Annotated in this window: 54 protein-coding genes; 24 read left to right on the forward strand and 30 right to left on the reverse strand. The window is 68.8% G+C overall.

Going from position 1 to position 54,708, the window contains the following annotated elements; all coding sequences use genetic code 11:
- Positions 1-103 precede the first annotated feature (103 nt).
- Positions 104-553 (forward strand): hypothetical protein, encoded by a 450-nt coding sequence (locus D5084_RS10420; protein ID WP_128515428.1) that lies wholly within the window; start codon positions 104-106, stop codon positions 551-553.
- A 224-nt stretch (positions 554-777) separates the two neighbouring features.
- Here the strand turns inward: D5084_RS10420 and carB are convergent, their stop codons facing one another.
- Positions 778-4,149 carry a carbamoyl-phosphate synthase large subunit gene (gene carB / locus D5084_RS10425; RefSeq protein ID WP_128515429.1) on the reverse strand — a complete coding sequence of 1,124 codons (3,372 nt, stop codon included), beginning with the start codon at positions 4,147-4,149 and terminating at the stop codon, positions 778-780.
- Between the two features lie 242 nt (positions 4,150-4,391).
- Here carB and D5084_RS10430 point away from each other — a divergent pair, with 242 nt between their 5' ends.
- From D5084_RS10430 to D5084_RS10450, 5 genes are all read left to right on the forward strand, one after another.
- Entirely contained in the window at positions 4,392-5,528 is a 1,137-nt protein-coding gene (locus D5084_RS10430; protein ID WP_128515430.1) for an aminodeoxychorismate synthase component I, read from the forward strand.
- Complete coding sequence (locus D5084_RS10435) at positions 5,486-6,094, forward strand: aminotransferase class IV family protein (RefSeq protein WP_435532675.1); 609 nt, start codon at positions 5,486-5,488, stop codon at positions 6,092-6,094. Before D5084_RS10430 ends, D5084_RS10435 begins: the two co-directional genes overlap by 43 nt.
- Positions 6,095-6,240: 146 nt before the next feature.
- Positions 6,241-8,037: an aspartate--tRNA ligase gene (gene aspS / locus D5084_RS10440; protein WP_128515474.1), complete on the forward strand. Its 1,797-nt coding sequence runs from the start codon at positions 6,241-6,243 to the stop codon at positions 8,035-8,037.
- Complete coding sequence (locus D5084_RS10445; RefSeq protein ID WP_128515432.1) at positions 8,037-8,504, forward strand: DUF1993 family protein; 468 nt, start codon at positions 8,037-8,039, stop codon at positions 8,502-8,504. The genes aspS and D5084_RS10445 overlap by 1 nt, the downstream gene beginning before the upstream one ends.
- Positions 8,505-8,565: 61 nt before the next feature.
- Entirely contained in the window at positions 8,566-9,282 is a 717-nt protein-coding gene (locus D5084_RS10450) for a GNAT family N-acetyltransferase (RefSeq protein WP_128515433.1), read from the forward strand.
- A 24-nt stretch (positions 9,283-9,306) separates the two neighbouring features.
- Here the strand turns inward: D5084_RS10450 and D5084_RS10455 are convergent, their stop codons facing one another.
- The gene (locus D5084_RS10455; RefSeq protein WP_128515434.1) at positions 9,307-9,984 is read right to left on the reverse strand and encodes a response regulator; all 678 of its coding nucleotides are present in this window, start codon (positions 9,982-9,984) and stop codon (positions 9,307-9,309) included.
- Between the two features lie 137 nt (positions 9,985-10,121).
- Between D5084_RS10455 and mce the strand changes: the two genes are divergently transcribed.
- Positions 10,122-10,526, forward strand: coding sequence for a methylmalonyl-CoA epimerase (gene mce / locus D5084_RS10460; RefSeq protein ID WP_128515435.1), 405 nt, complete (start codon positions 10,122-10,124; stop codon positions 10,524-10,526).
- Positions 10,523-10,792, forward strand: coding sequence for a DUF1467 family protein (locus tag D5084_RS10465; protein ID WP_128515436.1), 270 nt, complete (start codon positions 10,523-10,525; stop codon positions 10,790-10,792). Before mce ends, D5084_RS10465 begins: the two co-directional genes overlap by 4 nt.
- 67 nt (positions 10,793-10,859) lie before the next feature.
- Here D5084_RS10465 and D5084_RS10470 read toward each other — a convergent pair whose 3' ends face one another.
- The 3 genes from D5084_RS10470 to D5084_RS10480 form a co-directional block, all read right to left on the reverse strand.
- The gene (locus D5084_RS10470; RefSeq protein ID WP_128515475.1) at positions 10,860-11,552 is read right to left on the reverse strand and encodes an EI24 domain-containing protein; all 693 of its coding nucleotides are present in this window, start codon (positions 11,550-11,552) and stop codon (positions 10,860-10,862) included.
- On the reverse strand, positions 11,552-12,130 hold the full coding sequence (locus D5084_RS10475; protein ID WP_128515437.1) for a nitroreductase family protein: 579 nt from the start codon (positions 12,128-12,130) through the stop codon (positions 11,552-11,554). The genes D5084_RS10470 and D5084_RS10475 overlap by 1 nt, the downstream gene beginning before the upstream one ends.
- Positions 12,131-12,272: 142 nt before the next feature.
- Entirely contained in the window at positions 12,273-13,376 is a 1,104-nt protein-coding gene (locus tag D5084_RS10480; protein WP_128515438.1) for a class II histone deacetylase, read from the reverse strand.
- Between the two features lie 179 nt (positions 13,377-13,555).
- On the opposite strand from D5084_RS10480, the gene D5084_RS10485 reads away from it, so the two are divergent.
- From D5084_RS10485 to D5084_RS10500, 4 genes are read left to right on the forward strand one after another with little or no spacing between them, the layout of a single operon-like run.
- A complete protein-coding gene (locus D5084_RS10485; RefSeq protein WP_128515439.1) occupies positions 13,556-14,560 on the forward strand; it encodes an AAA family ATPase in 1,005 nt (334 codons plus the stop codon).
- Entirely contained in the window at positions 14,557-15,429 is an 873-nt protein-coding gene (locus D5084_RS10490) for a DUF58 domain-containing protein (RefSeq protein WP_238382604.1), read from the forward strand. Before D5084_RS10485 ends, D5084_RS10490 begins: the two co-directional genes overlap by 4 nt.
- Positions 15,430-18,213, forward strand: coding sequence for a DUF4159 domain-containing protein (locus tag D5084_RS10495; protein ID WP_128515440.1), 2,784 nt, complete (start codon positions 15,430-15,432; stop codon positions 18,211-18,213).
- The gene (locus tag D5084_RS10500) at positions 18,210-20,279 is read left to right on the forward strand and encodes a hypothetical protein (RefSeq protein ID WP_128515441.1); all 2,070 of its coding nucleotides are present in this window, start codon (positions 18,210-18,212) and stop codon (positions 20,277-20,279) included. The genes D5084_RS10495 and D5084_RS10500 overlap by 4 nt, the downstream gene beginning before the upstream one ends.
- Before the next feature lie 185 nt (positions 20,280-20,464).
- Here the strand turns inward: D5084_RS10500 and D5084_RS10505 are convergent, their stop codons facing one another.
- On the reverse strand, positions 20,465-21,139 hold the full coding sequence (locus D5084_RS10505; RefSeq protein ID WP_238382605.1) for a DUF599 domain-containing protein: 675 nt from the start codon (positions 21,137-21,139) through the stop codon (positions 20,465-20,467).
- A gap of 93 nt (positions 21,140-21,232) precedes the next feature.
- Between D5084_RS10505 and D5084_RS10510 the strand changes: the two genes are divergently transcribed.
- The 6 genes from D5084_RS10510 to D5084_RS10535 all read left to right on the forward strand — a co-directional run bounded on the left by D5084_RS10510 (position 21,233) and on the right by D5084_RS10535 (position 27,467).
- Complete coding sequence (locus tag D5084_RS10510) at positions 21,233-22,666, forward strand: FAD-linked oxidase C-terminal domain-containing protein (RefSeq protein WP_128515443.1); 1,434 nt, start codon at positions 21,233-21,235, stop codon at positions 22,664-22,666.
- Positions 22,667-22,721: 55 nt separating this feature from the next.
- Complete coding sequence (locus D5084_RS10515; RefSeq protein ID WP_128515444.1) at positions 22,722-23,804, forward strand: FAD-binding protein; 1,083 nt, start codon at positions 22,722-22,724, stop codon at positions 23,802-23,804.
- Positions 23,804-25,093 (forward strand): glycolate oxidase subunit GlcF, encoded by a 1,290-nt coding sequence (gene glcF, locus D5084_RS10520; RefSeq protein WP_128515445.1) that lies wholly within the window; start codon positions 23,804-23,806, stop codon positions 25,091-25,093. Before D5084_RS10515 ends, glcF begins: the two co-directional genes overlap by 1 nt.
- Positions 25,094-25,176: 83 nt before the next feature.
- Positions 25,177-26,016 (forward strand): trypsin-like serine peptidase, encoded by an 840-nt coding sequence (locus D5084_RS10525; RefSeq protein WP_128515446.1) that lies wholly within the window; start codon positions 25,177-25,179, stop codon positions 26,014-26,016.
- A gap of 26 nt (positions 26,017-26,042) precedes the next feature.
- Positions 26,043-26,855, forward strand: coding sequence for a trypsin-like serine peptidase (locus D5084_RS10530; RefSeq protein WP_162302420.1), 813 nt, complete (start codon positions 26,043-26,045; stop codon positions 26,853-26,855).
- Between the two features lie 141 nt (positions 26,856-26,996).
- Complete coding sequence (locus tag D5084_RS10535) at positions 26,997-27,467, forward strand: Hsp20 family protein (RefSeq protein WP_128515448.1); 471 nt, start codon at positions 26,997-26,999, stop codon at positions 27,465-27,467.
- A 51-nt stretch (positions 27,468-27,518) separates the two neighbouring features.
- On the opposite strand, the gene D5084_RS10540 is transcribed toward D5084_RS10535, so the two are convergent.
- The 13 genes from D5084_RS10540 to ubiA form a co-directional block, all read right to left on the reverse strand.
- Positions 27,519-28,283: an anti-sigma factor family protein gene (locus D5084_RS10540; protein WP_155523131.1), complete on the reverse strand. Its 765-nt coding sequence runs from the start codon at positions 28,281-28,283 to the stop codon at positions 27,519-27,521.
- On the reverse strand, positions 28,280-28,789 hold the full coding sequence (locus D5084_RS10545; protein WP_128515450.1) for an RNA polymerase sigma factor: 510 nt from the start codon (positions 28,787-28,789) through the stop codon (positions 28,280-28,282). The genes D5084_RS10540 and D5084_RS10545 overlap by 4 nt, the downstream gene beginning before the upstream one ends.
- A 9-nt stretch (positions 28,790-28,798) precedes the next feature.
- A complete protein-coding gene (locus tag D5084_RS10550) occupies positions 28,799-29,161 on the reverse strand; it encodes a COG4315 family predicted lipoprotein (protein ID WP_128515451.1) in 363 nt (120 codons plus the stop codon).
- A gap of 179 nt (positions 29,162-29,340) precedes the next feature.
- Positions 29,341-31,353: a vWA domain-containing protein gene (locus tag D5084_RS10555; RefSeq protein WP_128515452.1), complete on the reverse strand. Its 2,013-nt coding sequence runs from the start codon at positions 31,351-31,353 to the stop codon at positions 29,341-29,343.
- Positions 31,350-31,886, reverse strand: a complete 537-nt coding sequence (locus D5084_RS10560; RefSeq protein WP_128515477.1) for an RNA polymerase sigma factor — start codon at positions 31,884-31,886, stop codon at positions 31,350-31,352. The genes D5084_RS10555 and D5084_RS10560 overlap by 4 nt, the downstream gene beginning before the upstream one ends.
- A gap of 168 nt (positions 31,887-32,054) precedes the next feature.
- The gene (locus D5084_RS10565; RefSeq protein WP_162302421.1) at positions 32,055-32,561 is read right to left on the reverse strand and encodes a peptidoglycan-binding protein; all 507 of its coding nucleotides are present in this window, start codon (positions 32,559-32,561) and stop codon (positions 32,055-32,057) included.
- A 150-nt stretch (positions 32,562-32,711) separates the two neighbouring features.
- Entirely contained in the window at positions 32,712-33,830 is a 1,119-nt protein-coding gene (locus D5084_RS10570) for a pyridoxal phosphate-dependent aminotransferase (RefSeq protein ID WP_128515454.1), read from the reverse strand.
- A 64-nt stretch (positions 33,831-33,894) separates the two neighbouring features.
- Positions 33,895-34,623 carry an SDR family NAD(P)-dependent oxidoreductase gene (locus D5084_RS10575; protein ID WP_128515455.1) on the reverse strand — a complete coding sequence of 243 codons (729 nt, stop codon included), beginning with the start codon at positions 34,621-34,623 and terminating at the stop codon, positions 33,895-33,897.
- A complete protein-coding gene (gene yghU, locus D5084_RS10580; protein ID WP_128515456.1) occupies positions 34,620-35,468 on the reverse strand; it encodes a glutathione-dependent disulfide-bond oxidoreductase in 849 nt (282 codons plus the stop codon). The genes D5084_RS10575 and yghU overlap by 4 nt, the downstream gene beginning before the upstream one ends.
- Before the next feature lie 142 nt (positions 35,469-35,610).
- Positions 35,611-37,089 (reverse strand): NAD-dependent succinate-semialdehyde dehydrogenase, encoded by a 1,479-nt coding sequence (locus tag D5084_RS10585; protein ID WP_128515457.1) that lies wholly within the window; start codon positions 37,087-37,089, stop codon positions 35,611-35,613.
- Between the two features lie 193 nt (positions 37,090-37,282).
- Positions 37,283-37,612 carry a hypothetical protein gene (locus D5084_RS10590; protein WP_128515458.1) on the reverse strand — a complete coding sequence of 110 codons (330 nt, stop codon included), beginning with the start codon at positions 37,610-37,612 and terminating at the stop codon, positions 37,283-37,285.
- Positions 37,609-39,687 (reverse strand): OmpA family protein, encoded by a 2,079-nt coding sequence (locus D5084_RS10595; RefSeq protein ID WP_238382606.1) that lies wholly within the window; start codon positions 39,685-39,687, stop codon positions 37,609-37,611. The genes D5084_RS10590 and D5084_RS10595 overlap by 4 nt, the downstream gene beginning before the upstream one ends.
- A 69-nt stretch (positions 39,688-39,756) precedes the next feature.
- The gene (ubiA, locus tag D5084_RS10600; protein WP_128515459.1) at positions 39,757-40,728 is read right to left on the reverse strand and encodes a 4-hydroxybenzoate octaprenyltransferase; all 972 of its coding nucleotides are present in this window, start codon (positions 40,726-40,728) and stop codon (positions 39,757-39,759) included.
- A gap of 12 nt (positions 40,729-40,740) precedes the next feature.
- Here ubiA and D5084_RS10605 point away from each other — a divergent pair, with 12 nt between their 5' ends.
- From D5084_RS10605 to pepT, 5 genes are all read left to right on the forward strand, one after another.
- Complete coding sequence (locus D5084_RS10605; protein WP_128515460.1) at positions 40,741-41,460, forward strand: 16S rRNA (uracil(1498)-N(3))-methyltransferase; 720 nt, start codon at positions 40,741-40,743, stop codon at positions 41,458-41,460.
- Positions 41,461-41,602: 142 nt separating this feature from the next.
- Entirely contained in the window at positions 41,603-42,454 is an 852-nt protein-coding gene (locus tag D5084_RS10610; protein ID WP_128515461.1) for a GNAT family N-acetyltransferase, read from the forward strand.
- A complete protein-coding gene (locus D5084_RS10615; protein WP_202910054.1) occupies positions 42,451-43,002 on the forward strand; it encodes a hypothetical protein in 552 nt (183 codons plus the stop codon). Before D5084_RS10610 ends, D5084_RS10615 begins: the two co-directional genes overlap by 4 nt.
- Before the next feature lie 243 nt (positions 43,003-43,245).
- Positions 43,246-44,592 carry a glutamate--cysteine ligase gene (locus tag D5084_RS10620; RefSeq protein ID WP_128515462.1) on the forward strand — a complete coding sequence of 449 codons (1,347 nt, stop codon included), beginning with the start codon at positions 43,246-43,248 and terminating at the stop codon, positions 44,590-44,592.
- A gap of 12 nt (positions 44,593-44,604) precedes the next feature.
- Positions 44,605-45,843: a peptidase T gene (gene pepT, locus D5084_RS10625; protein WP_128515463.1), complete on the forward strand. Its 1,239-nt coding sequence runs from the start codon at positions 44,605-44,607 to the stop codon at positions 45,841-45,843.
- 83 nt (positions 45,844-45,926) lie between these two features.
- On the opposite strand, the gene plsY is transcribed toward pepT, so the two are convergent.
- From plsY to D5084_RS10675, 10 genes are all read right to left on the reverse strand, one after another.
- Entirely contained in the window at positions 45,927-46,541 is a 615-nt protein-coding gene (gene plsY / locus D5084_RS10630; protein ID WP_128515464.1) for a glycerol-3-phosphate 1-O-acyltransferase PlsY, read from the reverse strand.
- Between the two features lie 3 nt (positions 46,542-46,544).
- Positions 46,545-47,819: a dihydroorotase gene (gene pyrC / locus D5084_RS10635; RefSeq protein ID WP_128515465.1), complete on the reverse strand. Its 1,275-nt coding sequence runs from the start codon at positions 47,817-47,819 to the stop codon at positions 46,545-46,547.
- A gap of 62 nt (positions 47,820-47,881) precedes the next feature.
- Positions 47,882-48,409, reverse strand: coding sequence for a hypothetical protein (locus D5084_RS10640; RefSeq protein WP_128515466.1), 528 nt, complete (start codon positions 48,407-48,409; stop codon positions 47,882-47,884).
- Entirely contained in the window at positions 48,406-48,849 is a 444-nt protein-coding gene (locus D5084_RS10645) for a hypothetical protein (RefSeq protein WP_128515467.1), read from the reverse strand. Before D5084_RS10645 ends, D5084_RS10640 begins: the two co-directional genes overlap by 4 nt.
- A 115-nt stretch (positions 48,850-48,964) precedes the next feature.
- Entirely contained in the window at positions 48,965-49,525 is a 561-nt protein-coding gene (locus D5084_RS10650; RefSeq protein WP_128515468.1) for a hypothetical protein, read from the reverse strand.
- The gene (locus tag D5084_RS10655; protein WP_128515469.1) at positions 49,522-50,484 is read right to left on the reverse strand and encodes an aspartate carbamoyltransferase catalytic subunit; all 963 of its coding nucleotides are present in this window, start codon (positions 50,482-50,484) and stop codon (positions 49,522-49,524) included. Before D5084_RS10655 ends, D5084_RS10650 begins: the two co-directional genes overlap by 4 nt.
- 139 nt (positions 50,485-50,623) lie before the next feature.
- Entirely contained in the window at positions 50,624-51,166 is a 543-nt protein-coding gene (moaB, locus tag D5084_RS10660; protein WP_128515470.1) for a molybdenum cofactor biosynthesis protein B, read from the reverse strand.
- 4 nt (positions 51,167-51,170) lie between these two features.
- Complete coding sequence (locus tag D5084_RS10665) at positions 51,171-51,800, reverse strand: LysE family translocator (protein WP_128515471.1); 630 nt, start codon at positions 51,798-51,800, stop codon at positions 51,171-51,173.
- Positions 51,800-52,588, reverse strand: a complete 789-nt coding sequence (locus D5084_RS10670; protein ID WP_128515472.1) for a uracil-DNA glycosylase — start codon at positions 52,586-52,588, stop codon at positions 51,800-51,802. The genes D5084_RS10665 and D5084_RS10670 overlap by 1 nt, the downstream gene beginning before the upstream one ends.
- A gap of 75 nt (positions 52,589-52,663) precedes the next feature.
- Complete coding sequence (locus tag D5084_RS10675) at positions 52,664-53,455, reverse strand: protein-disulfide reductase DsbD domain-containing protein (RefSeq protein ID WP_128515473.1); 792 nt, start codon at positions 53,453-53,455, stop codon at positions 52,664-52,666.
- Between the two features lie 140 nt (positions 53,456-53,595).
- On the opposite strand from D5084_RS10675, the gene D5084_RS10680 reads away from it, so the two are divergent.
- Entirely contained in the window at positions 53,596-54,153 is a 558-nt protein-coding gene (locus D5084_RS10680; RefSeq protein WP_128515479.1) for a YqgE/AlgH family protein, read from the forward strand.
- 200 nt (positions 54,154-54,353) lie between these two features.
- Here D5084_RS10680 and D5084_RS18465 read toward each other — a convergent pair.
- A partial coding sequence (locus D5084_RS18465) for a hypothetical protein (protein ID WP_202910055.1) occupies positions 54,354-54,708 on the reverse strand: 355 nt, incomplete at its 5' end.

The following is a 54,708-nucleotide window of genomic DNA, read 5'->3' on the forward strand; positions in this document are numbered from 1 at the left end:
CACCATCCAGATGCAACCCCCGCCGATCCATCCCAAACCCCATCCCAACCTCAGCTGTTGCGCTCCATTCTAGAGGTGAAGGGGTGTTAAGGGTCGGGTGGCTATGGCTAAGTACGAGAACGTTATGAACAGGAAGGATTCTCCCGTGCGGAATTTTGTCGTTATGTGTTCCCTGGTGGTTCTGGCCGGTTGTGTCGAAACGAGTGTCCAGCCGCTGACGCAGTCGTCGTTCAAGATTTCAACGCAAGCCGAGGACATGTGCGGTGCCAAGGGTACGCGGGAGATTGCCTTCCGTGAGGCAGCTATCCAAGTCATCAAGCGTGGCGCTGACCGCTTCATCGTCGTGGGGGATCAGTCCAGGGCGGAGATTACTGGCGGGATGTTCACCACGTACGGTGGCTTCCAGACCTACGGGACGAACACTCAGGACATGGTTATCCAAATCATACAGAAGGGCGATCCGCGGATGAAGGATGCCCTGTCGGCGCGCCAGGTCCTTGGCCCGGATTGGCAGGCGATTGTGGCGAAAGGGTCGGCGGGCAGCTGCCTTTGAGGCCGCGCGGTTCGTAACCGAAAGCGGTGGTGAAAGCAGCGTTTCCGGACGTTGGCGCCGTGGGTCCCGGGGACGTCCAATGTTGGGTCGTGTGCAGCTTTGGCCAGACCTGTCCGGGTGCTCTGCAGCCAATTGCCACCTGACGGGCGCGCAGAGTTGCGCGCCCCTCTGACGTTCAGAACGCTTCACTGGAGCTTTCCGAGCCCGGCAAGCCGGGGTCGCGGTCACCCCTGCAACGTCCGCACCCCATATCCCTCGCCGCGCGCCTTCATCGCGGCCACGGCGGCCACTGACGCCGCAGCGGTGGTGAAATACGGGATCTTGTCCATCAGCGCGACCCGCCGGATGTCGCGGCTGTCGGACACAGCCTGCGTTCCCTCGGTCGTGTTCATCACCAGGGCGATCTCGTTGTTCTTCAGCCGGTCCACGATGTTCGGGCGGCCTTCGTAGACCTTGGCGACCGGTTCGGCCTTCACTCCGTTCGCAGCCAGCCAGGAGGCCGTGCCCTTGGTCGCGACGATCTGGAACCCCATCGCCACGAGGTCGCGGGCGGCATCCGCTAGTGCCGAAGTCTTGTCCATGTCCTTGACCGACAGGAAGACGCGGCCCTCGGTCGGAAGGATCGTGCCTGCGCCCATCTGCGCCTTGAGGAAGGCCAAGGCGAAGGTGCGGTCCCAGCCCATGACCTCTCCGGTCGAGCGCATTTCGGGGCCGAGGACGGGGTCGACGCCGGGGAAGCGGGCGAAGGGGAGGACGGCCTCCTTGACGCTGAACCAGGGGGTTTGCGGGTCGGCGAGGGTGAGGGGGTCGGCGAGCGGCAGCGGGCTGTCGGGGCCGACGCCGGCGGGGTAGGGGGCGCGCATCGGGAAGTTCGACAGCGGCTCGCCGGCCATCAGGCGGGCGGCGATGGAGGCGATGGCGCTGTCGGTGGCCTTGGCGACGAAGGGCACGGTGCGGCTGGCGCGGGGGTTCACTTCCAGGACGTAGATCGTGCCGTCCTTGATCGCGAATTGCACGTTCATCAGGCCGACGACGTTGAGGGCAAGCGCCATCTGCACGGTCTGGCGTTTCAGTTCCTCGACGGTTTCCGGGGAGAGTTGATGCGGCGGCAGGCAGCAGGCCGAATCGCCGGAGTGGACGCCCGCTTCCTCGATATGTTCCATGATTCCAGCGACATGCACGGATTTACCGTCGCTTAACGCATCCACGTCAACCTCGACCGCACCGGAGAGGTATGAGTCGAGGAGGACGGGCGAGGCGCCGGAAACCTGGACGGCGGTGGTGATGTAGCGTTCCAGCTGGGCGTCGTCGCGGATGATCTCCATCGCGCGGCCGCCGAGGACGAAGGAGGGGCGGATGACAAGCGGGTAGCCGACCTGTTGCGCGACGGCGAAGGCTTCGTCACGGGAGCGGGCGGTGCCGTTCTGCGGCTGTTTCAGGCCGAGTCTGTGGAGGAGCTGCTGGAACCGCTCGCGGTCCTCGGCAAGGTCGATGGCGTCGGGCGTGGTGCCGAGGATCGGGATGCCTTCGGCGTGCAACGCGTTGGCGAGTTTCAGCGGCGTCTGGCCGCCGAACTGGACGATCACGCCGTGAAGGGTGCCGTTCTCCTGCTCGACCCGCAGGATTTCGAGGACGTGTTCCAGGGTCAGAGGTTCGAAATACAGGCGGTCGGAGGTGTCGTAGTCGGTCGAGACGGTCTCGGGGTTGCAGTTGACCATGATGGTTTCATAGCCCGCGGCGGTGAGCGCGTAGCAGGCGTGGACGCAGCAATAGTCGAACTCGATGCCCTGACCGATCCGGTTCGGGCCGCCGCCGAGGATGACGACTTTCCGGGCTGCCGTGGGCCGGGATTCGCATTCCACCTCGCCCATAGCGGGGGCTTCGTAGGTGGAATACATGTAGGGGGTCTGGGCCTCGAACTCGGCGGCGCAGGTGTCGATGCGCTTGAAGACGGCGGTGACGCCGAGGCGCTGGCGCGCGCGGCGGACCTGGGCCTCGTCGCGGCCGGTAAGTCTGGCGAGGCGGGCGTCGGTGAAGCCCATCATCTTCAGCTTGCGCAGGGCTTCGGCGGTGACGGGCAGACCGTCCTTGCGGATCTGCGCCTCGGTGTCGATGATTTCGCGGATGCGGGCAAGGAACCAGGGGTCGAAGGCGGTGACGGCCTGGATTTCGTCGTTCGAAAGCCCGTGACGCATGGCCTGGGCGATGACGCGAAGGCGGTCGGGGGTGGCCTGGCCGAGGGCCTTGACGATCGCGGCGCGCGAGGCGGCGTCGAGGTCCCGGGTCGAGCCCGGGACGGGTGTTCCGGGAACGCCGGGGATGGCGATCTCGTCAAAGCCGGAGAGGCCGGTCTCCAGGCTGGCCAGCGCCTTTTGCAGCGACTCGTGGATCGTGCGGCCGATGGCCATGGCCTCGCCCACGGACTTCATCGCGGTCGTCAGGTTGGGCTCGGCGCCGGGGAATTTCTCGAAGGCGAAGCGGGGGATCTTGGTGACGACGTAGTCGATCGAGGGCTCGAAGGACGCGGGCGTGACCTTGGTGATGTCGTTGTCAAGTTCGTCCAGCGTGTAGCCGACGGCGAGCTTGGCGGCGATCTTGGCGATGGGGAAGCCTGTGGCCTTGGACGCCAGCGCGGACGACCGCGACACGCGGGGGTTCATCTCGATCACCACCATGCGGCCGTCCTTCGGGTTGATCGCCCACTGGACGTTCGAGCCGCCGGTTTCCACCCCGATCTCGCGCAGCACGGCGATGCTGCCATTGCGCATGATCTGGTATTCCTTGTCGGTCAGCGTCAGGGCGGGGGCCACGGTGATGCTGTCGCCGGTGTGGACGCCCATCGGATCGACGTTTTCGATGGAGCAGACGATGATGGCGTTGTCCTTGCTGTCGCGGACCACCTCCATCTCGTATTCCTTCCAGCCGAGGAGGGATTCGTCCACCAGCACCTGGGCCACGGGTGAGGCCTCGAGGCCCGAACGCACGATGGCCTCATAGTCGTCGCGGTTGTAGGCCACGCCGCCGCCGGTGCCGCCAAGCGTGAAGGCGGGGCGGATGATGGCGGGGAGGCCGACATATTCGATGGCGGCGACGGCCTCGCGCACACCGGCGGCGATGTCGTATTTGCCGTCCGCCATCTTCGGCGCGGCGATGATCGTGGCCTTGGGGTTTTCCAGACCGATCCGGTCCATCGCCTCGCGGAACAGTTTGCGGTCCTCGGCCATCTCGATGGCCTCGCGCTTGGCCCCGATCAGCTCCACGCCGAACCTGTCCAGCACCCCCATGTCGGCCAGCGCCAGCGCGGTGTTGAGGCCGGTCTGCCCGCCCATCGTCGGCAGCAGCGCGTCGGGGCGTTCCTTTTCGATGATCTTGGCGACGACCTCGGGGGTGATCGGCTCGATGTAGGTGGCGTCGGCCAGACCGGGGTCGGTCATGATCGTCGCGGGGTTGGAGTTCACCAGGATGACCCGGTAGCCTTCCTCGCGCAGCGCCTTGCAGGCCTGGGCGCCGGAGTAGTCGAACTCGCAGGCCTGGCCGATGACGATGGGACCCGCGCCGATGATCATGATCGACTTGATATCGGTCCGCTTCGGCATGACAGCCCCCATCCATAGCGCAAAATTGTGCGGGTTATAGACAGAAGCAACTGGGGCGCAAGGGGCAAACGGCGCAGTCGGGCGGGACAAAATCCTTCGAAGGATTTTGCAAATCTTTTCGAAAAGATTTGCCGCGCGCCGCAGGGACCGGGGGTCGCAAAGTCGGCTGGTTGCGTCGGGAAAGCCACTGGCGCGAGGCGCGCGATCGGCCTATCCCGGACACCGGAAGACGGGGGGCGCGGGTGATCCTACTTGAACACGGGCCAGGCGGGACACCGGCGTTGTTCGATGCGCCGCGCGAGGTCATTGCCGCGATGCGCCCGGCCGAGGTTGCGCCCGCGCTGGCCCGGGCCGAGGCGCTGCGGCGGGCAGGAGCCTGGCTTGCGGGCTATGTCGCCTATGAGGCGGGCTATGCCTTCGAGCCGCGCCTGCGGCACCTGATGCCCCGCAGGCGGCCCGGCCCCCTGGTCGCCCTCGGGGTCCATGACGCCCCCCGACCGGCCGAGGCGGCCTTGGCCGAAGCCGCCGCTGCGGGGGCCGGAACGCGGATGACGGCGCCGGAGCCGCTGGTCGGTCGCCGGGCCTATGGCACTGCGGCGCGCAAGGTGTTCGACTATATCGCGGCAGGCGACTGCTATCAGGTCAACCTGACCTTTCCGATGCGGGCGCGGCTGGTTTCGGGCTCTGCGCTGGGGTTGTACGGCGCGTTCCGCCGCACCGGGGCGGTGGGGCATGGCGCCTATGTCGATCTGGGGGTGGGGCCGGTTGTGGTGTCACGCTCGCCCGAGCTGTTCTTCCGGGTCGAGGGCGGGAAGATCGTCACCCGCCCGATGAAGGGCACGCGGCCAAGGGGCAGGGACGCGACCGAGGATGCGGCGATTGTCGCCGAGTTGCAGGGGGCCGAAAAGGACCGGGCCGAGAACCTGATGATCGTGGACCTTCTGCGCAACGACATCTCGCGGCTGTCGCGGGTGGGGACGGTGAAGGTGCCGGCGCTGTTTGCGATCGAGAGCTATTCCACGGTGCATCAGATGACCTCGACGGTCGAGGGCGTGCTGGACGGCGCGCCGAGCCTGCCTGGGCTGATGGCGGCGCTGTTTCCCTGCGGATCGGTGACGGGGGCGCCGAAGATCCGCGCGATGGAGATCATCCGCGAGGTGGAGCCTCTTGCGCGCGGCGTCTATTGCGGCGCGGTGGGGTGGATGTCGCCCGAGGGGGATGCCGATTTCAGTGTGGCGATCCGGACGCTGTCGGTTTCCGGGCAGGACATCGTCATGAACGTGGGCGGCGGGCTGACGCATGGGTCCACCGTCGAGGGCGAATGGGAGGAGGCGCTGTGGAAGGCGCGCTTCGTGAAGGCGGCGGTGAGCCGGGACTGAGGCTGATCGAGACCGTGCTGTGGGATGGCCGGGCCGCCCCGCGCTGGCCGCTGCATCAGGCGCGGCTGCGGCGGTCGGCGGAGCTTCTGGGCTGGTCCTGTCCCGACCTGGTGCCTGCCGGGCCGGATCATCCGGCGCGTGTGCGGCTGACGCTGGACCGCAACGGCGCGGTGGACTGGACGGTTGCCCCGCTGCCCCCGGCCAGGGCCGAGTGGCGCGTTGGACTGGCGAAAGAGCGTCTCGCCTCGGGCGATCCCTGGCTGCGGGTCAAATCGACGCGGCGCGAGGTTTACGACCGGGCGCGGGCGGCCTTGCCCGAAGGGTTGGACGAAGTCCTGTTCCTGAACGAACGCGGCGAGGTCTGCGAGGGGACGATCACGACGGTGTTCTTCGACAGGGGGCAGGGGTTGCGGACACCCCCCCTGTCGAGCGGGGTGTTGCCGGGGGTCCTGCGGGCGGAGCTGGGGTGCCCGGAGGAGGTGCTTCTGGCCGCGGACCTGCCGAAGGTGCGTCTCTGGGTCGGGAACGCGTTGCGGGGACTGTTCCCAGCCGTCTGGGTTGGCTGAACCCGCCGGGGGTTTCACACCCCCGGACCCCCGTGGAGTATTTCCGAAAAGAGCAAGCACAGGCGGGTGCCGCGGGGTTGACTCGGGGGCCGGGGCAAGGTGTATCGGCGCGATGGAATTCAAGGCCCTCCGAAAGGGGAATGACGATGCACGCCTATCGCAGCCATACCTGTGCCGCGCTGAACAAGGATCATGTGGGGCAGACGGTCCGCCTGTCGGGCTGGGTCCATCGGGTGCGGGACCATGGCGGGGTGCTGTTCATCGACCTGCGCGACCATTACGGGATCACCCAGATCCTGTGCGACGGCGACAGCCCGGCCTTTGCCGCGCTGGAGAAGGTGCGCGCCGAATGGGTGATCCGGGTCGATGGCCGGGTGAAGGCGCGGGATGCCGCACTGGTCAATCCGAAGATCCCCACGGGCGAGATCGAGGTTTACGCGACAGAGGTCGAGGTGCTGGGCGCGGCGGAGGAGCTGCCGCTGCCGGTCTTCGGTGACACCGAATACCCCGAGGAGACGCGGCTGACCTACCGTTTCCTCGACCTGCGCCGCGAGACGATGCACCAGAACATGATGCTGCGTTCGAACGTGGTGCGCTGGCTGCGCAACGCGATGTGGGATCAGGGGTTCACCGAGTTCCAGACGCCGATCATCACGGCGTCCAGCCCCGAAGGCGCGCGGGACTTCCTGGTGCCGTCGCGCCTGCATCCGGGCAAGTTCTACGCCCTGCCGCAGGCGCCGCAGCAGTTCAAGCAGCTGATCCAGGTCGCGGGCTTCGACCGCTATTTCCAGATCGCCCCCTGTTTCCGCGACGAGGACCCGCGCGCGGACCGTTCCCCGACCGACTTCTACCAGCTGGACATCGAGATGTCCTTTGTCACGCAGGAGGACGTGTTCGCCGCCGTCCAGCCGGTGTTGCAGGGGCTGTTCGAAACCTTCGGCAAGGGGCGGAAGGTCCATGCCGACTGGCCGCGCATCGCCTACCGGGACGCGCTGAAATGGTATGGCAGCGACAAGCCCGACCTGCGCAACCCGATCAGGATGCAGGACGTGAGCGAGCATTTCCGCGGCTCGGGCTTCGCAATCTTCGCGAAGCTTCTGGAGCAGGAGGGCAACGAGGTCCGCGCCATTCCGGCGCCCAAGGGGCCGTCGGGCGAACCCGTTGGCCGCAAGTTCTGCGACCGTATGAATGCCTTCGCCCAACAGCAGGGGCTGCCGGGGATGGGCTACATCTTCTGGCGCGAGGCCGAGGACGGCTCGGGGATGGAGGCCGCGGGGCCCCTGGCCAAGAACATCGGGCCGGAGCGGACCGAGGCGATCCGGCTGCAACTGGGCCTGGAAAAGGGCGACGCCGCCTTCTTCCTGGGCGGCAGGCCGGAGGCCTTCGAGGGCATCGCCGGCAAGGCGCGGAACGTGATCGGCGAGGAACTGGGGCTGACCGAGAAGGACTGCTTCCGCTTTGCCTGGATCGTCGATTTCCCGATGTACGAAAGGACCGACGAGGGGAAGATCGACTTTTCCCACAACCCGTTCTCGATGCCGCAGGGGGGGCTTGAGGCGCTGAACGGCGACCCGCTGAAGGTGCTGGCCTATCAGTATGACCTTGCCTGCAACGGCTATGAGGTGATCTCGGGCGGCATCCGCAACCACAAGCCGGAGATCATGTACAAGGCCTTCGAACTGGCGGGCTATCCGGCGTCGGAGGTGGACAAGCGGTTCGGCGGCATGGTCAAGGCGTTCAAATACGGCGCGCCGCCGCACGGCGGTTGCGCGGCGGGGATCGACCGGCTGGTGATGCTTCTGGCCGATACCCAGAACATCCGCGAGGTCATCATGTTCCCGATGAACCAGCGCGCCGAGGATCTTCTGATGGGCGCGCCCAGCGAGCCGACCTTGCAGCAGTTGCGCGAATTGCACCTGCGCGTGGTGCCGAAGGACAGCTGATGTATCAGGCCTCCGTCCCCGTCTTCCGCCACTACCTGTCGCGCGTCAGCGACATCGTGGCGGTCGCGGGGCCGGATGCGCTGGACGCCCGGATCGCCGATGCCTTCCCCGCCCGCCAGCAGTTCGCCACGGCTGCCGGCTTTGCCTTGCGTATCGCCTGCCCGCTGGCCGGGCGCGAGGTGCCGGACCTGCCACAGGGCCTCGGGCCGCGCCTGGCGGTGGCTCGCGCGCTTCTGGGGTCGATGACGCCCGCCGATTTCGAAGGGGCGGAGACACGGGTGATCCGCCACCGCGCGGGCTTTGCCGATCTGGAGCAGAGCGGCAGCGAGTTCCTCTATCTCTTCGGCCTGCCGAATTTCTTCTTTCACCTGACGATGGGATACGCTGCCCTGCGCGCTGCCGGGGTGCCGCTGGGCAAGGCGGACTTCGACGGCTTGCATGCCTATCCGGCCGATTTCCGGTTCTGACGGACGCCTTGCGCCCGCAGGACCGGGGGCCTAGCCTGACATCAGGGCTGGGGAGGTCAGGATGGCGGAGGCAAGGCTGGGAGAGGTGGTTGCCGACTGGACCCCGCCACCGCGCCCGGACCGCGCGGCGATGACGGGGCGCTTCGTCCGGCTGGAGCCGCTGGAGGCCGACCGGCATGCCTTTGAATTGCACGACGCCTTTCAGGGGCACGACGCGCTTTGGGACTACATGCCCTATGGCCCCTTCGCCTCGGGCTCGGCCTATCACCGCTGGGCGCGCGAACGCGAGGGCGGCGAGGACCCCCGGTTCTTCATGATGCGCGACCTGGGCAGCGGGACATGCGGCGGCATCGCCAGCTACCTGCGCATCGCGCCCGAAGTCGGGTCGATCGAGGTCGGGCATATCTGCATCTCACCGTCGATGCAGCGCGGGGCGGCGGCGACCGAGGCGATGTTCCTGATGATGGACTGGGCCTTTCGCGCGGGTTATCGGCGCTATGAGTGGAAATGCAATGCGCTGAACCTCGCCTCGCGCCGGGCGGCGCAGCGGCTGGGGTTCAGTTTCGAGGGCGTCTTCCGCAACCATCTGATCGTCAAGGGGCGCAACCGGGACACGGCCTGGTTTTCCGTCATCGACAGCGAATGGCCGGCCCTGGCCGAGGCTTACGCCCTGTGGCTGTCGCCGGCGAATTTCGACGCCCTGGGCCGGCAGCGCGAACGCCTGTCGGACCTGACCCGGCTGGTGCGGGCCGGGAGCGACCCTGCGCTGGAAGGCTGAGCTGCGCCCCGGGCGCGGCGCGGCTCAGGCCATGGAGCGCAGGGCGGCGATCCGATCCTCGATCATGCGGGACAGGAGCGCCCGGTCGAACGGAGTGCGGCTGCTGCGCGCGGCCTCTTCCAGCGCGCGGTCGCCCGAGGCGCGGGCCAGGCTTTGCAGGAAGGCCCGCGCATAGCTCGGGTCGCCCGGAGCGGCAATCAGGGTCGCGGCGCGGGCCAGATCGTCGCGCAGCGCCATCGGATCGCCGAAGGGGGTGGGCGTGTCCTCTCCCTTGTCGATCGGGCCGACGCCGGTGGTCAGCTGCCGAATCAGCCGCACGAATCCGGCCACCGATGCGATCGGCTTGTCCAGAAACCCCGCCGCCCCGGCATCCAGCGCCGCATCGCGCCCGTTCGGATCGCCCGAAAGGCCGAGGACCGGGAAGCCTTGCGCCGACAGTTCGGCAATCAGGTCCTCCCCCCGTCCGTCGGGCAGGCCGAGATCGACGATGGCCAGATCGGGGCGGTAGCAGTTCAGGTGAAGTCGTGCGATTTCAAGGCTTTCCGCCCGACGCAGCCGCGCCCCCGCCCGCTGGAGGATCAGCCGCAGCGCATCGCAGGTGAAGCGGCTGTCATCGACGATCATCAGCGTCAGCCCCTGCAGGGGCAGATCGCCTGCCCCCGGCGGAATATCGGGCAGGCTGGGATAGGCGCTATAGGGCATGACGGACCTCTTTCGTGACGCGCAGAGTGTCGTCCCGGCCCGTTAACCGGCGGTAAATGGAACTGCGACCATCGCGCCGCTTGCAGCCCGAAGGCCCGGGTCGCATAACCGCGGGGCAGACGCCATGCGAGGAGCCCATGATCGGACGCCTGAACCATGTTGCCATCGCCGTGCCCGACCTCGAGGCCGCCGCCGCGCAGTATCGCGTGACGCTGGGGGCCAAGGTGGGCGCGCCTCAGGCCGAGCCGGACCATGGCGTGACGGTGGTCTTCATCGACCTGCCGAACACCAAGATCGAGCTTCTGCATCCGCTGGGCGAGGCATCCCCCATCGCGGGGTTCCTGGAGAAGAACCCCTCGGGCGGCATCCACCACATCTGTTACGAGGTCGACGATATTCTTGCGGCGCGGGATCACCTGAAGGCTCAGGGCGCGCGGGTGCTGGGATCGGGCGAGCCGAAGATCGGCGCGCATGGCAAGCCGGTGCTGTTCCTGCATCCCAAGGATTTCAACGGCTGTCTGGTGGAGCTGGAACAGGCATGAGCATCACGGGCGCCATCGTCCTTTACGCCGTCACCTGGTTCATGACGCTGTTCTGCGTGCTGCCCTACCGCACCCAGTCGCAGGACGAGGCCAACCACATCGTGCCCGGAACGCCTCCCGGGGCGCCGGCGGGAGAGGTGATGCAGCGCAAGGCCTGGGTGACGACGCTGATCGCAACGCCGATCTGGGCGGTGATCTGCGGGATCATCCTGTCGGGCTGGATCACGGTCGAGGACCTGGACTGGTTCGGCCGGATGAAGCCGTAAGGGCGCGGCTGGGGCAAAATCCTTCGAAGGATTTTGCAAGACTTTTCGAAAAGTCTTGCGCCCGGTCCTAGCGGCCCGCGCTGGCCAGCCGGTGGTAGAGATGGGTGAAGGTCGCTACGCCCAGCACCGGGATCACGAGGTTCAGAAGCGGGATGGACAGGGGCGCGGCCATCAGCGTTCCGGCGGCCCAGAGCGTCCAGCGGTTGCGGCGGCGCATGGCCTTGACCTCTCCCGGCGGCAGTCGGCGCAGCGCGACGAGGCTGAAATATTCGCGCCCGAGGAGGAAGCCGTTGATCGCCCAGAAGACCAGCGGGATGCCCGGTCCGACGAAGGGATAAAGCAACAGCGCGCCGACGTTCACCGCGAGGACGAGGCCCAGGAAGTTGACCGACTGGCGCAGGCCCTCGGCCAGCGTAAGCGGCGTGGCGGGGGGCAGGCCGGGGTAGTGCCGGTCCTCGACCGCGTCGGCCACATCTTCCAGGAAGAACCCGGTGAAAGCCGAGGCGACGGGGATCATCAGGAAGACTGAGAGCCCCAGCATCAGGAACAGCGAAGCCCAGCCGAGGAAGGTCTCGATCCCCGAGATGGGGCCGATCACCGGCAGGTCGACTGTATCGGGTGACAGCCACCAGATCAGTTGCAGGAACAGGATGTAGGCGGCGAACAGCAGCGCCAGGGCCAGCAGCACCCCCAGACCCACCACGCGGCGGAAGCGGCGGTCGCCCAGCTGGCCGAGGGCGGCGAAGAAGGCGGTGAAGATCACGCCTCGACCCAGGTCACGATGCGGGCGAGATCGGGGCGGGGGCGGTCGGGGCCGTCCTCGGGCGGGGTGGCGATGTGGACGATCCCGGCCACCGTTTCCTCAGCAGAGCAGCCGAAGGCGCGGGCGGCGAAGGTGGCGTCATGCGCGGGCCAGCCGGTCAGCCAGCAGGCGCCCCAGCCTGCGGCCTCGGCGGCGTTCACGATGCCGAAGCAGAGCGCCGCCGCCGAGGCCTGCTGCTCGGCCAGCGGGATCTTGGGCGAGGGTCTGGGCGAGGCGATCACCACCACGGCGAGCTTGCCCAGATCGTACTGCCCGCGCCCCTTGGCGATCATCTCGGCGTCGCCGCCCAGTTCCCGCGCCCGCGCCTCGGCCAGATCGGCCAGCCGGGCGAAGGCCGCGCCCTGCACCACGATCAGCCGCCAGGGCTCCAGCTTGCCGTGATCCGGCACGCGGGTTGCGGCGGTAAGGATTTCCTCCAGTTCCGGCCGGGTGGGGACGGGAAAGGTGAAGAGCTTGGCCGGGCGCGAGCGGCGGGCTTTCAGGAAGGCGAGGGCGGCATCGTTGCGGGCGGGCATGGGGGTCCTTCGGGTCGTGGTCGGTGGGCAGTCTAGGGCCGCTGCCGGTCAACCGCCAGAGCGGGCGCCAGTGCGAGCAGGCGGGCCGGGTGCCGGAGTTCTCGAAACCTCCGGACCGATTTCTTCGAAGAAATCGGGGCGATCACAGGCCGAGGCCCTGTGCCATCTCCTCGATCCAGCCGGCCGCGAAGGCGTCGAACCGGGCGTCGGGCTGGCGGCGGGCAAGCGTCGCGGCCAGAGGGTCGGGGGCCGAGACCGGGGCGGCGGACAGCTCCTCCAGCACGGCATGGCCGCAGAAGGGGACATAGACCTCGGAATAGCCGCCTTCATGGACCAGCGTCAGGCGGCCGTCGCACAAGGCATCGGCGGCCTGCATCATCTGGCGGGTCATCGCGCGGAAGGTTTCGGCGGTGCAGAGCATCCTGCCCAGGGGATCGACGGCGGCGGCGTCGAAGCCGCAGGCGACGATGATCGCCTCGGGGCGGAAACGGTTGAGTGCGGGCAGGACCACCCTTTCCATCGCGTGCAGATAGGTCGCATGGCCGCAGCCGGGGGGTAGCGGCAGGTTGATGTTCGATCCCGGAGCCTCCGGCCCGCCCGTCGCCTCGACCCCGCCGGTGTCCAGCGGATAGTTGCGGTCCTGATGCAGGCTGATCGTCAGCACATCGGGATCGTTCCAGAAGATCGCCTCGGTCCCGTTGCCGTGGTGCACGTCCCAGTCCACCACCGCCACGCGGCGCAGCAGACCCTCGGCCCGGGCGGCGCGGATCGCCACGGCGATGTTGTTCAAGAGGCAGAAGCCGTTCGGGAAATCGGCGGTGCAATGGTGCCCCGGCGGGCGCGACAGTGCGTAGGCGTTGCGGACCGCACCCGTCAGCACCGCCCGCAGGGCCGCCTTGGCCAGACCGGCGGACAGCGCCGCGATCTCGTAGCCGCCCGCGCCGAAGGGGGTGCGCAGGCCCAACTCGCCCCCGCCCGCGTCCGAGGCGGATTTGAAGGCGGCAAGGTAGCTGTCGGGGTGAACGCGCAGGAGGTCCTCGCGGCTGGCGGGCTCGGCGCCCCGCATCGAGAGGTGACGGGTCAGTCCCGTCACCTCGATCAGGTTGCGCAGGCGCCGCTTGGTTTCCGGGTTTTCGGGCAGCCCCCCCGACGTGGGTTGCACAAGACCAGCCACCGGCAGGGTGAAGGCGTAATTGCCGCCGCCGTGCCAGAAACACAGTTCGTCGGAAAAGAAGGCGGTGGTCATGGCGGGTCTCCGTTTCGGGGAAGCCTACTCAGCCGGTGCAGGATTGGCCAGCGGCGGGCGACAGTGCCGGGCCGGGCGCGCCTCTCACGATCATTTGTGTCAAGTCGCCTTTTGCCATTTGTGCCCGGCGGGATAGTTCGCTTTACTGACAGGGACAGACCCCGAAGGGAGCATGAGGCATGGCCGACACCAAGGCGCTGGTCGCGGAAATCGAAGCACTGGGCGCAACGCTGGGGCAAGCGAAAGCCTCGATCAACCGGCGCTTCATCGGGCAGGAGAAGGTGGTGGACCTGGTTCTGGCCTCGATGCTGTGCGGGGGACATGCGCTGCTGGTCGGCCTGCCGGGGCTGGGCAAGACGCGGCTGGTGGATACCTTGGGCACGGTGATGGGGCTGAAGGCCAACCGCATCCAGTTCACCCCCGATCTGATGCCCGCCGACATCCTGGGGTCGGAAGTGCTGGAGACCGCCGCCGACGGCAGTCGCGCCTTCCGGTTCGTGGAAGGCCCGATCTTCTGCCAGCTTCTGATGGCGGACGAGATCAACCGGGCCTCGCCCCGCACGCAGTCGGCCCTGTTGCAGGCGATGCAGGAGAAAGAGGTCACCATCGCGGGCCAACATCGGGCGCTGGGCAAGCCGTTCCATGTGCTGGCCACCCAGAACCCGATCGAGCAGGAGGGCACCTATCCCCTGCCCGAGGCGCAACTTGACCGCTTTCTCGTGCAGGTCGATGTGGAATACCCCACGCGCCAGACCGAACGCGACATCCTGATCGCCACCACTGGCGCCGAAGAGGCCGAGTCGCATCAGGTCTTCACCGCCGAGGACCTGATCCGCGCGCAGGGTGTGCTGCGGCGGATGCCGGTGGGCGATCAGGTGGTCGAGGCGATCCTGGACCTCGTCCGCGCCTGCCGTCCGGGGGAGCCCGAGGGGCGCGATCTGGCCGACAGCCTGTCATGGGGTCCGGGGCCGCGCGCGGCGCAGGCCCTGATGCTGATGGTCCGGGCGCGCGCGCTGCTGGACGGCCGCCTTGCGCCTTCGGTGTCGGATGTGGCCGATCTGGCGCAGGCGGTGCTGATCCACCGGATGGCGCTGTCCTTCGCTGCCCGTGCGCGGGGCGAGACGCTGGCGGGCATCATCGCGCGCGTCACGGGGCGCGTCCTGCGGCTTGAGGCGGCGGCGTGACCATAGCCCCCGACCTGCGGTCCCGCGCCGAGGCGCTGGGGCAGACCCTGCCGCCCTTGCTGGCCGAGGCCGAGATGCTGGCCTCGACGGTGATGATGGGCGAGCATGGCCGCCGCCGGGCGGGGCTGGGGGATGAGTTCTGGCAGTACCGGCCCGCGCATCAGGGCGATTCGGCGCGGATGATCGACTGGCGGCGGTCGGCCCGGTCGGATGCGCATTTCGTGCGCGAACGGGAATGGCAGGCGGCGCAATCGGTGACGATCTGGGTCGATCCGGCGAAGTCGATGAGCTTCTCCGGCGACAGGTCCCGCGCGCCGAAGGCGGACCGGGCGAGGCTTCTGGGGCTGGCGCTGGCGGTCCTGCTGCTGCGCGGCGGGGAACGGGTGGGGCTGGCGGGCCTGGCCTCCCCTCGCGCGGGGCGGGCGCAGCTTCTGCGGCTGGCGGCGCGGTTGGCCGACGACGCGGCGGATCAGGATTACGGCGCGCCGGAAACCGAAGGCATGGTCAGCCATGGCCGGGCGGTGTTCCTGTCGGATTTCCTGGGCGATCTTGGCGGCATCGAGGCGGGGCTCGCGCGGGCCGCCGACCGGGGGGTGAAGGGCGTGCTGATCCAGGTGTTGGACCCGGCCGAGGAGGAGTTTCCCTTCGACGGCCGCACGATCTTTGAATCCATGGGCGGCACGATGCGGCATGAAACCCAGCAGGCGGGCGAGTTGCGCGCGCGCTATCTGGCGCGGCTGGCCGAGCGCAAGGACCGGCTGGCGCAGTTGGCCCGCGCGGTGGGCTGGCATTTCACCACGCATCACACCGGGTCCCCGGCGCAATCGGCGCTGCTCTGGGCCTATCTCGCGCTGGAGGGCGGGCGCTAGATGTTCACCCTTGGCCCCCTTGGCTTTGCCGCCCCCTGGCTTCTGGTCGCGCTGGTGGCGCTGCCGATCCTCTGGCTGCTTCTCCGCGCCGTGCCGCCCGCGCCGATCCGGCGGCGGTTTCCCGGCGTGGCGCTGCTTCTGGGCCTGAAGGACGAAGAGGCCGAGACCGACAAGACGCCCTGGTGGCTTCTGCTGCTGCGCACCATTGCCGTGGGCGCGCTGATCCTGGGCTTTGCCGGGCCGGTCCTGAACCCCGAGGAGCGCACGGCGGGCTCTGGTCCCTTGCTGATCGCGGTCGATGGCGGCTGGGCGGATGCGCGGGACTGGCCCGAGCGGCAGGCCAAGGTCGAGGCGCTGATCGCCGAGGCGGGGGTGCGGGGGCGGACGGTGGCTCTGATCCGGCTGAGCGATCCGCCCGACCGGGTCGCGTTCCAGACTGCCGAGGCCTGGGCCGGCCGGGCCGCCGGGTTGCAACCGCAGGCCTGGGCACCGGGCGATTTCGCCGGTTGGGCCGATGCCCTGCCCGATGGCGCGTTCGAGACGGTCTGGCTGTCGGACGGTCTGGCCCATGACGGGCGCGATCAGCTTTTGTCGGCACTCCGGTCGCGGGGCGAAGTGCGGGTGGTGGAGAATGTCCGCCCGGTGCTGGCCCTGCATCCGGCTGGCTATGCCGAGGGCAAGGTCACCGTCGCCGCCAGCCGGGTGCCTGCGGGGGCCGCCGTTTCGGTGGACGTGATCGCCCAGGGCCCCGACCCCTCGGGCGTCGAGCGCGACCTCGGCCGGGTGACGCTGACCTTCGATGCGGGCGCCGAGCGGGCCGAGGCCGCCATCGACCTGCCGCCGGAACTGCGCAACCGGATCACCCGCTTCGTGCTGGAAGGCGCGCGGACGGCGGGGGCGGTCAGCCTTGCCGACGACAGCCTGAAACGCCGCAAGATCGCGCTGATCCGCATGGGTGCGGATCAGGAGACGCTGCAACTTCTTTCGCCCTTGCACTACCTGCGGCAGGCGCTGGCGCCGACGGCGGACCTGATCGAGGGCAACCTGACCGATACGCTCATGGCCAATCCCGACGTGGTGATCCTGGCCGATGTCGCCGATGTCTCGGCCTCGGAACGGGCCGCGCTGACCGAATGGCTGGAGAAGGGCGGGCTGCTCTTGCGCTTTGCCGGGCCGGTGCTGGCGGCCAGCGATGTCAGCCGTCTGGAAGAGGACCCGCTCTTGCCGGTGCGCCTGCGCGAAGGCGGCCGGACAGTGGGCGGCGCGATGAGCTGGGGGGAACCGAAGGCGCTGGCGCCGTTCCCGGAGGGCTCGCCGTTCTTCGGCCTGGTGCCGCCCGCCGATGTGGTGGTGCGCCAGCAGGTGCTGGCCCAGCCCGACCCGGACCTGGCCGAACGCACCATTGCCGCGCTGGACGACGGGACGCCCCTGATGACCCGCAAGGCGGTGGGCGCGGGGCAGGTGGTGCTGGTCCATGTGACGGCGAACGCCGAATGGTCCTCGCTGCCCCTGTCGGGGCTGTTCGTGCAGATGCTGGAGCGGCTGGCGGTCTCGACCAGGCCTGCCACGCCCGGGGCGACGGACCTTGCGGGCCAGACCTGGGTGCCCGAGGTGGTGCTGGATGCCTATGGCCAGACCTCGGACGCGGGCGAGTTGCCGGGGGTCGATGGCGAGACCCTGGCCAGAACCATCGCCCAAGGCCCCACGGCCAGCATCCCGCCCGGGCTTTATGCCGGGGCCGACCGGCGCGTGGCGCTGAACGTGATCGGGGCCGGGACGGAGCTGAAGCCTGCGGTCTGGCCCTCGGGCGTGCCGGTGGACCGGCTGGAGACCAATGCCGCGCGACCGCTGAAGGGCGAATTCCTGACGCTGGCGACCGGGCTTCTGCTTCTGGACGTGCTGGCGGCGCTGTGGCTGGCGGGTCGTCTGCGCGGGCTGCTGCGCGGGGCGGCAACCGGGGTCGTCCTGGTGCTCATGGCCGCGACGCCGCGCGGGGCCGAGGCGCAGGACGCGACCGGGGCTGACGACTTCGCGATCCGGGCGACCAGCTCGGTCGTGCTGGCCCATGTGCTGACCGGCGATCCGAAGGTGGACGACATGGCGCAGGCCGGGCTTCTGGGCCTGTCGGACAAGTTGTGGCAGCGCACCTCGATCGAGCCGGCGATGCCGATGGGTGTCGATATCGAAAAGGACGAACTGGCCTTCTTCCCCTTCCTCTACTGGCCCGTCGTGGCCGGGGCCGCTCAGCCCTCGGACGCGGCCTATGCCAAGCTGAACCAGTATCTGCGCACCGGGGGCATGATCCTGTTCGATACCCGCGATGCCGATGTCGCGGGCTTCGGCGGCGGGACCACGCCGGAAGGTCAGGCCTTGCAGGTCATCGCCTCGGGTCTTGACATCCCGCCCCTGGAGCCGATGCCGCCCGACCATGTGCTGACCCGGACCTTCTATCTGCTGCAGGACTTTCCGGGCCGCCATCAGGGCGGTCAGGTCTGGGTCGAGGCCTCGCCCGATGCCGAGGCGCAGGCGGCGGAGGGGATGCCGTTCCGCAACCTGAACGACGGTGTGACGCCGGTGGTGATCGGCGGCAATGACTGGGCCTCGGCCTGGGCCACCGATGACATCGGCGTGCCGCTGGTGCAGGTCGGACGCGGCTATGCCGGGGAACAGCAGCGCGAGATCGCCTATCGCTTCGGCATCAACCTCATCATGCATGTGCTGACCGGCAACTACAAATCCGACCAGGTCCATGTGCCCGCACTTCTGGAAAGGCTGGGGCAATGAGCGCATCCGTCGTCTTTGCCCCGCTGGTGGCCTGGGTCCTGATCTATGTCCTTGCCGGGCTGGCGGCGGTGCTGGTGGCCTTCGCGCTGTGGCGGGGCCTGTCGGGCTGGTGGCTGCGCGGGCTGGCGCTGGGCGCGCTGGTGCTGGCGCTGGCCAACCCGGCCCTGCAAGAGGAGGAACGCCAGAACCTGTCCGACATCGTGATCCTTGTCGTCGATGACAGCGCCAGCCAGGGCCTGGGCGACCGCCGCGCCCAGACCGAGGCCGCGGTGGCCGCCGTTCAGGCCGAGGTGGCGGCAATGCCCGACACCGAGCTGCGCATCCACCGGGTCGGCGACGGGGCCGAGGACTCGGGCAGCCTGGTGATGACCGCGCTGGCCGAGGCCCTGGCCGAGGAACCCCGCGCGCGGGTCGCGGGCGCGATCCTGATCACCGATGGCCGGGTGCATGACGCGGGCCTGGTGCCGAACCTGCCCGCGCCCTTGCAGGTGCTTCTGACCGGGCGGCAGGCGGACTGGGACCGGCGGATCGTGGTGAAGAACGCCCCCGCCTTCGCCATCATCGGCGAGGAGTTCAAGCTGGAGCTGCGGGTCGAGGACATCGGCGCCCCGCCGAACCTTGGCGCCACGGTCGATCTGACCATCGCCATCGACACCGAGGACCCCGTCACCTACAGCGTGCCCCTGAACGAGGACCTGGAACTGCCCGTCACCCTGCCGCATGGCGGGGCGAACGTGCTGCAATTCTCCGTTGCCCCCGTCGCGGGCGAGATCACCGACCGCAACAATGCCTCGGCCGTGCAGATCAACGGGGTCCGCGACCGGCTGCGGGTGCTGCTCATCTCGGGCGAGCCGCATGCGGGCGAAAGGGTCTGGCGCAACCTCTTGAAATCCGACGCGGCGGTGGACCTGGTCCACTTCACCATCCTGCGCCCGCCGGAAAAGCAGGACGGGGTGCCGGTGGACGAGCTGAGCCTGATCGCCTTCCCCACGCGCGAGCTGTTCGTCGAGAAGATCGAGGAATTCGACCTCATCATCTTCGACCGCTACCGGATGCGGGGCATCCTGCCGATGTCCTATATCGACAACATCGTCAGCTATGTCCGCAAGGGCGGCACGGTGCTGGTCGCCGCCGGGCCGGAATTCGGGGCGGTGGACAGCCTCTACCGCTCTCCCCTGGCGGAAATCCTGCCGGTCGCACCCACGGCGCAGGTGATCGAACAGGGCTATCGGCCCAGGCTGACCGATCTGGGCCGCCGCCACCCGGTCACCGAAGGGCTGGAAGCCGAGGCGCCCGAAGGCGGCTGGGGCCGCTGGTTCCGGCTGATCGAAGTGCGCCAGACCGCCGGTCAGGTGCTGATGTCGGGTCCGAACGACCTGCCGCTTCTGGTCTTGAACCGGGTCGATCAGGGCCGGGTCGCGGTGCTGGCCTCGGATCAGGCCTGGCTCTGGGGCCGGGGCTATGAGGGCGGCGGGCCGCAGCTGGAACTGTTGCGCAGGCTGGCGCACTGGATGCTGAAAGAGCCGGAACTGGAGGAAGAGACCCTGACGGCCGAAGTGCGGGGCGAGGCGATGACCATCACCCGCCGCTCGCTGGCCGAGGCAGAGCCGGGGCCGGTCACCGTCACCGGGCCGGATGGCGCGACGGTCGAACTGGCGATGCCCATGGTCGCGCCGGGCCGGTACGAGACCGTCTGGCAGGCGCCCGCGCTGGGGCTTTACCGGCTGGAACAGGGGGATCTGACCCGCGTGATCGCCGTCGGCCCCGCCACCCCGCGCGAATTCGCCGAGACCATCGCCTCGGGCGAGGCGCTGCGGCCGGTGGCCGAGGCGACGCGGGGCGGCGTGACCCGGCTGGAGCCGGGGACCCCCGATATCCGCACTGTCGCCGAAGGCCGCGTGGCCCTGGGGCGCGGCTGGATCGGCATCACTCCGCGCGAGGCCTATCTGACGACTGCGGTCAATGTCGTGCCGGTCCTGCCCGCCTGGGCCTGGCTTCTGATCGCGGCAGGGCTGGCGGTCGTCGCCTGGCTGATCGAGGGCCGCAAGGGCGCGAAGGCGGCCTGAGGCTTCTGCCGTCGGACCGGGGGCCAGCCCCCGGACCCCCGGAGTATTTCACGAAAAGAGCAAGACCAGCGGACAGGGCCGGCCCCTGCATCCGTGCCGGGTGTTCCGGCATCCGTTCCGCATGTCGAAGCGGGGGGCTTTCGGGTTGCGCGATGTCGTTCGGGTGATCGCCGGGGCAGGCGGCCCTACGGTTCGCGTCTCTGGATGATCCGGCGCGAGGCAGAGGCGAACTCGCGCCGCAGCAGCACGCCGGTCGCCAGCACGGTGCCCGCCAGCAGACCCCAGGGCCCGAGGAGCCAGCCGAGCGCTGCCAGCGCGAAATAGATCGCCCGCAGACCCCGGTTGAAGCTGCGGGCGGCGGTGATGTTGATCTCGGCCGCCTGGCCCGCGCGGTGGAAGGCGAGGGGGTCCTGAGGGTCGTTGGGGACGGCGGCCATCAGGATCGAGCAATAGCCGAACAGCCGATGCGCCCAGACGAACTTGAGCAGACCGTTGGCCAGGAAGCCGATCACCGGCAGCATCTTCAGCGCCACATCCGGGCCTGCGCCGATGGGCAGATCCTCGGTCAGCCGTTGCACCGTCGCCGCATTGCCGATCACCGCCACCCCGCCGCCGATGGCGATCATGCAGGCGCTGGCAAAGAAGGCCGTCCCCTGGCGCAGGGAGTCGATCAGCGTCGCATCGAAGATGCGCGGCTGGCGGGTGACGAAGGTGCGCATCCAGTCGCGCCGGTAGTCCTCCATCAGCCAGGAGACCGAGGGCAGCGCCCCGGGCGGATGCTCGCTGATCCAACCCGAGGCCAACCACGCCAGGACCAGCCATGCCAGCAGCACAAGGTCAAGCGTCGGAAGGGTGCCCATGTCAATTGTCATCCCCGAAGACTAGGGGCGGGGTTTTTCCTTGTCAGCAGGTGAAATTGGTTATATTTCCTTACCAGTCAGCGGAGGATTGCCATGGACATGCCAGCGCCCGACCTTGGTGTGATTGCCCGCAAGGCCCGCATTCTGGCCCGGCTGCGCGGCATTCTGCCCGCCGATGCGGTGATCGACGCGCCTGAAGAGCTGCGCGTCTACGAATGCGACGCGCTGACCGCCTACCGCTGCCCGCCTTTGGCTGCCGTGCTGCCACGCACGACCGATGAGGTCAGCCGTGTCCTGCGGCTGTGCCGGGAGGAAGGCGTCCCCGTGGTGCCGCGCGGGTCGGGGACCAGCCTTGCCGGGGGGGCGATGCCGACGGCGGACAGCGTGATCCTTGGGGTCGCGCGGATGAATGCCGTGCTGGAGACGGATTACGAGAACCGCTTCATCCGGGTGCAGGCGGGGCGGACGAACCTGAGCGTCTCGGGCGCGGTCGAGGCGGAAGGGTTCTTCTACGCCCCCGACCCCTCGAGCCAGCTGGCCTGCGCCATTGCCGGGAACATCGCGATGAACTCCGGGGGCGCGCATTGCCTGAAATACGGGGTGACGACGAACAACCTGCTGGGCGTGACGCTGGTGCAGATGGATGGCACTGTCGTCACGCTGGGCGGTCCCTGGGGAGAGCCGGCGGGGCTGGACCTTCTGGGCGTGGTCTGCGGGTCGGAAGGCCAGCTGGGCGTGGTGACCGAGGCCTGGTTGCGCATCCTGCCGAAGCCCGAGGGCGCGCGGCCGGTGCTGGTGGGGTTCGACAGCAACGAAGTCGCGGGGGCCTGCGTCAGCGACATCATCAAGGCGGGCATCCTGCCGGTCGCCATCGAGTTCATGGATCGCCCCTGCATCCGCGCGACCGAGGCCTTCGCCAGGGCGGGCTACCCGGACTGCGAGGCGCTGCTGATCATCGAGGTCGAAGGGTCCGAGGCCGAGATCAGCGAGCAGCTTGCCCGTATCCGCCAGATCGCGCTGGCGCATGACCCGGTGGAGTTCCGCGAGGCGGCGGACGAGGATCAGGCGAAACGCATCTGGCTGGGGCGGAAGTCGGCCTTCGGGGCGATGGGGCAGATCAACGACTACATGTGTCTGGACGGGACGATCCCGGTGTCCAGCCTGCCGCATGTGCTGAAGCGGATCGGCGAGATGAGCCGGGAGTTCGGCCTCGACGTCGGCAACGTCTTTCACGCGGGCGACGGCAACATGCATCCCCTGATCCTGTTCAACGCCAACAAGCCCGGCGATCTGGAGAAGTGCGAGGCCTTCGGGGCGGAGATCCTGAAGCTCTGCGTCGAGGTGGGCGGCTGCCTGACGGGCGAACATGGCGTGGGGATCGAGAAGCGCGACCTGATGGGGGTGCAGTTCTCGGCTGCTGACATGGAGGCGCAGATGTGGGTGAAGGATGTGTTCGATCCGAAGTGGCTGTTGAACCCGGCGAAGGTGTTTCCGCTGGGCGTGAGTGCCGGGCGGCGCGCGGGGTGACGCACCCCGGGGGCCAGCCCCCGGACCCCCGGAGTATTTTGGAAAAGAGCAAGTCATGCGACCTTCGAGTGAAGCGGAACTGGCGGAGGCTGTTGCGGGGGCCAGGGGGCCCTTGCTGGTGCGGGGCGGCGGCACGCGGACGCTGGGTCATGCGGTGGGCGAGGTGCTGGAGACCGGCGGTCTGTCCGGGGTGGAACTGTATGAACCCGGTGCGCTGACGCTGGTGGTCCGGGCGGGAACGCCGCTGGCCGAGGTCGAGGCGGTGCTGGCGGGCGAACGGCAGCGGCTGGCCTTCGAGGTGCCGGACCTGCGCGGGCTTCTGGGGCGCGAGGGGGTATCGACCATCGGTGGCGTGGTGGCCGCCAATGCCAGCGGCCCGCGCCGGGTGCAGGTGGGCGCGGCCCGTGACGCCTGTCTGGGGGCGCGGTTCGTCGATGGGGCCGGGATGGTGGTCAAGAACGGCGGGCGGGTGATGAAGAACGTCACCGGCTATGACCTGGTGAAGCTCATGGCCGGAAGTCGGGGCACGCTGGGCGTTCTGACCGAGGTCAGCTTCAAGGTGCAGGCGATCCCCGAGGCCGAGGCGACGCTGGTCATCGAGGGGTTGGGGGATGCGGCGGGGCTGGCGGCCTTGCGCGCGGCGCTGGGGTCGCCCTTCGACGTCTCGGGCGCGGCGCGGCATTCGGGGCGGTCGCTGGTGCGGGTCGAGGGGATGGCGGGCTCGGTCGCCTATCGCGTGACGCAGCTGCGCGCGCGCCTGGGCGGCGATGTGACGGTGGCCGAAGGCGAGGAAAGTGCTGCGCTCTGGCGCGAGGTGCGGGACGTGGTGCCCGTGCGAGACAAGCCGGGCGAGATCTGGCGGATCGTGACCCTGCCGACCGCGGCGGCCGAGATCGTCGCGCAGCTGGAGGGCGAGGCGCTGTGGGACTGGGGCGGCGGTCTCATCTGGCTGGTTCTGCCGCATGGCAAGGGCGCCGACCTGGCGGCGGCCGTCGCGGGGCGGGGCCATGCGACGCGGATCACGGGGCAGGGCGGGCCGGTCTTTCCGCCCGAGGCGCCCGAGGTGGCGGCACTGGTCGCGGGGCTGAAGGCGAAATTCGATCCCCGGGGTATTCTCAATCGGGGGATGATGGGCTGATGCAGACGAATTTCTCACCCGAACAGCTGAAAGACCCCGGCATCGCCCGTGCCAACCAGATCCTGCGCTCCTGCGTGCATTGCGGGTTCTGCACCGCGACCTGCCCGACCTATCAGGTGCTGGGCGACGAACTGGATTCTCCGCGCGGGCGCATCTACCTCATCAAGGACATGCTGGAGAAGGGCCGCCCGGCGGATGAGAAGACCGTCAAGCATATCGACCGCTGCCTCTCGTGCCTTGCCTGCATGACGACCTGCCCCTCGGGCGTGCATTACATGCATCTGGTCGATCACGCCCGCGCGCATATCGAGAAGACCTACAAGCGGCCCTTCATGGACCGGGTCATCCGCGCGGTGCTGGCGCGGGTGATCCCCTATCCGGGGCGGTTCCGGCTGGCGCTGCTGGCGGCGAAGATCGGAAAGCCCTTCGCCTGGGCGATCCCCGACGCGCGGCTGCGCGCGATGCTGGCGATGGCGCCGAAGACCATCCCCCCCGTCAGCCGCAACGACGATCCGCAGGTCTTTCCGGCGCAGGGCGAGCGGCGGATGCGGGTCGCGCTGATGACCGGCTGCGCGCAGAAGGCGCTGAACACCGACATCAACGATGCGACGATCCGGCTTCTCCGCCGTCTGGGCTGCGAGGTCGTGGTGGCAAGGGGTCAGGGCTGCTGCGGGGCGCTGACGCATCACATGGGCAAGGAGGACCTGGCCCATGCCAGCGCCGCCGCCAATATCCGCGCCTGGATGGCCGAGCATCGCGCGGGGGGGCTGGATGCCATCGTCATCAACACTTCCGGCTGCGGGACGACGGTAAAGGACTACGGCCACATGTTCCGCACCGATCCCGCCCTGGCCGAGGATGCGGCCACGGTGGCCGGCCTCGCCCGGGACATCAGCGAAGTGCTGGTGAAGATCGGCCTGCCGCAGGGCGCGCCGAAGGGTCTGCGGGTGGCCTATCATGCCGCGTGCAGCCTGCAGCACGGCCAGCAGATCAAGGCCGCTCCGAAGGACCTTCTGAAGCGCGCGGGCTTCGAGGTGGTGGAGCCCGCCGACAGCCATCTCTGCTGCGGCAGTGCCGGGACCTACAACCTGCTCCAGCCCGAAATCAGCGCCGAACTCAAGCGCCGCAAGGTCGCGACGCTGGAGGCGAAGGCCCCTCAGGTCATCGCGGCGGGCAACATCGGCTGCATGATGCAGATCGGGTCCGGCACCGCAATTCCGGTCGTCCACACGGTCGAGCTTCTGGACTGGGCGACCGGCGGGCCACAGCCGCGCGCCCTGATCGGGTGACCGCAACGCCGCCCTTGCGCGACCGGCCCCAATTCCGCCAGACTGCGGGCCTATACGGATGGCCGCGCGGATGGGAGGGTTCCATGCGTCACCTGTTCGCCCGCCTTGCAAGCCTGGGGGCGATCCTTCTGGCCCCGGCCCTCGGGCCTGCCCCGGCAGCGGCGCAGGACGCCGCCATGGTCCGGCTGGAGACGGCCGACGATTCGCGCGGCTGGGATGCGGTGGGCAAGCTGGTGATTGGCAAGCGCGGCTTCTGCACCGGGTCGCTGATCGGGCCGCAACTGGTGCTGACCGCGGCGCATTGCCTTTACGACAAGAAGACCGGAGTGCAGCTGCGCCCCGAAGAGATGGAGTTCATGGCCGGGTTCCGCAATGGCCGCGCGGTGGCCTATCGCCGGGTCAGCCGGGCGATTGCCCATCCCGGCTACCGCTATTCCGCCGCCGACAAGCTGGACCGCGTCACCGATGACCTGGCCCTTCTGGAGCTGAGCCAGCCGATCCGCCTGCCCTCGCTGGTGCCGTTCGAAACCGGGGCCGCCCCGGTCCAGGGCGATGCCGTCGATGTGGTCTCCTACGCGCAGTACCGCGAGGAGGCGCCCTCGATCCAGGAGGCCTGCCAGGTGCTGGCCGACAGCCGCGATGCGCTGATCCTGACCTGCAACGTCGATTTCGGCTCTTCGGGGGCGCCGGTGTTTTCGGTCCGCGACGGCGTGGCGCGTGTGGTGTCGGTGATCTCGGCCAAGGCCGAAGTGGACGGGAGGAAGGTCGCCCTGGCGGTTCCGCTGGCCGAACCATTGGCTGCGCTGATGGAGGCGCTCGACTCCAGCCGGGCCGGGTCGGGTGCCAGGTCCGGTGCCAGTTCGGGCGGGGTCAGGCTCTTGTCCGGGGGCAATGGCAACGGGGCGAAGTTCGTCAAACCATGAAGGCGCTGGCGGCGGTCCTGGTCCTGATGGCACATGGGGCCCTGGCGCAAGAGAACTCGGGCCTGGCCGAACTGACCACGCGCGAGGCGCTGCGCGGCTGGGAAGCGGTCGGTCGTCTGGATGTCAGGGACGGCGGCTTCTGCACCGGCGCCCTGATCGCCGCCGATCTTGTGCTGACCGCAGCGCATTGCGTCATCAACCCGGACGGGACCCCGGTCGCTGCGGGCGACATCACCTTTCGGGCCGGGTTCTCCCATGGCACGTCCATCGCGGACTCCGCGGTGCTGCGCACGGTGGTCGACCCCGCGTTCCGCTTCGTCCAGCCGTCCCCGCACGAGATGATCCGCATCGACGTGGCGCTGTTGCAACTGGCGACGCCGATCCCAAGCTCGGTGATCTCCCCCTTTTCGATCGGCGTTCCGGGCACGGGCGACAAGGTGAGCGTGGTCTCTTACGCCGCAGGGCGCGAAGAGGCGCCGTCCTGGCAGCGCGTCTGCGGGATCGTGGCCCGGCAGGATGTGCTGATCGGCGTGGATTGCGATGTGTCCTTCGGCTCCTCGGGCGCGCCGGTGCTGGATCGGTCGGGCTATCGCGCAAGGATCGTGTCGATCATCTCGGCCGGCTACGAAGAAGAGGGCAAGTGGATCTCGATCGGGATGCAGCTGCCGAAACTGGTGGATCGGCTGAAGGCCGCGCTGCGGCGCGGGGACGCCACCAGCGTGGCCCGGGTCGAGGCCGTGCCGACCGGGCCGGGCAGCGGCCTGCCGGGCAAGCCGGGCAAGCGGATCACGCTGGGCGGTGGGTCGGGTGACAGCGGCGCGCGGTTCCTGAAGCCCTGAGGTCCGAAGCCCGGATCGGCCTCTTGAAAGCCGATTTCCCGCTTCCTACCTCTGGCGCATCCGGGTGCCATGACGGGCCCGGGGTTCCCTACCTTGCCCCGGAGGGGGAAGGCCCCTGACATCGCTTCCAGGAGGATGACAATGCGCAACCTTGATTTCGCGCCCCTTTACCGCGCCACCGTCGGCTTTGACCGGATCGCCGATCTGATGGACCGGGTGCTGTCCACCGACGTCGCCCAGCCGACCTATCCGCCCTACAACATCGAAAAGACCGCCGAGGATGCCTATCGCATCTCGATCGCCGTTGCCGGGTTCACGCCCGATGAACTCAGCGTCGAGGTGAAGGACGGCTCGCTGTTCGTCACCGCCCGCAAGGCGCCCGAGGAAACCGAGCGCACCTATCTGCACCGCGGCATCGCGACCCGCGCCTTCGAGCGCCGCTTTGCCTTGGCCGACCATGTCCGCGTCGTCGGCGCCGTGCATGAACACGGGATGCTGCACATCGACCTCGTCCGCGAAGTGCCCGAAGCGATGAAGCCCCGCCGGATCGAGATCCGGCGCGCCGATGCCGCCAGCCCGGCAATCGAGGCCAGGCCCGAAACGGTCAACTGAGTCCCGTCCAGCCGGACCAGAGGGCGCGACGGGGATCCGGCGCGCCCTTTTTCATGCCTCGGTCAGCCCGTGGTAGGCGGCAATCGCCAGCCTGCGCAGGGTCTCGCGCGGCAGGTCGCCCGCCAGCGCGCAGCCCAGCCCGTCCTCGACCCACCAGAAGGCCTGGCTGCCCGGGGCCTCGGCAAAGGCCAGGTCGCGCTGCCCGGTCTCGCTGCGGGTGATGTAAAGCGCAAGCCTGCGGCCAAGGTCGTCCTCGTACATCAGCAGGGCCGCCGGAGAAGTCTCGCCGGGCAAGAGCCTGCCGCCGATCAGCGTGAAGCCCTCGGCCCCGAGATCGGGGGGCCGGATCGGCGTGCCCAGCCGCTTTGACAGCCATTGCACCAGATGCGCTTCCTCCTCGGCCGCGACTTCCACCGGGTGCTTCGCTTCGACCGCATAGGTCGCATAGCTGGCCATCGCCGCCTGGGCGAGCATCGGCCGGGACGCGCCGGGCATGAGCCGAGCCCCGCCCCAGCCTGCCGCGAAGCCCAGGGCGACCAGTGCCGCGGCCGCCGCGATGCGCCACAGCCCGGACGGCGGCGTCGGGCGCAGGCGCGCGGCCCGGACCGGGTCCAGAAGACGGTCAGGCAGGGGCTCTTCGGCCACCGGCGCGTAAAGCGCCCGCAAGGCGGCATCCTGCCGGTCCCAGTCCGCCAGATCGGCCGCCAGCGCCGGATCGGCCGCCGCCAGCGCCGCCAGCCGCGACCGTTCCTCGGGCGAGCCGTGACGCAGGCGCATCGCCTCGTCGGTGGTGATCTTCGGGCCCTCCGGCATCATTCTCCTGCCTTTCCGGGACGCTGCCCCAGCGTCTCGCGTCCCGTCAACTGTCTCAGCGTGACCCGCGCCCGCGCCAGGCGTGACGCGAGCGTGCCCTCGGCGCAGCCCAACGCGCGGGCGGCTTCGGCCAGGCTCATCCCCTCCAGCGCCACCAGCAGAAGCGCGGCGCGCTGGTCCTCGGGCAGTCGGCCCATCGCGGCATGGACCTCGGTCAGCGCCAGCCGATCCTCGGCCCGGCGTTCCGCAGGCGGGTCAGAGGGGTCCGGCACCAGCGCCAGCACCGCCGCAGGTCGGCGGCGGCGCAGATCATCGCGGAACCGGTTCAACAGGATCCGGCACAGCCAGCCGCGCAGCGCCCCTTCGCCCCGCCACTGGCCCTGCCGTGCGATCGCCGTCTCAAGCGTGTCCTGGACAAGGTCATCCGCCGCCTCCCGGTCGCGCAACAGCGCGCGGGCATAGGCCCGCAGGCCCGGGATGGCGGCTTCGATCTCGTCCAGGAAGGGCATGGGCTGCCTTCAGTACTTGGCGACGTGCCAGACGCCCTTGATGCCGTCGCCGGTCATGTCGCCGGGCTTCTGGTCCTTGACCCAGAGGTACAGCGGCATGTTCTTGTAGGTCCACTGTTTCGTGCCATCGGTGCGGTCGGTCAGGCCATATTCGCCATCCGCCTTCGCGCCCGCCTCGGCCAGAAGCGGCGGCCAGTTCGCGGCACAGGCGTCATAGCAGGTGGACTTGCCGTCCTTGTCCTGGTCGAAGACATACAGCGTCATGCCCTTGGCGTCGGTCAGGATGCCATTCTTTTCCACGATCGACATGGTGTCGGCGAAGGCCGGGGCCGCCAGCAGAGCAAAGACCAGCGGCAGGGTGTAACGGGTCATCGGGAACCTCCCATTCGGCTTCACGGGCCGGAAGCCATGGCGGGCGGCCATCAGGGCCACTTGCAGGGAATGACGCAGCCGGGACAGGTTTCATCCCGCCCCGGCTGCCGGATCACGCGCATGTGATCGAAACCGTCGCTCATCCCCGCGACGAGAAGGCGAAGCCGCACGAGGAGCCGTCAGTTTGACAGGCTTTTCGCCAGCCGCATCAGGTTCACCGCCTCGATCCGGTAACCGAACGGGTCCTCGCCCCGGTTCGCCAGCGCCAGGTCGATGGCCTGATCCCAGCCCCAGTCGCCCAGATAGACCGAGCCCCTGAGCAGCTGCCCGAAGCCCGCGATGGCGGCGGCAAAGCGGGTCTCGGTCGTGGCCGGTTCCCGCCCGGTGATCGGCGTCTCGACCAGGGTCGAGGCCGTGGCTCCCGGCGCCTTCCAGCGCAGGCGCAGATAGCCGAGCTCGCCCTCCGCCGCTTCGGTCGCCGGGGCCGCACCATAGCGCAAGGGATCGTTCAGCAGGGCCTCCGACCCCGGCGCCGTGACCTCGTAGATCGCCGTGACCTGGGTCCCCGCGCCGATTTCACCAGCGTCCACCCGGTCGTTGTTGAAATCCTCACGCCGCAGCGCGCGGGTCTCATAGCCGATCAGCCGGTATTCCGCGACCGTGGCCGGGTTCCATTCGACCTGGATCTTCACATCGTCCGCGATGGGGAACAGCGCGCCCGTCAACTGGTCCACCAGCACCTTCCGCGCCTCGCTCAGCGTGTCGATATAGGCGGCCTGGCCGTTCCCGTTCTGCGCCAGCGCCTGCATCACCGCATCGTCCAGATTGCCGCGCCCGAAGCCCAGCACCGACAGATAGGTCCCCGTCTCGCGCTTCTTCGCGACATAGGCCTCCAGCCCCTCCGGATCGCTGACCCCGACATTGAAGTCCCCATCCGTCGCCAGAAGAATGCGCGTGACCTCGCCCTCGGCTTTCATCCCTTCGGCCACCTGATAGGCCAGTTCCAGCCCCTCGGCCCCGGCGGTCGCGCCCCCGGCGGAAAGGATGTCCAGCGCGCTCACGATGGCGGCGCGGTCGGCGGCCTGCGTCGGCGGCAGGACAAGCCCCGCCGATCCGGCATAGGTGACGATGGCCACCTGATCCTCGGGCCGCAGTTCCGGCAGCATCAGCATCAGCGACTGCTTCAGCAGCGGCAGGCGGTTCGGTTCGTCCATCGACCCCGAGGTGTCGATCAGGAACACCAGGTTCAGCGGCGGGCGGTCGGCCACCGCGGGGAGGGCTCCCTGGATGCCGATGGTGACAAGCCGCGTGCCGGGGTTCCAGGGGGTGGGCATCACGGCGATGGTCGAGGCGAAGGCCGCGCCGTTTTCGGGCGCGGGATAGGCATAGGGGAAGTAGTTCACCATCTCCTCCACCCGCACCTGTTCGGGCGCGGGAAGGATGCCCGAGGTCAGCGAGGACCGCACCACGGCGTAAGAGGCCGTATCCACGTCGATCGAGAAGGTCGAGACGGGCTCTTCTGCCGTCACCTTCACCGGGTTCGGGGCGGCATTGGCGAAGGCTTCGGTATTCTCTGCCGGGGCGGACCCGGCCTCGGGCGCAAGGCCGGACGGGGCCGCGACATAGCCCATCGCGCCGTCCGGCATCGGGGCTTCGCTGCGCAGGCGCATCTCGGTCTCGGCCATCCCGACGACGGGCGCGGCGGGCGGGGCCGCGTCCAGTTCGGCCATCGGCTCGGGCACAGGCTCGGCCAGCGCGACCGAGGCGGAGGCATCGCCTTCCGCCGTCAGTGCCAGATCGTCGGTCGCGGTCGGTTCGGGGACCGCCTCGTCCCGCGGCGCGACGGGCCCGGCCTTGCGGGCGACGGGGGCGTCCTTCGGCGCCACGACAGCGGTGGGCTTGCCGATCCGCAGATCGGCGACCGGCAGGATCACGGCCACCCCGATCAGCAGGGCGGCGGCCGAAGTGGTCAGTGCAAGGGCGGGGCGCGAGGTCAGATAGTGGAACATGCGACGTACTCCGTTCGGGGGGGCCGCCTGGTGGCGGTCCTCACTGGAACGCGACGCCTGCGCGGTTCCTTGGAGCCGGTCGAAATTTTCCATCGCAAGCGCCATCGCCCGCGCCTTCGCCTGCCCATCCGGGGCCGGGGCCGCCTGCAACGCAGACCGGAGGTCGTCGAGATCGTCGCTCATTCCGCCTCCTCCCGTGCCATGGCCCGCAGGCGTTTCTTCACTTCGCTCATCCGCCAGGCGATTGTGCCCTCGCTGACGCCCAGCACAACCCCGGCCTCGGCCTGGGTCATCTCTTCCCCCAGCACCAGCGCCACGGTGTCGCGCAATTCCGGCGAAAGCCGCGTCATCGCCTGAGCCAGCCAATCCGCCGCCTCGGCCTGGGCGGCAATCTCGTCCTGCCGCGCGATCTCCCAGTCGCCCCAACCCTGCGCGGCGCGGGCGCGCGTCGCCTGCCGCCGCCGCAGATCATGCGCCGCGTTCACCACCACGCGGTAAAGCCAGGTGGTGAACTTGGCCTCGCCGCGCCAGTTGCGCAGCTTGGACGGAAGCGCGGCGCAGATGTCCTGCGCCAGATCCTCCGCCTCGGCCTGCGACCCGGTCAGCCGCCACGCCAGCCCGTGGATGCGGTCATAGTGCCGCCCGACCAGCGTCGCAAAGGCCGCCCGGTCGCCCTGGGCGGCATGGGTCGCAAGCGTCTCGTCGGGCGTGTCCATCAGCATCACGTTAGCTGTGACGCGCGCGGCCCCGCAATCCTTGGTCCCGCCCGGAACAGGCCGCGCCCGGAAATCCTTACCCCGGACGAAAAGACCCCCGGCGCGAGGATCGCTCGCGCCGGGGGCTGGATCAGAGGTCGGACCCCGGGTTACGATGGCCGGATCGGATCAGTAGATCATGCCGTCGTACAGGCCATAGGCGCCCGCCGTGCTGCGCAGGTTGGCCGAGGCGCCCTCGTCGCGGGCATAGGCCACGATCGCATTGTAGGTGCCCGGCCCGAAGGCCCCGTCGATCCCGCCGCGATAATAGCCCCAGGCGCGCAGGTTGCGCTGGATCGCCTTGCGTTCGGCCAGCGAATAGCTCTGGAAGGCGCGGGCGGCCGGGGTGGCGTAGATCGAGGTCGTGGCGCGCGGCTCGACATGGCGCGGCTCGACATAGACGGTGCGCGGCGCGACATAGGTCGGACCAGCGGCCGTATAGCCCCGGTCGTAAAGCCGGGCCTTGCGGTGGTTCTTCAGCAGTTCGTCAACGATGATCGCGGTGGCGGCCCCGGCGACGAAGCCCTGTTCCTTGTCGCCCCAGGCCAGCGCCGGGGTGGCAGGGATGGCGGCGACGGAAAGCGCGGTCAGACCGGCGACAAGCGTGGTCCTGGCAGAAGCGAACGAGAGCAGCATGAGCATTTCCTTTCGTGACGGGCCCGAGGCAGCCGGGCCGATGCCATGGGTTATGGGGACCCGGGCCACGCTAGGCAAAATCAGGCCGGCGTTAGGGGGAAACAGCCCGCTGTTATCGGATAACGCCTGTGATTTCAGACGGTTGCCTGCTCAGCCGATGGTGCGCAGCGCAGCCGACAACCGCTCTAAACCTTCGTTGATCCGCGCTTCCGGCCCGCCGCCCGCCCCGATGCGGATGTGATGCGGCAGGCCATAGGCCGATCCGGGCAACAGGAACGTCCGGTAGGGCGGCTTCAGCAGCGCCCGGGCCAGCGATTCGCCGTCGATCCCCGCGACCCGAGCCAGGCCGATCAGCCCCGCCTCGGGCCGGTGCCAGGACAGGCGCGGTTCTGCCGCGACAAAGCTGTCCAGGAGGTCCAGCGTCTCGGCCCCTTCGGCCCGCGCCTGCGCCAGCGCCGAGGCCAGCCTTTCGGGCCGCAGCGCGACTTCGGCGATATGCTCGCCCAGCGTGTTCATGATCTCGGACCCGTTCTCGCGCAGGATCATCGCGTCGCGGATGACCTCCGGCGACTGGCAGATCATCCAGCCGGTGCGCAGCCCCTGCAGCCCCAGGGCTTTCGATACCGACCCCGTGGTGATCCCGAAGCGCGTCATCCCGGCGATGGCGGGGGGGCGAGGCCCCGCCCATTCGAGCCCCGCATAGACCTCGTCCACCACCAGCCAGATGCCGCGCCGTTCCGCCAGATCGGCCAGCGCGCGCAGGTCAGCTTCGGGGATCAGCCGCCCGGTCGGGTTGTTGGGGTTGGTCAGGAAGATCATCCGCGTCCGGGGCGTGACCGCGCGGGCCACCGCCTGTGGGTCCAGCCACCAGCCCCGTGCCTCGTCCCGCGGCACCTCGACCAGCCGCGCGCCGATGGCCCTGGCCATCACTCCGGCCTGGGGCCAGCCGGGGGCTTCGGTGATGATCTCGTCGCCTGCGGTCAGAAGCTGCCGGAACAGGAGATAGTTCGCCTCGGCCGCCCCCGCCGTGACAAGGACGCTGTCCACCGGCAGCGAAAGCCCCGCCTGATCCAGCACCCGCTGCCGCAAGCCCGGCAGGCCGAGGAAGCTCTTGCCGTTCCAGTCCAGCGAGAGGTCAGGGTCGAGGTCCGGCAGGAAGTCCTTCAGCCTTGGCGAGCGGGCCAGCGAGAATCCGATGAAACACTCCGGCGGGTCCTGGGCCGTCGTCTCCAGCAGGTAATCGAACAGCTTGTGAATGGCGACCTTCATCCGCCCCCTCGCGCGCAAAAGTTTTCGAAAACTTTTGCAAAATCCTTCGAAGGATTTTGTCCCCTCACCGCACGTCGCGCCCCTGGTTCAGGATGATGACGTTCCCCGAAGACACATCCCCTGCGGGCGAGATCAGGAACCCCACCCAGGCCGCGATCTCCTCCGGCTGCATCGCCCGCCCATGCGGCATCGCCGAAATCGCCTTCGCCAGCACTTCCTCGGTCAGCACATTGAACAGGGGCGTCTCGGTCATCGCCGGCGCGATGGAGTTCACCGCGATCCTCTCTCTCGCATAGCGCCGCGCGAGGTCCTTGGTCAGCGTGTCCATCGCCGCCTTCGAGGCCCGGTAATGCGGCGGGTCGAAGACGTCGAAGTTGTAGGCGCCATTGGATGAGATGTTGACGATCTTGCGCACCCCCGGCCGGCCCGCCATCGCCTTCACCGCGCCCTGACAGCAATGGAAGGCCGAGGAGAAATTGATCGCCATCTGCCGGTCGAGTTCCGCCGCCGGAATGTCGGGGAAGTCCGACATGAAGCAGGTCCCGGCGTTGTTCACCAGCGCATCCACCCCGCCGAAGCGGGCGGTCAGCCGGTCGAACAGGTCGGCAATCGCTTCGGCGTCGGTCAGGTCCACCGCCTCGGCCACGAACCCCTCGCGGTCCGCCGCCATCGCCACCAGCGCCGCGCCGTCGATGTCCACCCCCACCACCGTCAGACCATCGGCCAGGAGCCGGTCAACGAAGGCACGACCCAGGCCCCCGGCGGCACCGGTGACGACGGCAACCCGGCTCATGCCGGGGCCTTCGGCAGCGCGTCGAAATCGGCCGAGGAATGCCGCTCGGGCAGTTGCTCCCACGGTTCGCCCCAGGAGCGGTTGACCTTCCGTCCCCGGATCACCGCGGGCCGGGCGTCGATGCGCTTCGCCCAGGCCAGCACATTCCGGTAGCTCTCCACATCCAGGAACTCGGCCGCATTGTAGGCGCGGCCCAGGACCAGATTGCCATACCAGGCATAGATCGCCATGTCGGCCAGCGAATATTCCCCCGCCATCCACTCATGCATCGCCAGATGCCGGTCCAGCACGTCAAGCTGGCGCTTCGTCTCCATGGCGTAACGGTTGATCGCATATTCGATCTTGACCGGCGCATAGGCGTAGAAATGCCCGAAGCCGCCGCCGACGAAGGGCGCGGAGCCCATCTGCCAGAAGAGCCAGCTGAACATCTCGGTCCGCATCGTGGGGTCCTTCGGGATGAAGGCCCCGCCGAACTTCTCGGCCAGATACAGCATGATCGAGGCGCTCTCGAACACCCGCTGGCCGTTGGAATGATCCTTCAGCGCCGGGATCTTGGAATTCGGGTTGATCTCGACGAAGCCCGAGCCGAACTGGTCGCCCTTGCCGATGTCGATCAGCCAGGCGTCGTATTCGGCGTCGTGACCCGCCTCCAGAAGCTCCTCCAGCAGGATCGTCACCTTGATCCCGTTCGACGTGGCCAGCGAGTAAAGCTGCAAGGGGTGGCTTCCCACCGGCAGCGCCTTGTCATGTGTCGGCCCGGCGATGGGGCGGTTGATGTTGGCAAAGGTGCCGCCCGAGGGCTGCTCCCATTTCCAGACCTTCGGCGGGGTGTAGTCGTTCGGCATGCGGCATACCCTTCGATTGCGGATCGAGGGAAAGCTAGTGCGTCAGGCCCGCCTGCACCAGAGGCCCGAAACGGCGGGACCGCCCTGCCGAAATGCACAAGAGGCGGCCCGAAGACCGCCCCTTGCCCGGATGTCCGCCCCGTCAGATCGACAGGCAGACGTATTTCAGCTCCATGTAGTCGTCGATGCCGTGGCGGCTGCCTTCGCGCCCCAGACCCGACTGCTTGACCCCGCCGAAGGGCGCCATCTCGTTGGAGATGAGGCCGGTGTTCACCCCCACCATCCCGTATTCCAGCGCCTCCTGCACCCGAGTGATGCGGCCGATGTCGCGGGCATAGAAATAGGAGGCGAGGCCGAAGATGGTGTTGTTCGCCATCGCGATCGCCTCTTCCTCGGTCTCGAACCGGAACAGCGGCGCGAGCGGCCCGAAGGTTTCTTCCTGCGCCACCTTCATGTCGGGCTTCACGCCGGTGACGACCGTCGGCTCGAAGAAAGTGCCGCCCAGCTCGTGCCGCTTGCCCCCCGTCACGACCTTGCCGCCGCCGGCCAGCACGTCCTGGATATGCTCCTCGACCTTCTCGACCGCCGCTTCGTTGATCAGCGGGCCGGTCGTGACGCCGGGCTTCAACCCGTCGCCGATGGCCAGCTTCTCGACCGCCGCCGCCAGTTTGGCGGCAAAGGCGTCATAGACCCCGGCCTGGACATAGATCCGGTTGGCGCAGACGCAGGTCTGGCCGTTGTTGCGGAACTTCGAGATCATCGCGCCTTCCACCGCCGCGTCCAGATCGGCGTCGTCGAAGACGATGAAGGGCGCGTTGCCGCCCAGCTCCATGCTGCACTTCAGCACCTGGTCGGCGGCCTGACGCAGCAGGATCCGGCCCACTTCGGTGGACCCGGTGAAGGTCAGCTTTCGGATCAGCGGGTTCTCGCAGAACTCCTTGCCGATGTCCGAGGACCGTTTCGAGGTGATGACCGAGAACAGCCCCTTCGGCACCCCGGCGCGTTCCGCCAGCACCGCCAGCGCCAGCGCCGACAGAGGGGTCTCCGCCGCCGGACGCGCGACGAAACCGCAGCCCGCCGCAAGCGCCGGGGCCACCTTGCGCGCGATCATCGCGTTGGGGAAGTTCCACGGCGTGATCGAGGCGGCCACGCCGATCGGCTGTTTCAGCACCTGGATGCGCTTGTCGCGCTGATGGCCGGGGATGATCTCGCCATAGGTGCGCTTGGCTTCCTCGCCGTAGAACTCGATGTAGCTGGCGCCATAGGCGATCTCGCCCTTGGCCTCGGCCAGGGGCTTGCCCATTTCGGCGGTCAGGATCGTCGCCAGGTCATCCTGGTTCGCCATGCACAGGTCGAACCAGCGGCGCAGCACCTGGGCGCGCTCTTTCGCGGTCCGCCCCGCCCATTCGCGGTGTGCGGTGTGCGCAGCCTTGATCGCGCGGGCGGTTTCGGCCCGGCCGAGGTTGGGGAGTTCGCAGATCACATCGCCCCGCGCGGGGTTGGTCACGGGGAAGGTTGTGCCATCGTCCGCCATGACCCATTCGCCGGCGACGTAGGATTTCGTCACCAGAAGCGAGGGGTCTTTCAGAAGCGACGCGAGGTCGGTCACGGAATCGAGCATGGGTGGGCCCTCCTTATGCTGGTGTGACAGGTGCCACGCAGGGCGCGTTCTGTCCAGTTGCAAGGCTGCGTTCAGGCCAAGGTTTGATCAAATCCCCGGCAAGCTGGACCTGTTCCAGCGGGCAGCGCAAATCTTTTCGAAAAGATTTGCAAATTCCTTCGAAGGAATTTGGCCCCCGCCCGACCATGGCGCATCACCCGTTCGCGTGCATCCGTTCGATATAGCTGCGCATTTCCTCGGCCTCGTGCCGGGCGTCGCGCAGGCCTTCCATCGCGGCCTTCAACTCGGCCTCGGTCTGGCTGATCTGGTTCATCAGTTCCGCCTCGCGCTGCTCCAGATAGGCCAGAGCCTGGTCGCGCAGCTCCTCGGCCTCGTGCAGCGATTGCGCCAGCTTGTCCAGCTCGGCCATGTCGCCGCCCTGGACGCGCGTGAAGCGGTGCAGAAGCCAGTGCGCGAACCAGCCCATCGCGAAGGCGATCATGAGGATGATGGCGGTGGCGACGACGAATTCGGTGCGGTTCATGGGCTTTCCTTGGCCGTCAGGCCCTCGGGGCGGGGCTTCGGGGCGATGGTCTTTTCGGTCGGCGCGACCGAGGGGCTGGTGTCGGACGAAAAGTCCGGGCCCGTCGCGGCGGCCACGGCTGGGCTGTCCGCTGGCGGGGCATCGGCCCTTGCCGCAGGAGCCGTCGCAACCCCGCTGTCGCCGGGCGGCGTCCTGTCCCCCGCAGCCTCGACCGGCGCATCGCCCGGCCCAGCCGCCTCTTGCGCCCCTTTCAGCACGAATTCGATCCGTCGGTTCGCCTCGCGGCCTGCCTCGCTGCCGTTGTCGGCAATGGGTTGCGCCTCGCCATAGCCCACCGCCGTCATGCCCGAGACATCGACCCGCCGCCCCTGCAAGGCCAGCAGCACCGCCTCGGCCCGCGCCTGGGACAGGGCCAGGTTGCCGCCTTCCGAGCCCTGGCTGTCGGTATGCCCGGCGATTTCCATCTGCATGGCCGGACAATTGGTCAGGATCTTCGCCAGCTCGTCCAGCACCGGCCGCGCGGTCGCGGCGATCTCGGCCGAGGACGGGGTGAAGGTGATCTTGGTCCGTGCGATCACCCCGTTCACATCCGCCGCGCATTCCTCGGGCGTGGGCAGGGCGGCCAGCGGGTCCAGCGCCTCGTCATAGCGGACGTTGACCTTGAAGGTCTGGCCCTGACCCAGCGCCTCGGACAGGATCTGCGTGATCCGCCCCCGCGTCTCGGTCGATCCGGTGACACCCGTCACCTCGACCAGGTCCGCGCGCACCAGCAACCGGCCGTTGTTCACCTGTGCCAGCGCCTTCAGCCCCGCCAGCACCCGGACCGCCCAGCCGTCCGGCAGGCCCGGATCCACCCGCGTCGCGGTCAGGACCTCGGCCCCGGCAAAGGCCGACCGCGCAAAGGCATCCACCGCCTGGCGTTGCATCTCGTCGGTCAGCCGCCCGCGCAGCTCGACCCGCCCCGCGTCGGAAAAGACCGCGGTGAACTCTGCCGGACCCTGGGCCGACGTCTCCTTCTTCTCCAGCGTCGAGGTCAGCGAAAAGACGTCCGGCAACCCGGTCTCCAGATCGCCCACCACCTTGTCGAAGGTCGCCTGCGGCACATCGCTGCCCGCCAGCAGCGTCACGTCGGCATCCGAAAAGGTGATCGACCCCGAACCCAGCTCGGCCACCGCGCGGATCCCCAGGCTTACCGCCTCGGCCCAGCGCGGCGTCGGCGTGCCCAGACCCACCTGGCAGACCGTGGAGCCCGTCACCCCGACCGAGGTCGCCACCCGCAGGATCTGGCTCCGCGCGCGGTCGGTATCGGCCGAGCAGCTGTCGAACCGCGGCCCTTCGGCATCGACCACGAAGCGCAGCGTGAAGGGCGTGATGACCGGACGCGGGGCCGAGATGTCCAGCACCAGCTGCACCCCCTCGGGCGCCATCCGGCGCAGGTCCGCCTCGGCCCGGCGCTTTGCCTCGGCGCTGTCGGTGATCGCCTTGACCTCGACCCGCTCGGCGGTGACCGAGACCTTGGACAGGTCCAGCCGCTCCAGCGCCTTCAGCCCGAAGGCCAGCGCGGCGTCCCAGCCCTCGGGCGCGGGGTAATCCGCCGTCTCCAGCATGTCGGGCAGTTCCGTGCCCTGCGCCAGCGCGGCCGCCGCTGCGGCAAGGGTCGCCTCGTCCATTCCGCCCTCGCCGGGCTTTTCCGGGATCAGACCGCTCAGCTGCACCTCGTCCTCGGTCCGCAGCATCTCGACCGAGAATTTCGGCGCCTCGATGGCCGAGGTCGGGGTCACGTCCAGCCCGTCGCGGATGCGGCTGGCGTCGATCAGCGTGCCAACCCTGTTCACGACGCGAAACCGCGCGGCCTCGTTCGGCGCGGTGCCGGTCAGCCGCACCTGCAAGCCGTCGGTCGTGACCGTTACCCAGTCGATACCGGCCTCGGCCAGGTTCGCGCTGACCACCTTCAGCGTGCGCGCCTCGATGATCTTCGCGGCCCCGAAGGCCACCGAAACCATCAGCGCAGCCGCAAGGATGAACGCCAGCAGCGCAAGGGTGGTCGAGGACAGCTTGGCAATTCGGGGCAGCAACGGGGGACTTCCGCAAGACTCAGGGCGCGCGTCGCGCCTGACGCTTCCTAGGGGTTCGGGGCCGAAGGTTCAACCAAGCCATGCGGCGGCGGCAAGAAACGGCACGGGGATCAGCCCGGCATCCCGGTTGGCGCGGAAGATCCTCAGGCACGAGGCCGGATCGTCCAGGTCCAGATGCCGCATCTGCCAGCCCAGATGCAGCCCCATCGCCCAGACCCCGACAAGCGCCACCACGAACCCCAGGGGACGCCCCGCGCCCGCATGGGCCAGCAAAACCGCCAGCGCGAACAGCACCAGCGTCGCCGCGAAGAACCCCCACAGCCAGGCCCGGCTTTGCGCGCCGAACAGCCGGGCGGTGGACTTCACCCCGATCAGAGCATCATCCTCGCGGTCCTGATGGGCATAGATCGTGTCGTAATACAGCGTCCAGGCGATCCCCGCCGCATACAGCGCAACCGCCGCCGGGGACACCTCGCCCGCATGGGCGGCCCAGGCCAGCAGGGCTCCCCAGTTGAAGGCCAGACCAAGGAAGACCTGCGGCCACCAGGTGAACCGCTTGGCGAAGGGATAGATCGCCACCAGCGCCAGCGACGCGACCCCCAGACCCACCGCCAGCCAGTTGTAGGTGAACAGGATGCAGGCCGCGAGAGCCGCCTGGACCACCATCCACACCAGCGCAGCCTTCACTGTCACCTGACCGCTGGGCAGGGGCCGCGACCGCGTCCGCGTCACCTGCGCGTCGATGTCGCGGTCGGTGATGTCGTTCCAGGTGCAGCCCGCGCCCCGCATCAGGAACGCGCCCACGCCGCAAGAGACCACCAGCCACAGGTCCCACCCCCGGAACCCGCCCGCGCCCCCCGCCAGCGCGATCGCCCAGAGGCAGGGGATCAGCAAGAGCCAGGTCCCGATCGGCCGGTCGGCGCGGGACAGCCGCAGGTAGGGCCGCGTCGCGGGCGGGGCATAGAGGTCCACCCAGTTCGCCTTCGGCGCATCCGCGACCCGTCCGGGGACAGCCTCTGGCAATTCGGGCGCCTGGGTCATAGGGTCCTGCTCATGGATGCGAAGATCAGGCTCTTTGTAGATCAGCCGCTCGGGGCGGGGCAAGCCGTGGCCCTGTCGCAGGATCAGGCGCATTACCTGACCGGCGTCATGCGGCTGGGCGAGGGGGCGGCGATCCTTCTGTTCAACGGCCGCGATGGCGAATGGCGCGCCACGCTGGCTCAGGCCGGCAGGCGCAACGCCATTGCGGTCTGCGACGCCCGGACCCGGCCGCTGCGCCTGCCGCCCGACCTCTGGCTTCTCTTCGCGCCGATCAAGAAGGCCCGCACCGATTTCATCGTCGAGAAGGCGGTAGAGCTTGGTGCGGCCCGCATCCTGCCCGTCCAGACCCGCCACACCAACTCCGACCGCATCCGGCAGGACCGCCTGCAAGCCCATGCCGTCGAGGCCGCCGAACAATGCGGCGCGACTCATGTGCCCGAGGTGGCCGACCTTCAGCCGCTCGACAGGCTTCTGGCGCACTGGCCCGAGGATCGCCGCCTCTACTGGTGCGACGAAAAAGCCCTCGGCCAGCCCGCGACCATCGCGCCCGCCGCAGGCCCCGCCGCGATCCTCATCGGCCCCGAAGGCGGCTTTTCCGCCGACGAGGCCGCGAAACTCCGCGCCCGGCCCAACGTCACGCCCCTGTCGCTCGGCCCGAGGATCCTGCGCGCCGACACCGCCGCCGTCGCTGCCCTGACGCTGTGGCAGGCCGCCTGCGGGGACTGGCGATGATCGTCGCGGCCGGCCCCGATGCCCGCGCGCTGGCAGCACGCGCCAGAGGCAGCGCAGCAGCGCCTCCCTCCCCCCGCCGTGGGGGAGGGATGGGGTGGGGGGGCGACCCGCTTCCGAACGTCGCGACCTGCGGGGACTGGCGATGATCGTCGCGGCCGGACCTGACGACCGCGCGGCGCTCGAGACGCTCCTTTCCGCGCGGATCGACCGGGCGATGTTCCCGCTTGCCAACCTGCGGGCACATGGGCTGGGGCAGGGCGGCTTTGCCTCCGACCACCCCAACGCGACACGCTTCTGGCTGGTCGATCGCCACAGCCTCGTCGCGCTGACGCAGGAGGGGATGCTGATGGCCCTTCTCGACGGCACGCCCGACCTCACTGCCCTGCGCCCGGCTCTCGACGGCCTTGCCGTGACCGGAGCCGTCGGCCCCGCCGCCGCGATCCGCCCGGTGCTGGCCGCGCTGGGCCTGGCCGGCCTGCCCACCACCAGCGACCGCGACGAGCCGGGATTTTCCCTTGACCTCGACCGCCTGCTTGTCCCCGACCTTCCCGGCACCAGCCTGCGCCCGCTGACCCCGGACGACCTGCCGCGCGTCCTTCAGTGGCGCGAGACCTACATCGGCGAAGTGCTTGGCGTCACCGGTCCCGATGCCCGCGCCAAGGCAGAGGCCGACCTGAATGCCTGGCTCGCCCGCGACAGCCACCGCCTGCTGGTCCACAGGGGCAAACCCGTCGCCCTGACCGGCTTCAACGCCATCCTGCCCGAGATCGTTCAGGTCGGCGCGGTCTACACCCCGGCCCCACTGCGCGGCAAAGGCTACGCCCGCCGCGCGGTCGCCCTGCACCTTGCCGAGGCCCGCGCCACGGGCACCCGGCGCGCCGTCCTCTTCGCCGCCTCGGATGCCGCCGCCCGGGCCTACCGCGCCCTCGGCTTCCAACCCACCGCCGCCTTCACCCTCTTTCTCCTCGCCACCCCCGCCCGGATCGCCGCATGAGCTTCATCCGCCCCGAACTCATCGCCGCCGCCCACCGCTGGCGCGAGATCATCGCAGCCTTGGCCCTGGCCATCCTCGGCCTGTGGGCCGTTGCAGGGGGCGGCTACCTGCTCACCCCCCTCGGCCTTGCCATCCTTGCCCTCGGCGCGGGCTGGGCGGTGCTGGCCTTCCGCCGCCTCCGCTTCCGGCAGGACGGCGAGGCCCCCGGCATCGTCCGCGTGACCGAAGCGCAGATCGCCTACTACGGCCCCCGCATCGGCGGCTTCGTCGGCCTGCCCGACCTTGCGGAACTGCGCCTCCTCACCCTGCGCGGCCGCCGGATCTGGAAGCTGAAACAGGCCGACGGGCGGCTGCTCCACATCCCGGTCGAGGCGCAGGGGGCCGAGGCCCTGTTCGACGCCTTCGCCGCCCTGCCGGGGATGGACACCGCAGCCCTTGTCGCCGCACTCGGCCCGGATGCCCCCGCCTCGGACGCAAGGGTCATCGCGCTGGCCGAGGTCGACCGCCTGATCTGGGTCCGCAAGGGCGCGGGCATCGTCGCGACCTGATCCGCGCGGGGCCCCCGCGCCGACCTCTCGGAATCCACAGGAATTCTGTGCATATCCCAACAGAACTTCAACCCGCCCGGCCAAGCCCTTGATTTCCCGTCAGGCCTGACTTCGTCCTCACCGGACGGCCCCGCACTGGCCTCCTGACCCCCCCTTGACTTGCCCCCCGCGCCAAGACACCTCTTGGCCTCCCGGCGCCCCTGTCGGGAAGGCCGAAGCAGCGCAGTCCCGGAGCCCCTCCCCATGTCCATCCCACAATCCGGCGGCGGCCCGATCGAAAGCTTCGACCAGCTTGCCGCCTACATGGAAGCCGGCTGCAAACCCAAGGCCGACTGGCGCATCGGCGCCGAGCACGAGAAATTCGGCTGGCTCACCGACAGCCGCCTGCCGCTGCCCTATGCGGGCGACCGCTCGATCTCGGCCATCTTCGCCCAGCTTCAGGCCCGCTTCGGCTGGACCCCGGTCCACGAGGGCGAAAACGTCATCGGCCTCACCCGCAACGGGGCCAACATCAGCCTCGAGCCCGGCGGCCAGTTCGAACTGTCCGGCGCGCCCCTGGCCTCGACGCTCGAGGTCGGGGCCGAACTGCAGAACCACCTCGACGAGGTCCGCGCCATCGCCGACCCGATGGGCGTCCGCTTCCTGGGGATCGGCGCCGCCCCGGAATGGACCCACGAGCAGATGCCGGTGATGCCCAAGGGCCGCTACCGGCTGATGACCGACTACATGGGCCGCGTGGGCACCCACGGCACACAGATGATGTATCGGACCTGCACCGTGCAGGTGAACCTCGACTACGCCTCGGAAGCCGACTTCGTGCAGAAGCTGCGCGTGGCGCTTGCCCTGCAACCGGTCGCCACCGCGCTTTTCGCCTCTTCGCCCTTCTTCGAGGGCAAACCCAACGGCCACCGATCGTGGCGCAGCCGGATCTGGCGCGGCCTCGACGACAGCCGAACCGGAATGCTGCCCTTCGCGTTTCAGGACGGGATGGGCTTTCAGCGATACGTCGACTGGGTGCTCGACGTGCCGATGTATTTCGTCTACCGCGACGGCAAGTATATCGACGCCCTCGGCCAGTCATTCCGCGATTTCCTCAAGGGCCGGCTTCCCGCGCTGCCCGGCGAAAAGCCCACGCTGTCGGACTGGGCCGATCACCTGACCACCGTCTTCCCCGAGGCCCGCGCCAAGAAGTTCATCGAGATGCGCGGTGCCGATTGCGGCGATCAGGCGCATATCGCCGCCCTTCCGGCCTTCTGGGTCGGCCTCATGTATGACCAGACCGCGCTTGATGCCGCCTGGGACCTGGTCAAGGGCCTTGATGCGGAAACCCGCGAAGGCCTGCGCGTTGCGGCCTCGGTCTCGGCCCTGCAGGGCGAAGCGGGGGGCGTCAGGCTGCTCGACCTCGCCCGCGCGGCGGTGGGCCTGTCCCATGCGGGCCTAGTGGCGCGGGGCCTGGGCGAGGAGGTGCAGCTTCTTCCCCTCGTCGAAAGCGTCAAGACCGGCCGCGTTCAGGCCGACAGATGGCTTGACCTCTACAACGGCCCCTGGGGCCATGATCTCGCGCCGCTTTATCCGGCCGCCTCATTGTAAGGACCTGCCCCCATGCGCACCCATTTCGATGCCGAGCTGGAAGAGCGTCTGATCCGCTACTGTTCCATCGACAGCCAGAGCGACGAGGACAGCACAAGCCAGCCCAGCACGGCGCGGCAGTTCGACATGCTGAACCTTCTGGTCGAGGAGTTGCGCGGGATCGGTGCGCAGGATGTGCATCTCACCGACTACGGCACCGTCCTTGCCACCGTCCCCGCCACCGCCGAGGGCCCGACCATCGGCTTTCTCGCCCATGTCGACACCGCCCCCGCCTTCAACGCCACCGGCGTCAAGCCGCGGGTGATCCGGGGCTACAACGGCGGGCCGATCCGCTTTCCCGACGCGCCGGAACTCGAGCTTTCGCCCGAGGTCTCGCCCTATCTCGGCACGCGCCTCGGCCATGACATCGTCACCGCCTCGGGCACCACGCTCCTGGGCGCCGACGACAAGTCCGGTGTCGCCGTCATCATGACCGCCGCGCGGCACCTGATCGCGAACCCTCAGATCGCGCATGGGCCCATCCGCATCGCCTTCACCCCCGACGAGGAAATCGGTCGCGGCGTCGATCCGCGGCTTGCCGGCGACCTCAAGGCCGATTTCGCCTACACGCTCGACGGCGGGGCGGCGGGCGAGATCGAATATGAAAGTTTCTCGGCCGACGGGGCGGTGGTGAAGATCGAGGGCATCTCGGTCCACCCCGGCACCGCCAGGGACAAGCTGGTGAACGCCTTGCACCTCGGCGCGAAGATCATCGCCACCCTGCCGCAGGCCCGCATGACGCCCGAGACGACCGAAGGCCGCGAGGGCTTTCTCATGATCTACGAAATGCGCGGCACGGCGGCGGAATGCGAGCTGCGCTTCATCCTGCGCGACTTCGAACTGGACGGCCTTGCGGCCAAGGGCGCGCTGTTGCGTCAGGTCTGCGAGGCCGTGGCCGCGACCGAGCCCCGCGCCAGGATCACCTGCGAGATCCGGCCGCAATATCGCAACATGCGCTATTGGCTGGAAAAGGACATGGCGCCGGTGGAACTGGCGCAAGGCGCCTGCCGGGACCTCGGGATCGAGCCGGTGTCCGTCCCGATCCGTGGCGGCACCGATGGGTCACGCCTGACGGAAATGGGCGTGCCCTGTCCGAACCTGTTCACGGGGATGCAGGAACTGCACGGGCCGCGCGAATGGATTTCCGTGCAGGACATGGCGCTGTCGACGCGCGTAGTGCTGCGGCTGGTGGAACGCGCCGCGCAGGGCTGAGGGCCAAAGGTTGCGAAAGCGTAAACGCCCACAGCCAAGCCATTGATTTCATTAGGTTCGAAAAATGCGCCGCGCGCGGCGCATCAGGCTTTCTTCGCCCCGATCTTCGGCTCGGTCCCCGCCTTCAGCCGTTTCAGGTTCTCCCCGTGCCGGACATAGACCAGCACGGTCAGGATCAGGGCCAGGATCAGCAGGCTCCCGTCGGTCAGAAGCAGGATCCACAGCCCCGACGAGGCCGCCGCCACCAACGCCGCGATCGACGAGGTCCGGGTCACAAGGGCCGTCAGAAGCCAGGTCAGGCAGACCGCGATCCCGACCGGCCAGCTCAGCGCCAGAAGGACGCCGAGGAAGGTCGCCACCCCCTTGCCGCCCCGGAAGCCCAGCCAGACCGGAAAGAGATGCCCCAGAAAGGCTGCCAGCCCCGCGACCTGCGCGGCATCCTCGGCGCCCACCAGCCACCGCGCCAGCAGCACCGCCCCCGCCCCCTTGCCGCCGTCCAGAAGCAGGGTTGCCAGCGCGGCCCCCTTGTTCCCGGTCCGCAGGACATTGGTCGCCCCGATGTTCCCCGACCCGATGGCCCGCAGGTCCCCCAGCCCCATCGCCCGGGTGACCAGGATCCCGAAGGGGATCGCGCCCAGCAGGTAGCCCAGTAGCGCCGTCAACAGCAGGATCCCCTGCGCAGTCACGAATTCAGGCATCTCTCACTCATCCGCCGCAAAGACCTGGCGCCCGCCGACCCAGGTCGCCAGCACCTTACCCTCCATCCGGGCCCCGTCAAACGGGGTGTTCTTGGATTTGGACAAGAGCTTGAAGCGGTCCATCAGGAAGGGCGCGTCAGGGTCGAACAGGATCAGGTCGGCCGGCGCGCCCAGGGACAGGCGGCCCTGCGGCAGCCCCAGCCGGTTGGCCGGGTTCAGAGCCATCGCGCGGAAGAGCGCGGGCAGGTCGATGTGCCCGGCATGATGCAGCCGCATCGCGGCGGGCAGCAGGGTCTGCAAGGCAACCGCCCCGGCGGCGGCCTCTTCGAAGGGCAGGCGCTTCGATTCCTCGTCTGCCGGGGTGTGGAACGACGAGATCACGTCGATCGTCCCGTCCGCCACCGCAGCCACGATGGCCAGCCGGTCCTGTTCCGACCGCAGGGGGGGCGTGACCTTGAAGAAGGTCCGGTAGTCGCCCACGTCGAATTCGTTCAGCGTGAGGTGATGGATCGAGGTCCCTGCCGTCACGTCCAGCCCCGCCGCCTTGGCGCGCTGCAAGGCGGGCAGGGCCGTGGCCGTGGTGATCTGGTCGGCGTGGTAGCGCACGCCGGTCATCTCGACCAGCGCGAGGTCGCGCTCCAGCCCCATCCGTTCCGCCATGGGCGAGACGGCGGGGATGCCGCGCAGCGAGGCGAACTTGCCCGAGGTCGCCGACGCGCCCGAGGACAGACCGGGGTCCTGCGGATGGCCCACGACCAGCGCGCCCAGCGACCGGGCATAGGTCATCGCCCGGGCCAGGGCCTTGGGCTCGGTCGAGACGCGGAAGACATCGGTGAAGGCAATGGCCCCGGCATCGCGCAGGAAACCGATCTCGACCATCTCGCGCCCCTCGCGGCCCTTGGTCAGCGCGGCCATGTGGCGGATGCGGACCGGGGCCTCGGCGGCGCGGCGGGTCACGAACTCCAGCGTCTCGGGCGTGTCGATGGCGGGATGCGTGTCGGGCCGGGCAATGATCGTCGTCACCCCGCCCGCCGCCGCCGCCGCCCCGGCCGAGCCGAAGCTTTCGCGGTGCCTCTCGCCCGGCTCGCCGATCTTGACGCCCAGATCGACGATGCCGGGGGCAAGGCACTTGCCGCCGCAGTCGATGACCGCCGCAGCCTTCGGCGCCTTCTCGTCGCGGGCCAGGATCACGCCGTCCTTGACCGTCAGGCTGCCCGGGGCATCGGTTCCGGCCTCGGGGTCGATCAGGCGGGCATTGGCGAAATGGATCGTGGTCATGCGAGGTCCGTCCGAGGCTCGGGCAGGGTATGCGACGACGCGGGCGGCTTGTCCACTGGAACTCATCCCAGGGCCAGCCAGAGCGCCACCACGGCCATCAGGACCAGCGCCAGAGCCATGAGAACGAAGACCGCCGTCGGGCGTTGCGCTGGCGGGGCGGGCTGGGGGGGCGGGGCAAGGACGCCCGTCGCGGCGGCGGTCGGCAGGGGCTCGAAATGCACCGGCGGGCGGTCCTCCCGGTAGGTGCCGACCAGCGTCAGGCGCGGATCGAGGCTCAGCGTCACCTCGCGCCCGTGCAGCGCCCTGGACAGAAGGATCACCACCGGACCCTTCAGCGCGTCCAGCGGGGGCCGGTCCGCCTGAAGCGCGGCCTCGGGTATCCCCAGCCCCTCGGCCAGATAGCCCGCAAGGCCGAGGTCGGAAAGATCGGCCACATCGAACAGCTCGACATGGGCCGGGTCGATGTCGGGGTCGCCAAACAGCGCCTGAAGCAGCTGTGCCTTGTCGCGCTGCATCTCGTCCGCGCTCAGCGCCGCCTGAAAGACGCGGACGCCCAGCCGGTCCTGCGCCGGAACGGTCAGCGTGATCACGCCCGCCCCCCCATGATGCGGGCGGCGGTGGCGGCAGGGTCGGCCTGGTACTTGATGAGATGCCGGTCGCCCGAGGCCGTGGTGACCTGCACCGCCCCCAGGAAGGCCCGGGCCGAGACGATCTGACCCCGCTGGATCGCCCGGCCGCCGGGGCCCAGCAGGCGGCGGTCGGTCAGCCGCCAGACCTCGGCCAGCGCCTCGGAGGCGAGGTAGGCGGCCCGCACCCCGATGGCGAGGACGGCGCCAAAGGGACCGGCGACCGGGTAGGGGTTGCCCTGCCACATCAGGAACAGCCCCGCCGCGGCACCCAGGACGACGGCCAGGATCAGATGCCCGCGCCAATAGGCGGTGCGGTCGGCGCGGAACTCGGCCAGAACCGTCTCGCCGTCCTGCAAGGGGGTCACGGTGCCAAGGATCGGGTCGGGCTCGATCCGGGCCATCAGGCGATCCAGACGATGACGATGGTGAAAATGGCGATGAAGACGAGGACGGCAGTGGCGACCATGCCGCCCTGGCGCATCTCGGCTTTCGTAGGCTTGCGGTCGGGGTCGGGGGTCATCGGCTTTCCTTGGATTGCAGGCCCCGGATCAGGGCAAACACTTCGCGTCCCTCGGCGATGTTCTCGAAACCCTTCTTCTCGGTCGTCGTTCCGCCATCGCCGTCATCTTCCCGCCGGGTGTGCAGCCAGACGGTACAGGCCCCGCGGCCCTCCACCAGTTCGACCGCGGTCTGCGGACGGATCGGCAGCGCTTCCAGCGAGCGTCTCCAGTAGTGCCGGGCAATATAGGCCGCACGATCCGTCAGCGCATAGCGGACCCGGCGATGGGCCTGCATCGCCTCGATCCATTGCAGAACGACCAGATAAAGGCCCACTGCCAGAAAGGGGGTCGCGAAGATGGCAAGAAAGATGCCCAGACCCAGCAACGCGATCCCGTCAGCCTTGCCCATGAAGGACAGACCGAACCCGAAGCAGGCCACACCGCCGACCAGAAAGGGTGTGCCGAAAGCGGCCAGGAACAGCCGCTTGGGAAGGTCGAAGATGCCGGGCAACGGGGCGCCCTGCCACAGCAGCCGTTCGCCGGGGGCAAGGTAATCCTGCCAGGCCTCGCCGGTCACGCCATCATCCCCACGATCTTCCGCCCCCGCTCGGCCCGCAGGTTCCGCGCCAGAAGGTCCATGCAGGCCATCCGCACCGCGACGCCCATCTCCACCTGGTCCTGGATCACGCTGCGGTTGATGTCGTCGGCCAGATCGCCGTCGATCTCCACCCCCCGGTTCATGGGCCCGGGGTGCATCACGATGGCGTCGGGCGCGGCATGGGACAGCTTCTCGGCGTCCAGACCGTAGCGGTGGTAGTATTCGCGTTCCGAGGGGATGAAGCCGCCGTCCATCCGTTCCTTCTGGAGCCGCAGCATCATCACCACGTCGGCGCCCTTCAGACCCGCTGCCATGTCGTCGAAAAGCTCGCAGCCGAAGTCCTCCACCCCCGAGGGCATCAGGGTGGGCGGCGCGATCAGGCGCAGGCGGTTTTCCATTTTCCCCAGCAGGATAAGGTTCGACCGCGCCACGCGGCTGTGGGCGATGTCGCCGCAAATGGCGATGGTCAGCCGCTGGAGGCGGCCCTTGGCGCGGCGGATGGTGAGGGCGTCCAGCAAAGCCTGCGTCGGATGTTCATGCCGCCCGTCGCCGGCGTTCAGGACGGCGCAGTCCACCTTCTGCGCCAGCAGGTTCACCGCTCCGCTGGACCCGTGGCGGACCACCAGCAGGTCCGGGTGCATCGCGTTCAGCGTCATCGCGGTGTCGATCAGCGTCTCGCCCTTCTTCACGGACGAGTTCGCCACCGACATGTTCATCACGTCGGCCCCAAGCCGTTTTCCGGCCAGTTCGAAGGACGACTGCGTGCGGGTCGAGTTCTCGAAGAAGAGGTTGATCTGCGTCATCCCCGCCAGCACGTCGGACTGCTTGACCGTGCGGCGGTTCAGATCGACATAACGCTCGGCCAGGTCGAGGACGGTGGTGATCTCCAGCGGCGAAAGGTGCTCGATCCCCAGCAGATGGCGGGCGCGGAAGGCCATGGTCGTCCCCTCTCCGGTCTGATGTCCGGTTTCCCCCTCTATCGCAAAGGCCGGGGGGCGCGGCAAGGGAAAGGCTCGTCGTGGACTTCGTCGCTCCTCGCGCCCTCCCGACGAGAAGCCGAAGGCGAACGAGGAGGAGTTACTTGCGCTTCAGGTGCTCTTCCAGCCGTGGCATGATCTCGACGAAGTTGCAGGGGCGGTGGCGGCTGTCGAGTTGCAGCTTCAGGATCTCGTCCCAGGCATCGCGGCAGGCGCCGGGCGAACCGGGCAGGGCGAAAAGATAGGTGCCCCCCGCCACGCCCCCCGTCGCGCGGCTTTGCACGGCGCTGGTGCCGATCTTCTGCATCGAGACGAGGGTGAAGACGGTGCCGAAGGCCTCGATCTCTTTCTCGTAGACCTCGCGGTGGGCTTCCACGGTGACATCGCGGCCGGTCAACCCGGTGCCGCCGGTGGTCAGGATCACGTCAACCTGCGGGTCGGCGATCCAGTCGCGCAGGCGCTGAACGATGGCCGGGCGGTCGTCGGGGACGATGCCGCGATCCGCCAGCACATGGCCTGCTTGGGTCAGCCGATCGACCAGCGTGTCCCCGGACTTGTCCGTTCCGGGCGTGCGGGTGTCGCTGACGGTCAGGACGGCGATCCGTACCGGGTGGAAGGGCAGGGTTTCGTCGATACGGGACATGAGGTCAGCTCCTTGGCAAAAGTGCAAGCCGCAGCGCCAGCGCGCCGAAGATCGTGGCACTGATCCGCGACAGCCATGCCGCCAGACCCGCCGAACGGGCGATGCGCTGGCCGATCGTGCCCGCGAAAAGCCCGACGGCGCCGTTCACGATCAGCCCGCCGGCGCAGAACACCAGCCCAAGGGTCAGGAACTGCGGCAGGATCGGCCGGGCCGGGTTCACGAACTGCGGCAGGAAGGCAAGGATGAACAGGATCACCTTGGGATTCATGAGGTTGACCATCAGCCCCTGCCGGAAGGCGCGCGCGGTCGTGATGGGGGCCACTTGCGATCCGGCCGCGAAGGGCGAGGACCGCAGCGCCCCTGCGGCCAGCCACAAGAGGTAGCCGACCCCCAGCCAGCGGATCGCCTCGAAGGCGGCCGGATGGGCTGCAAGCAGCGCCCCCAGACCCAGCGCCGCAAGCGTGGTGTGCACAAGGCCGCCGACCGCAATCCCGACATTCGCCGCCATCGCCGCCCGCCGACCGGATTTCAGGCCCTGGCCAAGGCAGAACATCATGTCCGCCCCCGGCGTCAGGTTCAGCGCCAGCCCGGCGGGGATGAAGGCGAGAAGCGCAAGAGGCTCGACCGGAAGCATCAGCGCAGCCTTGCCTGAAGCGAGAGAAGGTCCGCCCAGGCCTCGCGCTTGGCGGCCGGATTGCGCAGCAGATGGGTCGGATGGGTCATCGGCAGAAGCGGTTTGCCAAGGGCCCGGGACCAGTTGCCCCGCGCCCGCAGGATGCCCTTCGTCCCGGTCAGCGCGAACAGCGGCGTGTTGCCGACAGCCACGATCACATCCGGGTTCACCAGCGCGATGTGGCGTTCGACAAAGGGCAGCATCATCGCGATCTCGGCCGGTTCGGGGTCGCGGTTGCCGGGCGGACGCCAGGGCATGACATTGGTGATGTAAAGCGCCGTTGCCGCGTCGGGCGAGGTCCGCGACAGGCCTATGGCCGCGAACATCCGGTCCAGCAGCTGCCCGGCACGGCCCACGAAGGGGCGGCCTTCGCGGTCCTCGTCGGCGTCCGGTGCCTCGCCCAGGATCAGGACGCGGGCCTTCGGATTGCCATCGGCAAAGACCGTGTTGCGCGCGCCCTTCTTCAACTCGCAGAGGTCAAAGCCGACGAGAGCCGCGCGCAAGGCGTCAAGTGACTGCGCCCGTCCCGCCAGATACCGGGCAATCTCGACCGGGTCGGCGGCAGGGATTTCCGGCGCGGGTGCGACCGAAGACGCCTTGCCGACCAAGGGTTTGGGGGCCCCGACGGGCAGTTCGTACCGATTGACCGGCGCGTCGCCGATCACCTCGTCCGCGCCGGATTCGATCTGCCAGGCCAGAGCCGCCAATGCAGCATCCCAATCCTCAGCGATCTCGGCGGCGATTCCCATGGGCCGAGACTAGGGCCCGGTCTCCGTGGCGACAACCCGCCTCGGCCGGACGGGGCGCATCGCCGCAGCCACGGTTCACGGCGCGGGGCAGCCCTTGACCTCGACCGCTCCGGTGGGGATGAGGATCGTCATCGTGACCTTGGAGCGATCCAGCGCGAAAGGCGCGCCGTTGGGCGGCACCAGTTCGGTCATGGCCACCAGCTCTCCGCCCTGCCGTTCGGTGATCGCCTCGGCGACCCAGACCGTGCGGTCGGCGGTCTCGAAGGCGACGACCTCGGGCAGTCCGGGGTCGGGCAGACCCAGCCGCGCGGTCAGGCGCAGGCCGTCCTTGATCGGGTCGATGCTGCAGGAAACCTTTGTGACACCAGCCTCTTGCGCGGTGGCGGCCCGGTGCGACAGGGCCGCCCGGATGCCAGCGTCCGGGGCGCCCGGAGCGGCAAGGTCGGTCGAAAGCTCCAGTGTCGCGGGCAGGCAGACGTCGTCGCAGACGCCGAGGTCCATCCGCAGGTTGAGCCGGATCGGACGACCGGGGGTCTCGGGCGTGACCTCCAGCGGCAGGATGACCCGGTCGTGGTAGCCGATCGACTGCATGCCGTTGGTGTGGAACACGGCCGGGACCGGCCAGTGGATACGGACCGATTTCACGTTCCGGGACCCCGACCAGTCAAAGCTCGGCGGGATGCCCGCATCGCCGGGACTGCGCCAATAGGTCTTCCAGCCGGGGGCCAGGTTCAGCTCGATCGCTGCCATGTGTCCGCCATTTTCCATTTGCCATCCGGGCCTTAGCTGACCCGACAGGACATCGTCCTGCGTGGTCGCGAGGGCGGGAGAGGCGGCGAGAAGCAAGGCGACGACGGTTTTCAACATGGGGCGAACATAGGCAAGGCGAGAGCCATGGGAAATCACTTTCGGGCGAAGCGGCGTGATCGTGGCGGTCTGGCCATGATCCGGGGCTTGTTCGCCGCGGTCTCCGGGGCCATGTTTCGCACAAGGGGAGGGCGGTGCCGATGGACCTTGCCGGACAGATCCTGATCGCGATGCCGGGGATGACGGACCCTCGGTTCGAACGCAGCGTGGTGCTGCTTTGTGCCCATTCGGCCGAGGGCGCGATGGGGTTGATTGTCAACAAGCCCTTGGAAGATCTGAGCTTTTCCGGGCTGCTGGAGCATCTTGGCATCCCCCTTGGCCCCCTGGGCCGCGACATCCGGGTGCATTTTGGCGGGCCGGTGGAGCGGGGGCGGGGGTTCGTGCTGCACTCGGCCGACTGGCGGCCTGCGGGCGAGGGCACGATGCAGGTGCCGGGGGGCCTGGAGATGACCGCGACGATCAATGTGCTGGAGGCTTTGGCTTCCGGGGGCGGGCCGGGTAAGGCCTTGCTTGCGCTGGGGTATTCCGGCTGGGGGCCGGGGCAGCTGGAGGCCGAGATCGCGCGGAACGACTGGCTGACTTGTGACGCCCCCGAGGGGTTGGTGTTCGCGCCCGACGACGGCGGGAAGTGGTCGGCGGCGCTGCGGGGGATGGGGATTGATCCCTTGACCCTGAGCGCGGCGGCGGGGCGGGCGTAGAGGCCGCAAGGCACTCCGGGTAAGGGGTTGGGAACGCTGGGTTAATCCGGGGGATTTCCGGGAGGTTAACGGTATGGCATCCGTCTGGCATGCGTCTGGCATCTGTACGGACGCTCGGCGGGTGGGGTAGGCGTTAACCTTTGGGGGCGAATCGGGGGTGGCCGGGGCGGTGCGCTGTAGCGTACCCTTCATTTCTCAGATCAGTTCTTCTCGATCCATCCGAGCAAAAGAAAGGTCAATGAGAGAATAATCACAGGCCAAAGACCATACTCATGCCCCGTCGATTTGCGACGCCGCATTGTGACATCCCTGATTGCCTTGGGTTTTGGTGGTCGTTTCGGCTTGGCAGGTGAAGGGTTTGTCTGCTTCAGTTTTGGAAACTTCGGTGGCTTGTACTTTGGCGTTTTGACCGCCTTAGGTGCGGACTGAAGGGTCTTAACTTGTCTTGTAATGAATCCGTCGGCCGATTTCTTCGGATGCTGTCCCGTCGAGTGGTGTAGCTGGCGCTGATCGTCACCGTGATGTTCGGCGCGGGCCTGCTTGATCAGGATGCCA

This window comes from Tabrizicola thermarum, assembly GCF_003574395.1.
In the GTDB taxonomy this organism is placed as follows: domain Bacteria; phylum Pseudomonadota; class Alphaproteobacteria; order Rhodobacterales; family Rhodobacteraceae; genus Tabrizicola; species Tabrizicola thermarum.

Coding starts and splice junctions, on each gene's coding strand:
- D5084_RS10420 (WP_128515428.1), top strand. CDS start 104: ATGGCTAAGTACGAGAACGTTATGAACAGGAAGGATTCTCCCGTGCGG.
- carB (WP_128515429.1), bottom strand. CDS start 4,149: ATGCCGAAGCGGACCGATATCAAGTCGATCATGATCATCGGCGCGGGT.
- aspS (WP_128515474.1), top strand. CDS start 6,241: ATGCACGCCTATCGCAGCCATACCTGTGCCGCGCTGAACAAGGATCAT.
- D5084_RS10445 (WP_128515432.1), top strand. CDS start 8,037: ATGTATCAGGCCTCCGTCCCCGTCTTCCGCCACTACCTGTCGCGCGTC.
- D5084_RS10450 (WP_128515433.1), top strand. CDS start 8,566: ATGGCGGAGGCAAGGCTGGGAGAGGTGGTTGCCGACTGGACCCCGCCA.
- D5084_RS10455 (WP_128515434.1), bottom strand. CDS start 9,984: ATGCCCTATAGCGCCTATCCCAGCCTGCCCGATATTCCGCCGGGGGCA.
- mce (WP_128515435.1), top strand. CDS start 10,122: ATGATCGGACGCCTGAACCATGTTGCCATCGCCGTGCCCGACCTCGAG.
- D5084_RS10465 (WP_128515436.1), top strand. CDS start 10,523: ATGAGCATCACGGGCGCCATCGTCCTTTACGCCGTCACCTGGTTCATG.
- D5084_RS10475 (WP_128515437.1), bottom strand. CDS start 12,130: ATGCCCGCCCGCAACGATGCCGCCCTCGCCTTCCTGAAAGCCCGCCGC.
- D5084_RS10480 (WP_128515438.1), bottom strand. CDS start 13,376: ATGACCACCGCCTTCTTTTCCGACGAACTGTGTTTCTGGCACGGCGGC.
- D5084_RS10485 (WP_128515439.1), top strand. CDS start 13,556: ATGGCCGACACCAAGGCGCTGGTCGCGGAAATCGAAGCACTGGGCGCA.
- D5084_RS10495 (WP_128515440.1), top strand. CDS start 15,430: ATGTTCACCCTTGGCCCCCTTGGCTTTGCCGCCCCCTGGCTTCTGGTC.
- D5084_RS10500 (WP_128515441.1), top strand. CDS start 18,210: ATGAGCGCATCCGTCGTCTTTGCCCCGCTGGTGGCCTGGGTCCTGATC.
- D5084_RS10505 (WP_238382605.1), bottom strand. CDS start 21,139: ATGGGCACCCTTCCGACGCTTGACCTTGTGCTGCTGGCATGGCTGGTC.
- D5084_RS10510 (WP_128515443.1), top strand. CDS start 21,233: ATGGACATGCCAGCGCCCGACCTTGGTGTGATTGCCCGCAAGGCCCGC.
- D5084_RS10515 (WP_128515444.1), top strand. CDS start 22,722: ATGCGACCTTCGAGTGAAGCGGAACTGGCGGAGGCTGTTGCGGGGGCC.
- glcF (WP_128515445.1), top strand. CDS start 23,804: ATGCAGACGAATTTCTCACCCGAACAGCTGAAAGACCCCGGCATCGCC.
- D5084_RS10525 (WP_128515446.1), top strand. CDS start 25,177: ATGCGTCACCTGTTCGCCCGCCTTGCAAGCCTGGGGGCGATCCTTCTG.
- D5084_RS10530 (WP_162302420.1), top strand. CDS start 26,043: ATGGCACATGGGGCCCTGGCGCAAGAGAACTCGGGCCTGGCCGAACTG.
- D5084_RS10535 (WP_128515448.1), top strand. CDS start 26,997: ATGCGCAACCTTGATTTCGCGCCCCTTTACCGCGCCACCGTCGGCTTT.
- D5084_RS10540 (WP_155523131.1), bottom strand. CDS start 28,283: ATGATGCCGGAGGGCCCGAAGATCACCACCGACGAGGCGATGCGCCTG.
- D5084_RS10545 (WP_128515450.1), bottom strand. CDS start 28,789: ATGCCCTTCCTGGACGAGATCGAAGCCGCCATCCCGGGCCTGCGGGCC.
- D5084_RS10550 (WP_128515451.1), bottom strand. CDS start 29,161: ATGACCCGTTACACCCTGCCGCTGGTCTTTGCTCTGCTGGCGGCCCCG.
- D5084_RS10555 (WP_128515452.1), bottom strand. CDS start 31,353: ATGAGCGACGATCTCGACGACCTCCGGTCTGCGTTGCAGGCGGCCCCG.
- D5084_RS10560 (WP_128515477.1), bottom strand. CDS start 31,886: ATGGACACGCCCGACGAGACGCTTGCGACCCATGCCGCCCAGGGCGAC.
- D5084_RS10565 (WP_162302421.1), bottom strand. CDS start 32,561: ATGCTGCTCTCGTTCGCTTCTGCCAGGACCACGCTTGTCGCCGGTCTG.
- D5084_RS10570 (WP_128515454.1), bottom strand. CDS start 33,830: ATGAAGGTCGCCATTCACAAGCTGTTCGATTACCTGCTGGAGACGACG.
- D5084_RS10575 (WP_128515455.1), bottom strand. CDS start 34,623: ATGAGCCGGGTTGCCGTCGTCACCGGTGCCGCCGGGGGCCTGGGTCGT.
- yghU (WP_128515456.1), bottom strand. CDS start 35,468: ATGCCGAACGACTACACCCCGCCGAAGGTCTGGAAATGGGAGCAGCCC.
- D5084_RS10585 (WP_128515457.1), bottom strand. CDS start 37,089: ATGCTCGATTCCGTGACCGACCTCGCGTCGCTTCTGAAAGACCCCTCG.
- D5084_RS10590 (WP_128515458.1), bottom strand. CDS start 37,612: ATGAACCGCACCGAATTCGTCGTCGCCACCGCCATCATCCTCATGATC.
- ubiA (WP_128515459.1), bottom strand. CDS start 40,728: ATGACCCAGGCGCCCGAATTGCCAGAGGCTGTCCCCGGACGGGTCGCG.
- D5084_RS10605 (WP_128515460.1), top strand. CDS start 40,741: ATGGATGCGAAGATCAGGCTCTTTGTAGATCAGCCGCTCGGGGCGGGG.
- D5084_RS10610 (WP_128515461.1), top strand. CDS start 41,603: ATGATCGTCGCGGCCGGACCTGACGACCGCGCGGCGCTCGAGACGCTC.
- D5084_RS10615 (WP_202910054.1), top strand. CDS start 42,451: ATGAGCTTCATCCGCCCCGAACTCATCGCCGCCGCCCACCGCTGGCGC.
- D5084_RS10620 (WP_128515462.1), top strand. CDS start 43,246: ATGTCCATCCCACAATCCGGCGGCGGCCCGATCGAAAGCTTCGACCAG.
- pepT (WP_128515463.1), top strand. CDS start 44,605: ATGCGCACCCATTTCGATGCCGAGCTGGAAGAGCGTCTGATCCGCTAC.
- plsY (WP_128515464.1), bottom strand. CDS start 46,541: ATGCCTGAATTCGTGACTGCGCAGGGGATCCTGCTGTTGACGGCGCTA.
- pyrC (WP_128515465.1), bottom strand. CDS start 47,819: ATGACCACGATCCATTTCGCCAATGCCCGCCTGATCGACCCCGAGGCC.
- D5084_RS10645 (WP_128515467.1), bottom strand. CDS start 48,849: ATGGCCCGGATCGAGCCCGACCCGATCCTTGGCACCGTGACCCCCTTG.
- D5084_RS10655 (WP_128515469.1), bottom strand. CDS start 50,484: ATGGCCTTCCGCGCCCGCCATCTGCTGGGGATCGAGCACCTTTCGCCG.
- moaB (WP_128515470.1), bottom strand. CDS start 51,166: ATGTCCCGTATCGACGAAACCCTGCCCTTCCACCCGGTACGGATCGCC.
- D5084_RS10665 (WP_128515471.1), bottom strand. CDS start 51,800: ATGCTTCCGGTCGAGCCTCTTGCGCTTCTCGCCTTCATCCCCGCCGGG.
- D5084_RS10670 (WP_128515472.1), bottom strand. CDS start 52,588: ATGGGAATCGCCGCCGAGATCGCTGAGGATTGGGATGCTGCATTGGCG.
- D5084_RS10675 (WP_128515473.1), bottom strand. CDS start 53,455: ATGTTGAAAACCGTCGTCGCCTTGCTTCTCGCCGCCTCTCCCGCCCTC.
- D5084_RS10680 (WP_128515479.1), top strand. CDS start 53,596: ATGGACCTTGCCGGACAGATCCTGATCGCGATGCCGGGGATGACGGAC.